This window comes from Aeromonas sp. 19NY04SH05-1 (assembly GCF_040581895.1).
Taxonomy (GTDB): Bacteria; Pseudomonadota; Gammaproteobacteria; order Enterobacterales; family Aeromonadaceae; genus Aeromonas; species Aeromonas enteropelogenes.
Window position 1 is genome coordinate 172501 of the sequence record NZ_CP095328.1, and the last position, 57383, is coordinate 229883.

51 protein-coding genes, 1 tRNA gene and 3 rRNA genes (2 of these 55 only partly in view) are annotated in these 57383 nt (G+C 62.4%); 34 read left to right on the forward strand and 21 right to left on the reverse strand.

The window, feature by feature from the left end; all coding sequences use genetic code 11:
* The 11 genes from MRK42_RS00805 to MRK42_RS00855 form a co-directional block, all read left to right on the forward strand.
* Window positions 1-158, forward strand: a 23S ribosomal RNA gene (locus MRK42_RS00805); it begins 2731 nt to the left of the window's first position.
* Window positions 159-273: 115 nt separating this feature from the next.
* Window positions 274-388, forward strand: a 5S ribosomal RNA gene (gene rrf / locus MRK42_RS00810).
* Between the two features lie 47 nt (window positions 389-435).
* Window positions 436-511: transfer RNA gene (locus MRK42_RS00815), tRNA-Thr, on the forward strand.
* Between the two features lie 27 nt (window positions 512-538).
* Window positions 539-653, forward strand: a 5S ribosomal RNA gene (rrf, locus tag MRK42_RS00820).
* Window positions 654-818: 165 nt separating this feature from the next.
* Entirely contained in the window at window positions 819-1784 is a 966-nt protein-coding gene (ebgR, locus tag MRK42_RS00825) for a transcriptional regulator EbgR (RefSeq protein ID WP_042027179.1), read from the forward strand.
* 318 nt (window positions 1785-2102) lie between these two features.
* Entirely contained in the window at window positions 2103-5177 is a 3075-nt protein-coding gene (ebgA, locus tag MRK42_RS00830; RefSeq protein WP_354688742.1) for a beta-galactosidase subunit alpha, read from the forward strand.
* Window positions 5174-5629 carry a beta-galactosidase subunit beta gene (locus MRK42_RS00835; protein WP_042027176.1) on the forward strand — a complete coding sequence of 152 codons (456 nt, stop codon included), beginning with the start codon at window positions 5174-5176 and terminating at the stop codon, window positions 5627-5629. The genes ebgA and MRK42_RS00835 overlap by 4 nt, the downstream gene beginning before the upstream one ends.
* Window positions 5630-5735: 106 nt before the next feature.
* Window positions 5736-7181, forward strand: coding sequence for an amino acid permease (locus MRK42_RS00840; RefSeq protein ID WP_225633632.1), 1446 nt, complete (start codon window positions 5736-5738; stop codon window positions 7179-7181).
* Between the two features lie 103 nt (window positions 7182-7284).
* Complete coding sequence (locus MRK42_RS00845) at window positions 7285-7623, forward strand: tRNA-binding protein (RefSeq protein WP_354688743.1); 339 nt, start codon at window positions 7285-7287, stop codon at window positions 7621-7623.
* 171 nt (window positions 7624-7794) lie between these two features.
* The gene (locus tag MRK42_RS00850) at window positions 7795-9237 is read left to right on the forward strand and encodes an amino acid permease (protein ID WP_354688744.1); all 1443 of its coding nucleotides are present in this window, start codon (window positions 7795-7797) and stop codon (window positions 9235-9237) included.
* Window positions 9238-9425: 188 nt separating this feature from the next.
* A complete protein-coding gene (locus MRK42_RS00855) occupies window positions 9426-10403 on the forward strand; it encodes a bile acid:sodium symporter family protein (protein ID WP_354688745.1) in 978 nt (325 codons plus the stop codon).
* A gap of 61 nt (window positions 10404-10464) precedes the next feature.
* On the opposite strand, the gene ovoA is transcribed toward MRK42_RS00855, so the two are convergent.
* The 4 genes from ovoA to MRK42_RS00875 all read right to left on the reverse strand — a co-directional run bounded on the left by ovoA (window position 10465) and on the right by MRK42_RS00875 (window position 15479).
* A complete protein-coding gene (gene ovoA / locus MRK42_RS00860; protein ID WP_354688746.1) occupies window positions 10465-12615 on the reverse strand; it encodes a 5-histidylcysteine sulfoxide synthase in 2151 nt (716 codons plus the stop codon).
* Window positions 12616-12866: 251 nt separating this feature from the next.
* Complete coding sequence (locus MRK42_RS00865) at window positions 12867-13373, reverse strand: DinB family protein (RefSeq protein ID WP_061476865.1); 507 nt, start codon at window positions 13371-13373, stop codon at window positions 12867-12869.
* A gap of 75 nt (window positions 13374-13448) precedes the next feature.
* Window positions 13449-14303 carry an S-formylglutathione hydrolase gene (fghA, locus tag MRK42_RS00870; RefSeq protein WP_354688747.1) on the reverse strand — a complete coding sequence of 285 codons (855 nt, stop codon included), beginning with the start codon at window positions 14301-14303 and terminating at the stop codon, window positions 13449-13451.
* 48 nt (window positions 14304-14351) lie between these two features.
* Window positions 14352-15479, reverse strand: a complete 1128-nt coding sequence (locus MRK42_RS00875; RefSeq protein WP_354688748.1) for an S-(hydroxymethyl)glutathione dehydrogenase/class III alcohol dehydrogenase — start codon at window positions 15477-15479, stop codon at window positions 14352-14354.
* Between the two features lie 120 nt (window positions 15480-15599).
* Here MRK42_RS00875 and MRK42_RS00880 point away from each other — a divergent pair, with 120 nt between their 5' ends.
* Window positions 15600-16505, forward strand: coding sequence for a LysR substrate-binding domain-containing protein (locus MRK42_RS00880; protein ID WP_354688749.1), 906 nt, complete (start codon window positions 15600-15602; stop codon window positions 16503-16505).
* Between the two features lie 115 nt (window positions 16506-16620).
* Here the strand turns inward: MRK42_RS00880 and MRK42_RS00885 are convergent, their stop codons facing one another.
* Window positions 16621-17484: a YicC/YloC family endoribonuclease gene (locus MRK42_RS00885; protein WP_354688750.1), complete on the reverse strand. Its 864-nt coding sequence runs from the start codon at window positions 17482-17484 to the stop codon at window positions 16621-16623.
* Window positions 17485-17630: 146 nt separating this feature from the next.
* Here MRK42_RS00885 and rph point away from each other — a divergent pair, with 146 nt between their 5' ends.
* The 9 genes from rph (at window position 17631) to MRK42_RS00930 (ending at window position 27209) form a co-directional block, all read left to right on the forward strand.
* Window positions 17631-18347, forward strand: coding sequence for a ribonuclease PH (gene rph, locus MRK42_RS00890; protein WP_223379667.1), 717 nt, complete (start codon window positions 17631-17633; stop codon window positions 18345-18347).
* 74 nt (window positions 18348-18421) lie between these two features.
* On the forward strand, window positions 18422-19075 hold the full coding sequence (gene pyrE, locus MRK42_RS00895; RefSeq protein ID WP_026457170.1) for an orotate phosphoribosyltransferase: 654 nt from the start codon (window positions 18422-18424) through the stop codon (window positions 19073-19075).
* A gap of 178 nt (window positions 19076-19253) precedes the next feature.
* Window positions 19254-21674 carry a heavy metal translocating P-type ATPase gene (locus MRK42_RS00900; protein WP_354688751.1) on the forward strand — a complete coding sequence of 807 codons (2421 nt, stop codon included), beginning with the start codon at window positions 19254-19256 and terminating at the stop codon, window positions 21672-21674.
* A gap of 10 nt (window positions 21675-21684) precedes the next feature.
* Window positions 21685-22074 (forward strand): Cu(I)-responsive transcriptional regulator, encoded by a 390-nt coding sequence (gene cueR / locus MRK42_RS00905; protein ID WP_026457258.1) that lies wholly within the window; start codon window positions 21685-21687, stop codon window positions 22072-22074.
* Window positions 22075-22265: 191 nt separating this feature from the next.
* Window positions 22266-23420, forward strand: a complete 1155-nt coding sequence (locus MRK42_RS00910; protein ID WP_042027158.1) for a GGDEF domain-containing protein — start codon at window positions 22266-22268, stop codon at window positions 23418-23420.
* A 30-nt stretch (window positions 23421-23450) separates the two neighbouring features.
* Window positions 23451-23714, forward strand: coding sequence for a YihD family protein (locus tag MRK42_RS00915; protein WP_026457260.1), 264 nt, complete (start codon window positions 23451-23453; stop codon window positions 23712-23714).
* Between the two features lie 196 nt (window positions 23715-23910).
* A complete protein-coding gene (ccoG, locus tag MRK42_RS00920; protein WP_354688752.1) occupies window positions 23911-25362 on the forward strand; it encodes a cytochrome c oxidase accessory protein CcoG in 1452 nt (483 codons plus the stop codon).
* Window positions 25363-25462: 100 nt separating this feature from the next.
* On the forward strand, window positions 25463-26452 hold the full coding sequence (locus tag MRK42_RS00925; RefSeq protein ID WP_354688753.1) for a serine/threonine protein kinase: 990 nt from the start codon (window positions 25463-25465) through the stop codon (window positions 26450-26452).
* Window positions 26453-26600: 148 nt separating this feature from the next.
* Entirely contained in the window at window positions 26601-27209 is a 609-nt protein-coding gene (locus MRK42_RS00930; RefSeq protein WP_042027154.1) for a thiol:disulfide interchange protein DsbA/DsbL, read from the forward strand.
* 70 nt (window positions 27210-27279) lie between these two features.
* Here the strand turns inward: MRK42_RS00930 and phnE are convergent, their stop codons facing one another.
* The 5 genes from phnE to MRK42_RS00955 form a co-directional block, all read right to left on the reverse strand.
* Complete coding sequence (gene phnE, locus MRK42_RS00935; protein ID WP_354688754.1) at window positions 27280-28827, reverse strand: phosphonate ABC transporter, permease protein PhnE; 1548 nt, start codon at window positions 28825-28827, stop codon at window positions 27280-27282.
* Window positions 28815-29576, reverse strand: a complete 762-nt coding sequence (locus tag MRK42_RS00940) for an ATP-binding cassette domain-containing protein (protein ID WP_354688755.1) — start codon at window positions 29574-29576, stop codon at window positions 28815-28817. Before MRK42_RS00940 ends, phnE begins: the two co-directional genes overlap by 13 nt.
* Window positions 29573-30418, reverse strand: coding sequence for a putative selenate ABC transporter substrate-binding protein (locus tag MRK42_RS00945; protein WP_061476843.1), 846 nt, complete (start codon window positions 30416-30418; stop codon window positions 29573-29575). The genes MRK42_RS00940 and MRK42_RS00945 overlap by 4 nt, the downstream gene beginning before the upstream one ends.
* Window positions 30419-30544: 126 nt before the next feature.
* Window positions 30545-31723, reverse strand: coding sequence for a nicotinate phosphoribosyltransferase (pncB, locus tag MRK42_RS00950; protein ID WP_354688756.1), 1179 nt, complete (start codon window positions 31721-31723; stop codon window positions 30545-30547).
* A 101-nt stretch (window positions 31724-31824) separates the two neighbouring features.
* Complete coding sequence (locus MRK42_RS00955) at window positions 31825-32460, reverse strand: nicotinamidase (protein ID WP_354688757.1); 636 nt, start codon at window positions 32458-32460, stop codon at window positions 31825-31827.
* A gap of 74 nt (window positions 32461-32534) precedes the next feature.
* Here MRK42_RS00955 and MRK42_RS00960 point away from each other — a divergent pair, with 74 nt between their 5' ends.
* Window positions 32535-33185: a DNA mismatch repair protein MutT gene (locus tag MRK42_RS00960; protein WP_026457335.1), complete on the forward strand. Its 651-nt coding sequence runs from the start codon at window positions 32535-32537 to the stop codon at window positions 33183-33185.
* Window positions 33182-33658 (forward strand): DUF523 domain-containing protein, encoded by a 477-nt coding sequence (locus tag MRK42_RS00965; protein ID WP_354688758.1) that lies wholly within the window; start codon window positions 33182-33184, stop codon window positions 33656-33658. Before MRK42_RS00960 ends, MRK42_RS00965 begins: the two co-directional genes overlap by 4 nt.
* On the opposite strand, the gene MRK42_RS00970 is transcribed toward MRK42_RS00965, so the two are convergent.
* The 3 genes from MRK42_RS00970 to MRK42_RS00980 form a co-directional block, all read right to left on the reverse strand.
* Window positions 33613-34569, reverse strand: coding sequence for an acyltransferase (locus MRK42_RS00970; protein WP_354688759.1), 957 nt, complete (start codon window positions 34567-34569; stop codon window positions 33613-33615). The two genes, MRK42_RS00965 and MRK42_RS00970, sit on opposite strands and share 46 nt — an antisense overlap.
* Window positions 34570-34575: 6 nt before the next feature.
* On the reverse strand, window positions 34576-35475 hold the full coding sequence (locus MRK42_RS00975) for an acyltransferase (protein ID WP_354688760.1): 900 nt from the start codon (window positions 35473-35475) through the stop codon (window positions 34576-34578).
* Between the two features lie 117 nt (window positions 35476-35592).
* Entirely contained in the window at window positions 35593-37107 is a 1515-nt protein-coding gene (locus MRK42_RS00980; RefSeq protein ID WP_354688761.1) for a YifB family Mg chelatase-like AAA ATPase, read from the reverse strand.
* A gap of 385 nt (window positions 37108-37492) precedes the next feature.
* Between MRK42_RS00980 and ilvG the strand changes: the two genes are divergently transcribed.
* From ilvG to ilvA, 5 genes are all read left to right on the forward strand, one after another.
* Window positions 37493-39139 carry an acetolactate synthase 2 catalytic subunit gene (gene ilvG, locus MRK42_RS00985; protein ID WP_354688762.1) on the forward strand — a complete coding sequence of 549 codons (1647 nt, stop codon included), beginning with the start codon at window positions 37493-37495 and terminating at the stop codon, window positions 39137-39139.
* A complete protein-coding gene (ilvM, locus tag MRK42_RS00990; protein WP_354688763.1) occupies window positions 39136-39387 on the forward strand; it encodes an acetolactate synthase 2 small subunit in 252 nt (83 codons plus the stop codon). The genes ilvG and ilvM overlap by 4 nt, the downstream gene beginning before the upstream one ends.
* A 12-nt stretch (window positions 39388-39399) precedes the next feature.
* Window positions 39400-40338, forward strand: a complete 939-nt coding sequence (locus MRK42_RS00995; protein WP_354688764.1) for a branched-chain amino acid transaminase — start codon at window positions 39400-39402, stop codon at window positions 40336-40338.
* Window positions 40339-40484: 146 nt separating this feature from the next.
* A complete protein-coding gene (gene ilvD, locus MRK42_RS01000) occupies window positions 40485-42326 on the forward strand; it encodes a dihydroxy-acid dehydratase (protein WP_354688765.1) in 1842 nt (613 codons plus the stop codon).
* A gap of 3 nt (window positions 42327-42329) precedes the next feature.
* Window positions 42330-43850, forward strand: a complete 1521-nt coding sequence (gene ilvA, locus MRK42_RS01005) for a threonine ammonia-lyase, biosynthetic (protein WP_042005589.1) — start codon at window positions 42330-42332, stop codon at window positions 43848-43850.
* A gap of 44 nt (window positions 43851-43894) precedes the next feature.
* Here ilvA and MRK42_RS01010 read toward each other — a convergent pair whose 3' ends face one another.
* Window positions 43895-44290, reverse strand: coding sequence for an HPP family protein (locus MRK42_RS01010; RefSeq protein ID WP_354689034.1), 396 nt, complete (start codon window positions 44288-44290; stop codon window positions 43895-43897).
* Between the two features lie 132 nt (window positions 44291-44422).
* Between MRK42_RS01010 and MRK42_RS01015 the strand changes: the two genes are divergently transcribed.
* Window positions 44423-44989 (forward strand): TetR/AcrR family transcriptional regulator, encoded by a 567-nt coding sequence (locus tag MRK42_RS01015; RefSeq protein WP_026457072.1) that lies wholly within the window; start codon window positions 44423-44425, stop codon window positions 44987-44989.
* A gap of 124 nt (window positions 44990-45113) precedes the next feature.
* Window positions 45114-46250, forward strand: a complete 1137-nt coding sequence (gene ompA / locus MRK42_RS01020) for a porin OmpA (RefSeq protein ID WP_042027132.1) — start codon at window positions 45114-45116, stop codon at window positions 46248-46250.
* Between the two features lie 63 nt (window positions 46251-46313).
* Here the strand turns inward: ompA and MRK42_RS01025 are convergent, their stop codons facing one another.
* The 7 genes from MRK42_RS01025 to MRK42_RS01055 all read right to left on the reverse strand — a co-directional run bounded on the left by MRK42_RS01025 (window position 46314) and on the right by MRK42_RS01055 (window position 52777).
* Window positions 46314-47348, reverse strand: coding sequence for a YeeE/YedE family protein (locus tag MRK42_RS01025; RefSeq protein ID WP_354689035.1), 1035 nt, complete (start codon window positions 47346-47348; stop codon window positions 46314-46316).
* A 296-nt stretch (window positions 47349-47644) separates the two neighbouring features.
* Entirely contained in the window at window positions 47645-48289 is a 645-nt protein-coding gene (locus MRK42_RS01030) for a LysE family transporter (protein ID WP_354688766.1), read from the reverse strand.
* Window positions 48290-48399: 110 nt separating this feature from the next.
* Window positions 48400-49221, reverse strand: coding sequence for an AraC family transcriptional regulator (locus tag MRK42_RS01035; RefSeq protein ID WP_354688767.1), 822 nt, complete (start codon window positions 49219-49221; stop codon window positions 48400-48402).
* Between the two features lie 66 nt (window positions 49222-49287).
* Complete coding sequence (gene rarD, locus MRK42_RS01040) at window positions 49288-50190, reverse strand: EamA family transporter RarD (RefSeq protein ID WP_042027126.1); 903 nt, start codon at window positions 50188-50190, stop codon at window positions 49288-49290.
* Between the two features lie 126 nt (window positions 50191-50316).
* The gene (locus MRK42_RS01045) at window positions 50317-50487 is read right to left on the reverse strand and encodes a hypothetical protein (protein ID WP_167335337.1); all 171 of its coding nucleotides are present in this window, start codon (window positions 50485-50487) and stop codon (window positions 50317-50319) included.
* Between the two features lie 125 nt (window positions 50488-50612).
* The gene (locus MRK42_RS01050) at window positions 50613-52109 is read right to left on the reverse strand and encodes an aldehyde dehydrogenase (RefSeq protein WP_223379686.1); all 1497 of its coding nucleotides are present in this window, start codon (window positions 52107-52109) and stop codon (window positions 50613-50615) included.
* A 125-nt stretch (window positions 52110-52234) separates the two neighbouring features.
* Window positions 52235-52777 (reverse strand): cupin domain-containing protein, encoded by a 543-nt coding sequence (locus MRK42_RS01055; protein ID WP_026456339.1) that lies wholly within the window; start codon window positions 52775-52777, stop codon window positions 52235-52237.
* 185 nt (window positions 52778-52962) lie between these two features.
* Here MRK42_RS01055 and MRK42_RS01060 point away from each other — a divergent pair, with 185 nt between their 5' ends.
* The 4 genes from MRK42_RS01060 to MRK42_RS01075 all read left to right on the forward strand — a co-directional run.
* Window positions 52963-54294, forward strand: coding sequence for an aspartate aminotransferase family protein (locus MRK42_RS01060; protein ID WP_042072563.1), 1332 nt, complete (start codon window positions 52963-52965; stop codon window positions 54292-54294).
* Window positions 54295-54370: 76 nt separating this feature from the next.
* On the forward strand, window positions 54371-55867 hold the full coding sequence (locus MRK42_RS01065; RefSeq protein WP_042072561.1) for a CoA-acylating methylmalonate-semialdehyde dehydrogenase: 1497 nt from the start codon (window positions 54371-54373) through the stop codon (window positions 55865-55867).
* A gap of 82 nt (window positions 55868-55949) precedes the next feature.
* Window positions 55950-56678 (forward strand): glutamine amidotransferase, encoded by a 729-nt coding sequence (locus tag MRK42_RS01070; RefSeq protein ID WP_354688768.1) that lies wholly within the window; start codon window positions 55950-55952, stop codon window positions 56676-56678.
* Between the two features lie 155 nt (window positions 56679-56833).
* Window positions 56834-57383 carry the 5' portion of a LysR substrate-binding domain-containing protein gene (locus tag MRK42_RS01075; RefSeq protein ID WP_042025300.1) on the forward strand. Its footprint extends 422 nt past the window's final position, so only the first 550 of its 972 coding nucleotides appear in the window; its start codon is at window positions 56834-56836; its stop codon lies off the right edge, out of view.

The following is a 57383-nucleotide window of genomic DNA, read 5'->3' on the forward strand; positions in this document are numbered from 1 at the left end:
GAAAGCATCTAAGCGGGAAGCGAGCCCTGAGATGAGTCATCCCTGACCCCTTGAGGGTCCTAAAGGGCCGTTGGAGACCACAACGTTGATAGGTGGGGTGTGTAAGCGCGGCGACGTGTTGAGCTAACCCATACTAATTACCCGTGAGGCTTAACCATACAACACCCAAGAAGTGTTCTGGGCCTTGTAGCGAATGAACGAACTACGAATTCAGTGATAGCGAAGCCAACAGGCAAATCGTTATTCACGTCAGCTTTCTAGATTAAGAATTTGCCTGGCGGCCATAGCGCCGTGGAACCACCTGAACCCATGCCGAACTCAGAAGTGAAACGCGGTAGCGCCGATGGTAGTGTGGCATTCGCCATGCGAGAGTAGGACACTGCCAGGCACCAAATTTTAGATTACGCGGTGAGCGTGGTCTTTACCGGTTAGTGTGCTGATATGGCTCAGTCGGTAGAGCGCATCCTTGGTAAGGATGAGGTCCCCAGTTCGATTCTGGGTATCAGCACCATTTTCAAGTTAGTTTTAAAAGCTTTTGCCTGACGGCAATAGCGCCGTGGAACCACCTGATCCCATGCCGAACTCAGAAGTGAAACGCGGTAGCGCCGATGGTAGTGTGGCATTCGCCATGCGAGAGTAGGACACTGTCAGGCACCTATTCAGAAGAGGCCTCCCCATCGGGAGGCCTTTTTGCATTTCCGGCTCGCAAAATCACAATCCACCGCTGACATTTTAGTAAAAATGCTGGGCTATCAAGACATTGACCGTTACTCTTTAGCCGTTGTCGATTAACAGTTGATGCTGCCAGAGAGGTATTGATGGCCACGTTGAAGGAAATTGCACAGGAGGCGGGAGTCTCTCTCGCCACGGTATCCCGGGTATTGAACGAGGATCCCAGCCTGAGCGTCAAGGAAGAGACCAAGCAGCGGATCTTCGAGATTGCCGAGCGGCTGGAGTACAAGACCAGCAGCGCCCGCAAGGGCGTCCACAAGAGCAAGCTGCACTTCCTGGTGGTCTATGCCTATCCCCAGAGTACAGAAGTCAACGACCCCTATTATCTGGCCATACGCTACGGCATCGAAACCCAGAGCGCGCGCCTCAACATCGAGCTGACTCATCTCTACAACTGTGCTGAAGGACGCGATCTGACCGCTGTGGATGGCATCCTTGTAGTGGGAAGTCTCACTCCCGAGCGCCTGGCTCAGTTGCAGCAGTGCTCAAGCCAGTTGGTCTTCATCGATTGTCGCTCCCAGGGGGAGTTTGACTCGGTCGACGTGGATCTGGCCCTGATCAGCCAGCAGGTCGTCGACTACTTCATCGCGCAGGGGCACAAGCGCATCGGCTATATCGGGGGCCAGGACGATAGCCCGGATCTGCGCGAGCTCGCCTTTCTCGATTACGGTCAGCGATTGGGGGTCGTGCAAGAGGGCGATCTCCATCGTGGGGATTTCTCCAGTGCCTCCGGCTATCGGCTGGCGAAGGAGATGCTGGCCGGGGATTGGCCCAAAGCGCTGTTCGTGGCCTCCGACTCCATTGCCATCGGCGTGTTGCGGGCCATTCACGAGAAGGGGTTGGCCATTCCCCAGCAGATCGAGCTTATCAGCGTCAACGATATCCCGACCGCCAAGTTCACCTTTCCCCCCCTCTCCACGGTGCGCATTCACTCCGAGCTGATGGGGTCCCAGGGGGTCAACCTGCTGGTTGAGCGGCTGCGTGACGAGCGGGATATTCCATTGCGGGTGTTGGTGCCGAGCCGGTTGACCCTGCGTGGTACAACACGTTAGTTTTAGTAAAAATATTTTTGTTTTAGTCGCGCCATACCTTTATGGCGCGACAGCATCCATTCTTTCAGACCTTTCCTCATTCAAGGGTGATTCATATCTTTTTGTTTTATAGAGATATAGATCATGCCCTCGATTTTCATGTCAACATTCATGCCATTCGGATGGACTAGTTCATCCTTTCTCCGCCACATCTGATCTCGCTCACAAAACAGACTCTTCTGTGTGATCGGGTTAAAACTTTACCGATTTCAAACTGATATTTAGTAAATGTTTATCTAAAGTTTACCCAGTCTATGTTGTCTTGTTCCGGGAGGACATGTGAATAACTGGGAAAACGTCCACTTCGTTGGTGAAAACAGGCTGGCCCCGCGCGCCTACTTCTTCTCTTATGCCGACCGCTCTCTGGCGGCTACCATGCAGCGCGAGCTGAGCCGCCGCTTCCTCTCCTTGAGCGGCCAGTGGCAGTTCCACTACTTCGACCATCCTCTGCAGGTACCGGAGGCCTTCTATCACAGCCCCATGAACGAGTGGGACCAAATCACCGTGCCCAACATGTGGCAGATGGAAGGGCATGGTCAGCTGCAGTACACCGACGAAGGTTTTCCCTTCCCCATCGATGTGCCCTTCGTGCCGACCAACAACCCCACCGGCGCCTATCAGCGCAGCTTCACGCTGAGCCCGGCCTGGGATGGCGAGCAGGTGATCATCAAGTTTGACGGGGTGGAGACCTACTTCGAGGTCTATGTGAACGGCCACTACGTCGGCTTCAGCAAAGGGAGCCGCCTCACTGCCGAGTTTGATATCAGTGCCTACGCCAACACCGGCGAAAACCTGCTGTCGGTGCGGGTGATGCAGTGGGCGGACTCCACCTATATCGAAGATCAGGACATGTGGTGGATGGCGGGGATCTTCCGCGACGTCTATCTGGTGGGCAAACCGGCGGTCCATGTGCAGGACTTCTTCATCCGCACCGCGCTGGCAGAGGACAACCAGAGCGCCACCCTGAGCTGCGACATCCAGCTCGAGAACCTGGGGGCAGCTGCCCGTGATCACCGCCTGGTCTGGTCACTGCTGGATCAGGGCAGCGAGATAGCCAGCGGCACACTCGACCATCTCGCCATCGATGGCAAGTATGATTGCCGCTTCACGCTGGATCTGGCCAACCCCCATCTGTGGAGCGCCGAAGATCCTTACCTCTACCAGCTGCAACTCTCCCTCTACAACGGTCAGGGCGAGCTGCTGGAGGTGATCCCGCAGCGGGTCGGGGTGCGTGAAATCAAGGTCAAGGATGGCCTCTTCTACGTCAACGGTCACTACCTCAAGCTGCATGGGGTGAACCGTCACGACAACGACCACCTCAAGAGCCGCGCGGTCGGCATGGACCGTGTTGAACGCGATATCGTGCTGATGAAGCAGCACAACCTCAACTCGGTGCGTACCGCCCACTACCCGAACGACCCGCGTTTCTACGAGCTGTGCGACCAGTACGGTCTGTTCGTGATGGCGGAGACGGACGTCGAGACCCACGGCTTTGCCAACGTCGGCGATCTCAGCCGCATCACCGACGACCCCTTCTGGGAGCCGGTGTTCGTAGACAGGATCGAGCGCCACGTGCACGCCCAGAAGAACCACCCCTCCATCATCATCTGGTCGCTCGGCAACGAATCCGGCTACGGCTGCAACATCAAAGCCATGTACCGGCGCTGCAAGGGGATCGACCCGACCCGGCTGGTGCACTACGAAGAGGATCGCGACGCCGAGGTGGTGGATGTGGTCAGTACCATGTATTCCCGCGTCTCCCAGATGAACTGCTTCGGCGAGTTCCCGATGGAGAAGCCGCGCATTATCTGCGAATACGCCCACGCCATGGGCAATGGCCCGGGTGGTCTTAGCGAATATCAGCAGGTGTTCGACCGTCATCCCCACATTCAGGGTCACTACATCTGGGAGTGGTGCGATCACGGCATTCTGGATCAGGACGAGCAGGGCCGCCCGGTTTACAAGTACGGTGGCGACTACGGCGACTACCCCAACAACTACAACTTCTGCATGGATGGTCTCATCTATCCGGATCAGACTCCGGGGCCGGGCCTGCGCGAATACAAGCAGGTGATCTGCCCGGTCAAGGTGCGCGCCTTGGATCTGGCGAGCGGCAAGCTGGAAGTGGAAAACCGCTACTGGTTCTCCACTCTCGACGATATCCGCCTGCTGGTCGAAGTGAAGGCAGAGGGCGAGCTGCTGGCCAGCCAGCAGGTCCGGCTGGAAGGGATTGCCCCCGGTGCCACCACAGAGCTGCAACTCGAACTGCCCACGCTTGATACGCGGGAAACTTTCGTCCAGCTGAGGGTCATCAAGGCCACCGCCACCCGTTACAGCGCGGCGGAGCACGAGCTGGGCCAGTACCAGTTCCAGCTCAAAGAGTCGACTCGCCAGTTGCAGCCCTTTGCCAATCCCAACGCCACTGCGCTGCAGATTGCCGATGAGCGCCTCGAGCTTGTCTTAAGCGGCAGCGGCTTTGCCCTGCGCTTCTCACGCCTCGACGGCAAGCTGGTGAGCTGGCAGCAGGATGGTAATGAGCTCATAGAGCGCGCGCCGCGCCTCACCTTCTTCAAGCCGATGATCGACAACCACAAGCAGGAGTACGAGAGCCTATGGCACCCGAATCACCTGCAGATCATGCAGGAGCACTTCCGTGACTTAAGCTGGCGTCAGCTGGGTGAGGCGGTCGAGGTGACGGTAGAGAGCCTGATCGCCCCGCCGGTGTTCGACTTCGGCATGCGCTGCCGCTACGTCTATACCCTGAGCCCGAACGGCCAGCTACATGTGGCGCTCTCCGGCCAACCCTACGGCGGTTATGACGACATCATCCCCAAGATCGGCTTCGAGATGGGTATTCGCCAGGATCTCGATCGGGTGCACTACTACGGCATGGGGCCGGGCGAGAACTATCAGGACAGCCGCCAGAGCAACTGGATCGACAGCTTCCAGAGCACAGTCGGCGAGATGTGGGAGCACTACCCCTTCCCGCAGGACAACGGCAACCGTCAGCAGGTGCGCTGGGCGACCCTGACCAACCGCCACGGTGCCGGTCTCTACGTGCGACCCGATGCCCCCATCAACCTGAGCGTCTGGCCCTACAGCTGGGAGCATATCCACGCGGCGCAGCACATCAACGAGCTGGAACCGAGTGGCTATCTCACCCTCAATCTGGATCACAAGGTGCTGGGGCTGGGTTCCAACTCCTGGGGCTCCGAGGTGCTGGACTCCTGGCGGGTACGCTTCGAGCCGTTCAGCTTCGGCCTGACCCTGCTGCCCATCGCCCGTGGCAATCTCAATCCGGCTGCGCTGGCCGGGCTCGATCTCACCATCAACGGCGGGAGGAACCTCGCATGATCACCCTGGACAACCTGACCCTGTTCAAAAACATCTACCGGGAGGGCAAGAAGTGGGGCCGCTGCGTGGAGGCCATCAACAACGTTGGCAACCTCAAGCCGGGGATCTGCCACTCCATCGGTGACTCCCTCACCTACCGCTTGCAGGAGGGGGCCAGCCCGGCCACCTCATTGTTCGAGGGGCAACGTCGTTACTTCGACGTCCACTACTACCTGGAAGGGGAAGAGACGGTGGAGTGGGCTGCCAAGAATGAGCTGCGGGTCGAACAGGCTTACGACGACACCACAGACCGCGAGTGGCTGGCCGGCGAGGTGCGCGAGCGCCAGAAGGTGGGCAACGGCCAGGTGGTGATCTTCGAGAACGATGAGGCCTATCGCTTCGCAGGTGACGCGCCGGTGCGCAAGGTGATCATCAAGGTCACCGTCGAAGGCGGCTACTTCAAAAACAAATAACAAGCTGCTGATTTTGTACTGATAAAAAGCCGGAAGGTGCGGGGCTCACCCTACAGCTCAGGCCCCGCCCTTTCGCAGACAACTACTACAGGTCTGGAGATGCACCATGTCTGATTCCAAACGGAATACGATAGGCAAGTTCGGTTTGCTGTCGCTCACCTTTGCGGCGGTATTCAGTTTCAACAACGTCATCAACAACAACATCGAGATCGGTCTGGCCTCGGCCCCGATGTTCTTTCTGGCCACCATTTTTTACTTCATTCCGTTTTGCCTGATCATTGCGGAATTTGTGTCACTGAATAAGAACTCCGAAGCGGGTGTCTATGCCTGGGTGAAGAGTTCCCTTGGCGGTCGCTGGGCCTTCATCTCCGCCTACACCTACTGGTTCGTGAACCTCTTCTTCTTCACCTCCTTGCTGCCGCGGGTCATCGCCTACGCCTCTTACGCCTTCCTGGGTTACGAGTACATCCTCACCCCGCTGGCCACCACGGGCCTGAGCATGATCCTGTTCGCCTTTGCCACCTATGTCTCTACCAACGGCGCCAAAATGCTGGGCCCCATCACCTCGGTGACCTCGTCCCTGATGCTGCTGCTGACACTCTCCTACATTCTGCTGGCGGGCGCGGCCCTGATCGGCGGCGTGCAGCCGGCCGACCCCATCACGGTGGAAGCCATGGTTCCCGATTTCAGCTGGGCCTTCCTGGGGATTACCACCTGGATCTTTATGGCGGCCGGTGGCGCCGAGTCGGTGGCGGTCTACGTGAATGACGTGAAAGGCGGCTCCAAATCCTTTGTGAAGGTGATCATCGTCGCCGGCATCTTCATCGGTGTGCTCTACTCCATCGCATCGCTCTTGATCAACGTGTTTGTCCCGAGCGATACCCTGAAATACACCGGCGGCTCGGTGCAGGTGTTCGAGGGGCTGGCCTCCTACTTCGGTCTGCCTGAAATCCTGGTGAACCGCTTCGTGGGTCTGGTCTCCTTCACCGCCATGTTTGGCTCCCTGCTGATGTGGACCGCTACGCCGGTGAAGATCTTCTTCTCCGAGATCCCGGCCGGCATCTTCGGCAAGAAGACGGTCGAGCTGAACGAGAACGGTGTGCCGGCTCGTGCCGCCTGGATCCAGTACCTGATCGTGCTGCCGCTGATGGTGATCCCGACCCTGGGCTCCAACACCGCGCAAGATCTGATGAATACCGTGATCAACATGACCGCCGCCGCTTCCATGCTGCCGCCGCTGTTCATCATGCTGGCCTACCTGAATCTGCGCCTCAAGCTGGATCACCTGCCGCGGGACTTCAAGATGGGCTCGCGCACCACCGGCATCGCAGTGGTCTCGGTGCTGATCGCCATCTTCTCGGTGGGTTTCCTGGCCTCCACCTTCCCGACCGGCGCCGACATCATGACCATCATCTTCTACAACGTGGGCGGGATTGTGATTTTCCTCGGCTTCGCCTGGTGGAAATACAACAAATACGAAGCCTCCCTGAGCGATGAAGCGCGCGCCAAAGAGGCCCAGCCGGCCGCGCAGGTGTCGCTCCAGGCGTCATGAGCCGCGTCCCTGAACAGACAGGCCCGAGGGGCCAACACAAGCAAAGCGGGTGGCCGATGGCCACCCGTACCCCGTTAAACCCAACAAGAAAAGGAAGAACACAATGAGCGAGGTGATCGAGTTTGCCGAATTCAAGCGAGTCGAGATGAAAGTGGGCAAGGTGCTGGAGGTGGTGCGCCACCCGGGTGCCGACAAACTCTATATCGTCCAGATCGATGTCGGTGGCGAGCGCCCCCTGCAGACCGTCACCAGCCTGGTGCCCTACTACAGCGAAGCTGAGCTGCTGGGCAGCCAGGTGGTGGTGCTGACCAACCTCAAGCCCACCAGGATGCGCGGAGAGCGCTCCGAATGCATGTTGCTCTGCGCCGAGACGCCGGACGAGAGCCAGAGCGTGCTGCTGCAGCCCCGGGTGCCGATGGCGCCGGGTACCCCGATTGTATGAGTGATTGACGGCGCCGGCGCGACCACTGCGCGCCGGCTTGCCGCAAGGCCGCCACAGACGGCCAGTTTGACCATAACAAGAGAGTAAAGGGCGGGGCCGACAGACCCTTGCCGAACACATTCAGAGTCATCAGCGCCTCAGAGAGGAGGCGCGATTCCATTGGAGGACACCATGTCTGAATCCGTACGCGGCACCATAGGCAAGTTTGCCCTGTTGTCGATGACCTTTGCCGCCGTGTTCAACGTGCGCAACATCGTCAACAACAACATCGAACTGGGGCTCAGTTCCGCCCCCATCTTCCTGCTGGCGACCATCGTCTACTTCATCCCGTTCGTCTTCATCATCGCCGAGTTCGTCTCGGCCAACAAAAACTCCGAGTCGGGGATGTATGACTGGCTGAAGAAACCACTCGGCACCCGGATGGCCTATCTGGGCTCGTTTCTCTACTGGTTCGTGAACCTGTTCTGGTTCGTCTCCCTGTTGCCCAACGTCATCGCCTACGCCTCCTACGCCATGTTGGGGTATGAGTACAGCTTCTCGCCCATGGTCACCTCAGTCATCTCTATCGTACTGTTTGCGGCGGCGACCCACATCTCCACCAAGGGGGCGAGCTGGCTCGGCAAGATTGCCGAGCTGGTGGCCTACGGTGTCTTTGCCCTGTTCGCCATCTATGTGCTGGGGGCCCTGATGGCGCTCGGCGGTGACCATGTGCCGGCCCAGCCCATCACCCTGGAGGCGATGACTCCCACCGTCAACTGGGCGACGCTGGGTATCATGTGCTGGATCTTCCAGGCGGCCGGTGGCGCCGAGACGGCGGCGGCCTACCTCAATGACGTGAAGGGCGGCCAGAAGTCCTTCATCAAGGTGATCATCAGCGCAGGTATCGTCATCGGTGCCATGTATGCCCTCGGTTCCCTTTTGGTGAACGTGTTCGTGGCGCGCGAGAGCCTCACTTATGCCGGCGGCATGGTGGAGATCTTCACCGGCATGGCCCAGTACTTCCAGATCTCCGAGACCCTGGTGGGGCGCTTCGTCGGTGTCGTGCTGTTCATCGCCATGTTCGGTTCCATGATGATGTGGACCTCGGCCCCGGTGAAGATCCACTTCTCCGAGATCCCCAAGGGGGTCTATGGGGAGAAGACCACCGAGCTCAACCAGCACGGGGTGCCGGTGCGCGCCGCCTGGTGGCAGTTTGTCTTCGTATTCGCGATGCTGGTGGTCAACGGTTTCGGTTCCGAATCTGTGCAGCAGATGATGAACACCGCCATCAATCTCACCGCAGGGACTGCCATGTTGCCGCCGATCTTCATCATGGTGGCCTACTTCGTGTTCCGCTGGAAACATGACGACACTCCCCGCGAGTTCCGCATGGGATCGCGCAAGTTCGGCATGGGCGTGGTGTCGGTGCTCATCGCCATCTTCGTGGTGAGCATGAGTGCCTCCGCCTTCCCGACCGGGGTGGATCTGGTGCGCGCTTTCTTCATCAACGTCTTTATGACGGCTGTCTTCTCGGCGCTGGCCTACTGGTGGATCTCCCGCTTCGAGAAGCGCCAAGCGAGCAAACTGGCGGCCGGCAAGTCCGCTGACGGCGTCAATCTGGCCCGCCAGCCTTGAGCCATGCCCGTGCGAGGGGATAACCCCTGACAAAGCCGGTCACGGTGCGGCTTTGCGCCGGCAGGTGATCGGGGTAAGCTGGGGACTCGTTGCAGCAGGAGGTGTCAAACACCTCCTGCTGTGTTTTTTGCCACCCTGGCGCCCGCTCACCTCATGGTGACGGTTTGCCTCTTTGCCGGAGACGGTTCGTGCGTCTGGATCCCTTTACCTCTGTGCTGATCCTGGTGGTCGCGCTGGCCTCCTTCTTCCCCTGCGAGGGGCAGGTGGCCGTCTGGTTTGGCTGGCTGACCAAGCTGGCGGTGGCGCTGCTCTTTTTCATGCATGGCGCCAAGCTGTCGCGCCAGAATCTGCTGGCGGGCCTCGGCCACTGGCGGCTGCACCTGGTGGTGATGCTCAGCACCTTCCTGCTGTTTCCGCTGCTGGGGCTGCTGCTTACGCCCCTGGTGCCCCACTGGCTGAACCCGGCCATCTACCTCGGTTTCCTCTACCTCTGTGCCCTGCCTGCCACCGTGCAGTCAGCCATCGCCTTCACCTCCATGGCGGGCGGCAATGTGGCGGCGGCGGTGTGTAGCGCCTCGGCCTCCAGCATCCTTGGCATCTTCCTCTCCCCCGTGCTGGTGGGGCTGATGATCCAGGTTCAGGGGGAGGGGATCGACACCTGGCACTCGATCCAGGCCATCATGGTGCAGCTGATGCTGCCGTTCGTGGTGGGCCACCTGTCGCGCCCGATCATCGGTCGCTGGGTCGACAGCCACCGGCCGCTCATCGGCAAGCTGGACCAGAGCTCCATCCTGCTGGTGGTCTATGTGGCCTTCAGTAAGGCGGTGGTGCAGGGGATTTGGCATCAAGTAGGTTGGTACGATCTGGCCAGTATCGTGCTGCTGAGCTGTGTGCTGCTGGCCCTGGTGCTGGGCTGGAACGTCTGGATCAGCCGCCGCCTCGGCTTCAACAAGGCGGACGAGATCACCATCGTCTTCTGCGGTTCCAAGAAGAGTCTCGCCAACGGGGTGCCTATGGCCAACGTCATGTTCCCGGCTGCCAGCGTCGGGATCATGGTGCTGCCGCTGATGATCTTCCACCAGATCCAGCTGATGGTCTGTGCCGTGCTGGCCCGCCGCTACCACGAGCAGGGTGCCGAGTCCCAGGTCTCACATCAGGCGGGATAAGCCGTCCGGGCAGTGCAAAAGAGAGGGAGGCCAGTGGGCCTCCCTCTCTTTTGCTGCCGCGTCAGCGTTTGCGCCACACGGTGAGCTGGGCCACCGTGTGCTGGTGCTTGCGAGCGGTCTCGCGGATGACGAAGGGCACCTCTCGCGGCGGAATATGCTCCTCGAACTCCGCCGCCAGCAGCCGCTGCAGCGCCTGATAGGTGGTGAGCGCCTCGCCGTTTTCGCGGATGCCGCCGAGCCAGTTGGCCTTGGGGGTGTATTCCGTCAACCAGGTGTAGGGGCTGGTGAGCACCAGCAGGCCGCCACTGCGCAGCCTGGGAGCAATGTCCCGCAGGAAGCGGGCGGGTTCCCGCAGCCGGTCGATAAGGTTGGAGGCGAGCACCAGATCGTAGTGGTCATATTTGGGCTTGAGGTTGCAGGCATCCCCCTGGCTGAAGTGGATGCGTTCTACCTGCTCGCGGCCCAGATCGTGGCTGGAGAGCCGCGCCTCGCAATACTCCACCAGATCCCCCTCCAGCGGCATGGCGTAGCGGAAGCTGTCCTGGCTGGCGAGTGCCAGTGCCACGTCGATGAAGCGGGCCGAGTAGTCCACCCCGTCTACATGCTGGAAGTGGCGGGCCAGCTCGAAGCTGGCGCGGCCGGTGGCGCAGCCGATATCCAGTGCCCGCTGGTGGTTGCTGCATAACTCACTGGCCAGATCGGCCAGAGTCTTGGCGTAGTTGGCCACCCCGAAGCGGGTCGGCCCATACTGGAAGTCGAGGTATTGCGCGACGAGGGTGTCGGTTTCGTAAGGGTTCACGATGACGGGTTCCTGATAACGGGAGACCAGATAGCGGAAGCCCGCATGCTGGAAGAAGTGGCGACGAAAGGCGTAGCGGGAGGACTTGAGCGCCTCGTTGCCGGTGCTGATCCAGCTGCCGCCCTTGATGAGGGTGTGCTTGCCATCGAAGGTGGGGGTGGAGAAGTCGTCGTAGAGGGGGTGCACCTTGAACCCCTCGAAGCCGTCGATGGCGGTGCCGGTCCACTGCCAGACGTTGCCCACCAGATCGAAAAAGTTGCCCTGCGGGCAGGCATCCACCGGACAGGAGGAAGCGAAGCGGGCGAGATTGATATTGCCGGGGGCCTCCACCCAGTCCGGCTGATCCTCAGGTACCCGCTCGCGCAGCAGCATCCACTCCGCCTCGCTCGGTAGCTGGATGGGCAGCCCGGTCTGAGCCGCTTTCCAGCGGCAGAAGGCGGCGGCCTCCAGCTGGTTGACCTCCACCGGCCAGTCCCAGGGCATGGCAACCTGTTCGGTCATCAGCCGCAGTTGCAGTTGGCCGGGGTTGGCCGGGTTGCCGACCCAGAAGGTGGGCATCCGGGCCCCGGCATACTGGCGCCAGCCCCAGCCTTCGTCATCCCACCAGGCGCGGGTCTCGTAGCCACCCGCCTGCACGAAGTCGAAATATTCTGCGTTGCTCACCAGCATGCGGCTGGCCTGGAAGGGGGCCAGCTCGATGTGGCGCTCGCCATATTCGTTGTCCCAGCCGTAGGTGGCATCTTGCTTGCCGAGTTTCACCTGACCGCCAGCCACCGGCAGCAGGCTGTTGGCGGGCACCTCGTTACGGCGATGGCGCGCCTCGGCGCAGACCGGCCACTGGGGCCGGGGTCGCACCCAGGCCAGCGGCAGCTGGCGGATCAGCACGCTGGAGGTCTCGAGGTGGATGCGCTCGTGTTCTATCCCCATCAGGATGACCCAGGCCGGGCTCTGCCAGTCGATGGGCAGTTCGAGCGGCATCTTCTCGATAAAGTCGACCACCAGGGCCCGCACGCGGGCGCGATAGGTGCGCAGCTCGCTGATGGCGGGCCAGTCGTAGTGGGTCTCGTCGAGATCGTCCCAGCTCATCTCGTCCACCCCGATGGCGACCATGGCCTCAATGCGGGCGTCGAGCCTGCTCTCGATGAGACGGGCCGCCAGCAGCTTGTTGATGAAGAAGGCGGCGGTGTGACCGTAGTAGAAGATGAGCGGGTGGCGCAGAGGGATCGCCTTGTTGAACCAGGCGCGCTCGTCGGCCAGGCAGTCGAACAGGGAGTCGTAGAGATCGAAGGTCTGGCAGAAGTAGGCGAGCAGCTCGCGGCGCTTGTGCTCGGGATCGCTGCCGGTCAGCAGCGGAGTACGGGTTGGCGCGGGCAGACCGACATCGGTGGAAAACAGGGGGCTGGCTTGGGTCACGCTTTGACTCCTTGTTGGCAGTGAAGACTGACAAGGCGGTGGTAAATCCATTACCGCGCTGGCGAGCTCTGTGGGCACAAAGTATCACTATTGGCTCAACAGACCGGCGCGGCAACCAAAAACTTGCACAGGTCGTCAGCCTCGTGGGTTCCGGCGCCGTGAGTCGGCAGGGCAGTTGCCCGGTGTGATGACAGATGACAAAAGGCCCCGAAGGGGCCTTTTGTCATGTCGGGCTGTCGGGGTCTGCAGCCTCAGGCGAGCGGGATCGCGAGACGCAGATCCGCATTCAGCCGCATCAACAGCCACTGCATGCCGGCGAGATGCTGAAGGTCGTGGCTGACGAGCAGGCGAACCAGGCCATCCAGGGTTACCTCGCCATAACCGCCATAGCGGGCGCGCCGCTGCCAGGCCGGGGAGGGCAGGGCCTTAAGCCAGTCGACCGTCTCGCTGCGGGCGGCGCGAAAGCGTGCCAGCTGTACAGAGGGATCCTGCTGCCGGTACTGGTTGTCCTGTGCCAGTTGATAGCCATCGAGGGAGGCCAGCTCGGGCAGGCTCTCCTCCAAAGTGCGGCGAAAGCGTACCTGATAGCCCAGGGTTTCGATGTCCAGCAGGTGGCAGAGGTGGCCCCGGGCGCTGAAGCGCTCGGAGGGGATGCCGGCCCAGTTGGCCGGCTCCCAGTCCAGATAGTCGGCTGGAACTTGTGCCAGCAGTTGCTCAAATTGATCCGGCATGGCCAGCAATGTGGTGAAGAGAGGCATCCTTGTTTCTCGTTCCTTGTGTATCAGTGCCGCCGAATCACGGCGACCACCGGGTATGAGTCTGATGGCGAGTCGTCACTCCTGGGTCGGTTCACCCAGATGGCGGGCGTGGAAGCGCAGGTGCGCCTCGATAAAGCTCGCCACGAAGTAGTAGCTGTGGTCGTAGCCGGCGTGACGGTTCAGCTCCAGCGGCCACCCCTTGCCGGCGGCGGCATCGGCCAGGGCATCGATATGCAGCTGTTCGGTCAGGAAGGGATCGTCCAGTCCGACATCGACCCGGGTCGGCAGTGGCTTGACCGGCTCATTGCGCAGCAGCAGGCAGGTATCCCATTCCTGCCACAGCAGGGGGTTGTTGCCGAGGTAGGCGCCGAGCGCCTTCTGGCCCCAGGGGCAGCGGCTCGGATGGCTGATGGGGCTGAAGGCCGATACCGAGCGGTAGCGGCCAGGCTCGCGCAGGGCGGCGATAAGCGCCCCGTGGCCCCCCATGGAGTGGCCGCTGATGGCGCGTTTCGTCGAGACCGGGAAGTGGGTCTCGATGAGCTCGGGCAGCTCGCGGGTAACGTAGTCGTACATCTGGTAGTGATCGCGCCAGGGGGTCTGACTGGCGTTGACGTAGAAACCGGCACCCATGCCAAGGTCATAACCGGGATCGTCCGCTACCCCTTCGCCTCGGGGACTGGTATCCGGCGCCACCAGGGCGATGCCTAGCTCGGCGGCGATGCGCTGGGCGCCCGCCTTCTGCATGAAGTTTTCATCGGTGCAGGTGAGGCCGGAGAGCCAGTAGAGCACGGGCACCTTCTGGCCGGTGAGGGCCTGGGGTGGCAGGTAGATGGCAAACTGCATGTCGCAGCCGAGCACGGTGGAGCTGTGGCGGTAGCGCTTGTGCCAGCCATCGAAGCTCTTGTTGCTGCTGATAATGTCCAGATTCATCGAGGAACTCCTGCACCCCGCCCGCAGTGGCGGGCGGGGTGATCATGCTCAGTAGTGGATGACGGTGCGGATGCTCTTGCCTTCGTGCATCAGATCGAACGCTTCGTTGATCTGTTCAAGCGGCATGGTGTGGGTGATGAAGTCGTCCAGCTTGAATTCACCCTGCATGTAGCGCTGCACGTAGCTCGGCAGTTCGCTGCGGCCGCGCACGCCACCGAAGGCGCTGCCACGCCAGACCCGGCCGGTGACCAGCTGGAACGGACGGGTGCTGATCTCCTGGCCCGCGCCGGCCACCCCTATGATGACAGACTCGCCCCAGCCCTTGTGGCAGCACTCCAGCGCTGCGCGCATCACCTTGACGTTACCGATGCACTCGAATGAGAAGTCGACGCCACCGTCGGTCATCTCGACGATCACTTCCTGAATCGGCTTGTCGAACTTGTTCGGGTTGATGCAGTCGGTGGCCCCCAGCTTGCGGGCCAGCTCGAACTTGCTCTCGTTGATGTCGATGGCGATGATGCGGCCGGCCTTGGCCAGGCGTGCGCCTATGATGGCGGAGAGGCCGATGCCGCCCAGCCCGAAGATGGCGACGCTCTCACCTTCCTTGACCTTGGCAGTGTTCATCACGGCGCCGATGCCGGTGGTGACGCCACAGCCGAGCAGGCAGACCTCTTCCAGCGGGGCGGCCGGGTCCACCTTGGCGATGGAGATCTCGGGCAGCACAGTGTATTCGCTGAAGGTGGAGGTGCCCATGTAGTGGTAGATGGGCTGGCCGTCCTTGGAGAAGCGGGTGGTGCCGTCCGGCATCAGCCCCTTGCCCTGGGTGGCGCGGATTTTCTGGCACAGATTGGTCTTGCCGGATTTGCAGAACTTGCACTCGCCGCACTCCGGGGTGTAGAGCGGGATCACGTGATCCCCCACCTTGACGCTGGTGACGCCCTCGCCGACCGACTCGACGATGCCGCCCCCCTCGTGACCCAGAATGCAGGGGAAGACCCCTTCCGGGTCTTCACCGGAGAGGGTGAAGGCGTCGGTGTGGCAGACGCCGGTGGCGACGATGCGCACCCGTACCTCGCCAGCCTGGGGCGGCATGACCTCGACTTCTTCGATGGAGAGGGGCCGGCCCGGGCCCCAGGCGATGGCGGCCTTACACTTGATGCTTTGAACCTGTGCCATGAATGATGTCCTTATGGTTGAGCAGGGTGAACGGAATTGGGTTCGGACATCCAGTGTAGTTTCCCGCCGATTTGGTGATAATAAGGCGAAATCTCAAATCACTTTTACACATAGGTAATAATGTTCGGCTGGGAAGGGATCTGTGAATTTGTCAGCGTGGCGGAGCAGGGGGGCTTTACCCCGGCGGCCCGCAAGCTGGGGGTGTCGGTGGCTCAGGTCAGCCGCCAGGTGGCACAGCTGGAGGATCGGCTGCAGGCCAAGCTGCTGCTGCGCACCACCCGCCAGGTACGACTCACCGAGCTCGGCGAGATCTACTACCGTCACTGTCGCCAGCTGCTCGACAACCTCTACGAGGCGGAGCTGGCGGTGGGGCGCCATCAGGCGGTGCCACAGGGTTCCCTGCGCATCACGGCCCCCGTCTCCTACGGCGAGAGCCGGGTCGCCCCCCTGGTGAACGACTTCATGGTGCGCTACCCCCAGCTGGAGGTGACCCTCAACCTCACCAACCAGCTGCTGGACCTGGTGCACGAGGGTTACGATCTGGCACTGCGGCTCGGGCACCTCAAGGACTCCAGCCTGGTGGCGCGCAAGCTGGCGCAGCGGGTGCCCTATGTCTGTGCCTCGCCCGCCTACACCGCCCGCCACGGCATGCCCAACAGTCTCTCGGAGCTTGCCCGTCACACCTGTCTGGTGGGCAACAGCGACGAGTGGTATTTCACCCTGGATGGCCGCTCCCACAGTGTGCGGGTGCACGGCCTGCTGCAGTGCAACAGCGGCCACGCCCTGCTCGATGCAGCGCTCAAGGGGATCGGCATCATCCAGCTGCCGGACTACTACGTCAGCGACCATCTGGCCAGCGGCGAGCTTATCGAGCTGCTGCCCGAGCTGCGGGCGTCGGCGGAGGGGATCTGGGCCCTCTATCCCCACAACCGCCACCTCTCGCCCAAGGTGCGGCTGCTGGTGGACTATCTGGCCGAGCGGCTCGGCGCCCCCCAGCAACCGGCCCTGACCCGGCCGATAGGCTAGAGGAGTGCTCCAGGAGCTTGTTCCTGGGCCGCGCTGGCCGGACAAATAAAAAGCCCTTGAAATTCAAGGGCTCTTTCAATCGGTTACTGCGGCGACAGGCTCGCCTTGCGAGGCATCACTCGATGTTCTGGATCTGTTCGCGCATCTGCTCGATGAGGACCTTCAGCTCGACGGCGGACTGGGTCACTTCGGCGTTGATGGACTTGGAGCCGAGGGTGTTCGATTCGCGGTTGAACTCCTGCATCATGAAGTCGAGACGACGGCCACAGGCGCCACCCTTCTTCATGATCTTGTTGGTCTCGCTGATGTGCATCTCCAGACGATCCAGCTCTTCGGCCACGTCGATCTTCTGGGCCAGCAGCACGATCTCCTGCTCGATGCGGGTCGGATCCAGCTCGACTTTGGCTTCGGCCAGACGGTCGGTGAGCTTCTGGCGCTGCCACTCGATGATCTGCGGCAGGTGGGTGCGCACCTTGGTGACTTCCACCTGGATGCCAGCCAGACGCTGCTCGATCAGCGCCTTGAGGTTGGCCCCTTCACTGGCGCGGGAGGCGAGGAAGTCGTCCAGGGTCAGGTCGAAACCGCCCATCAGTTCGGTGGCGACCGCATCCATGTCCTGCTCGGCGGCGGCCATCACGCCCGGCCAGCGCAGTACGTCGACTGGGTTGAGCTGGCCCTGGCCTGCTTCTTTCATTACCCAGCTGGCGCTGTCGATGATGAGCTTGGCCAGCTCTTCATTGATATGAAGCTGGCTGGCGGCGGCCTGAGCGGCCTCGAAACGCAGGTTGCACTCCACCTTGCCACGCTGCAGCTTGGCGCGGAAACGCTCACGCAGTACCGGCTCCAGGCTGCGCAGTTGTTCCGGCAGGCGAATGTAGGTTTCCAGATAGCGCTGGTTGACCGAACGAATTTCCCAAACGGCTGTGCCCCAGTCGCCCTTGAATTCCTTGCGGGCGTAGGCGGTCATGCTGTGAATCATTGATTGTTCCGGGCTTGATGAAGTGTGGGGGCAGTATACCCAGCCAGGCTGGTGCCGTCAGCCGCTGCCTTGGTTTTAGCGGCTGATATTTGGGGCAGGATCACTTATACTCCTGCGCCAATTCAGCCAGCCCAGAGGTCCGTCCCATGCCACGTCCCAGCGATCGCACCGCCGCGCAAGTTCGCCCGGTTACCATCACCCGTCATTTCACCAAGCATGCGGAAGGCTCGGTGCTGGTGGAGTTCGGTAATACTCGCGTGCTTTGCACCGCCAGCGTCGACACCAGCGTGCCGCGCTTCCTGAAGGGCAAGGGCCAGGGCTGGGTGACCGCCGAGTACGGTATGCTGCCGCGCTCCACCCACTCCCGGATGAACCGCGAGGCAGCCTCCGGCAAGCAGAGCGGCCGTACCCTGGAGATCTCCCGTCTGATTGCCCGCTCCCTGCGCGCCGCTGTGGATCTGACCGCGCTCGGCGAGCACACCATCACGGTGGATTGTGACGTGCTGCAGGCCGATGGCGGCACCCGCACCGCTGCCATTACCGGTGCCTGCGTGGCCCTGGTGGATGCCCTGAACTGGATGGTGGAGAAGGGACTGATCAAGCAGAGCCCGCTCAAGCAGATGATCGCCGCCGTCTCCGTCGGCATGTTCGAAGGGGAAGCCATCTGCGATCTGGAGTACATCGAAGACTCCGCCGCTGAGACCGACATGAACGTGGTAATGACCGAGGATGGTCGCATCATCGAGGTGCAGGGCACCGCGGAGGCCGAGCCATTCACCCATGAGGAGTTGCTGGCCATGCTGGCGCTCGCCAAGGGCGGCATCGAAGAGATTATCGCGCTGCAGAAGCAGTCGCTCTCCTGATTTTAAAAACGCGGCATTGTCCGCGTTTTTTTATACCCGATAGAACGCAACCACAAGCCAAGCAAGGAGCCAGAATGAAAGCCTACCAGCGTCAATTTATCGAGTTCGCCCTGGAGAAACAGGTCCTCAAATTCGGTGAATTTACCCTGAAATCCGGTCGCAAGAGCCCCTACTTCTTCAACGCCGGCCTGTTCAACAGTGGCCGCGATCTGGCCCGCCTCGGCCGCTTCTACGCCGCCGCCCTGATGGATGCGGGCATCGAGTTTGACGTACTGTTTGGCCCGGCCTACAAGGGGATCCCCATCGCCTCCGCCACTGCGGTGCAGCTGGTGGAGCAACACGACGTGGACGTGCCTTGGTGCTTCAACCGCAAGGAGGCCAAGGATCACGGCGAGGGCGGCAACCTGGTGGGCAGCCCGCTCAAGGGGCGCATCATGCTGGTGGATGACGTCATCACCGCCGGTACCGCCATTCGTGAATCCATGGACCTGATCCAGGCCAACGGCGCCTCGCTGGCCGGCGTGCTGATCGCGCTGGATCGCCAAGAGAAGGGCAAGGGCGAGCTCTCCGCCATTCAGGAGGTGGAGCGTGACTACGGTGCCCACATCATCGCCATCATCCAGATGAGCGATCTCATCGCCTATCTGGAAGAGAAGCAGGTAGAGCAGCCGGAACTGGCTACGCAACTGACCGCCATGAAAGCCTATCGCGCCCAGTACGGCATCTGAGCTGTCGTTCATCCCACGCAGTAGCTGAATGTGGCGCCCGTTTGCTCCTGGGTAGCAAACGGGCGCCGTTTTTTCATCTGCAAAAAGTGGATCATGTGGCTTGAGTTTACCCTTACAGTAAAGGTTAGGGTTTGGTCATCGGCGCCATTTTGGCCGATTGGTTCCGGGGAGGAACAAGATGACCACTCATATTCAATTACCCATCCATCTGCAGCTGCCACTCACAGGCATGAGCTGTGCCAATTGCGCCAGCCGCATCTCCGCCGCCCTTAATCAGCTTGAAGGGGTGACGGCTTCCGTCAACTTTGCGCTGGAGCAGGCCGCTATCGAGCTGGACGATCCGGGCCGGTTGTCCGCGGTGCTGGAGAGCATCAAGGGGCAGGGCTACGACTACGGCAGTGAATCCTTCACCTTCCAGATCAGCGGCATGACCTGCGCAGCCTGCTCGGCCCGCCTCGAACGGATGCTGACAGCCCTGCCCGGCGTACTCTCGGCCGAGGTCAATTTCTCCATCGAGCAGGCCCGCATCACCCAGGTGCCCGGTATCCAGACCCCCGCCGCCCTGCGCGAGCAGATCGAGGGGCTCGGGTTTGGTGCCCAGCTGGCGCAAGGGTCGGCCAGCGCCCGCCGCCAGCAGTTGCTGGAGCGAGAGGCGCAGGAGTCTGCCGCCGCGCACCAGGCACTGATCCAGGTTATCGTCTCGGCGCTGCTGACCCTGCCGCTGCTGGTGGGCATGCTCGCCATGGCTGGCCTGCTGCCCTGGCATCTGCCCGCCTGGCTGGAGCTGGTGCTCGCCACGCCGGTGCAGTTCTGGGTAGGCAGACGCTTCTATCGTGGCGCCTGGCTCGCCATCAAGAACCGCTCCGCCAATATGGACGTGCTGGTGGCGACCGGTACCAGCGCCGCCTATTTCTACAGCCTCTATCTGTTGCTGACGCTGGGGATGGCCGCCAGCGGCAAGCTCTATTTCGAGGCGAGCGCCATCATCATCACCCTGATCTCCCTCGGAAAATTGCTGGAGGCCAGGGCCAAGCGCAGCACCCGCTCCGCCATTCGCGAGCTGATGGCGCTGCGCCCGGATACTGCTACCGTCTGGCGCGGCGAGAGCTGGCAGAGCGTGGCCATCGATGATGTGCTGCGCGGCGATCGGCTACGGGTGCTGGTGGGTGAGCGGGTACCGGTGGACGGCAGGATCCTGAGCGGCGAGAGCGAGCTGGATGAGTCGATCCTCACCGGTGAGAGCCTGCCGGTGCCACGGGGCTTGGGAGAGAGCGTGCTGGGCGGGGCCATCAACCGCTCAGGGGTGCTGGAGATCGAAGCCACGACCGTGGGGGAGGACTCCAGCCTCAGCAAGATTATCGCCCTGGTGGAAAACGCCCAGATGGGCAAGGCGCCGCTGCAACAACTGGTGGACAAGGTTTCCGCCGTGTTCGTGCCGGTGGTGATGGCCATCGCCCTGTTTACCCTGCTGGCCTGGTATGCCTACAGCGGTGACTTCGGTCAGGCGCTGCTGGCCGCGGTGGCCGTGTTGGTGATTGCCTGCCCCTGCGCCCTGGGCCTGGCCACGCCGGCGGCCATCGTGACCGGCACCGGGGTGGCAGCGCGCCACGGCATTCTGATAAAAGATGTGGATACCCTGCAAAAGGCTCACGCCATCAAGGCGCTTATCTTCGACAAGACTGGCACGCTTACTCAGGGTCGGCCTGTGCTGGCGAGCTGGAACGGCACCGATGAGCAGCTGCGCCTGGCCGCGGCCCTGCAGCAGGCGAGCGAGCACCCGCTGGCGCAAGCCATGCGCGAGGCGGTCGGTCAGGACGCCGTGTTGCCCCAACCGGAAGCGGTGGAGGTACGGGTTGGCGCTGGCATCATGGGTCAGGTGGCGGGCCATACGGTCGCCATCGGCAACACCAGCTTGTTGGCTCAGCTTGGCATTGCACAGCCGCAGCAGGATGAACAGCCCGCTGACGGGGCAACCCGGGTCTGGGTCGCCATCGATGGAGTGGCGGTGGGCATCGCCGCCCTGGCCGATACCCTGCGACCGGAGAGCCCGGCCGCCATCGCCACCTTGCGCCAGCGCGGCATCGCCAGCTGGCTGGTGAGCGGCGATGCGCCGGCGCCGGTGGCCCATATCGCCGCCAAGCTGGGGCTGGACGGGGCGTTCGACTCAGTGCTGCCGGCCGGCAAGGTGGATAAAGTCGAAGCGCTGCGGGCGCGTACCCAGGGGTTGGTAGCCATGGTGGGGGACGGGGTGAACGACGCCCCAGCGCTGGCCGCGGCGGACGTGGGGATCGCCATGGGCTCCGGCTCCGACGTGGCGATGGAGACCGCCTCCATCACGCTCATGCGATCTGACCCGCGGCTGGTGGCCGATGCCATCGATATCTCGGCGGCCACCTGGCGCACCATACAGCAGAATCTGTTCTGGGCCTTCGTGTTCAACATCATCGGTATTCCGCTGGCGGCGCTGGGCTACCTCAGCCCCGAGCTGGCGGGGGCGGCCATGGCCCTGAGCAGCATCACGGTATTGAGCAATTCCCTGTTATTGAAACGCTGGCAGCCCAAGGCGGGCAACCATGCTGGCACCCGAACAGACATGTAAGGAGTCATCCATGAACATCAGCAAGGTAGCCAAAGCCACTGGGCTGACCGCCAAGACCATCCGTTACTACGAGAGCATCGGCCTGATTTCGGCGCCGATCCGCAGCGACAACGGCTATCGCAGCTATACCGAGGGATCGCTGCGGGAGCTGCGTTTCGTCAAGCGGGCACGAGAGACCGGGTTCAATCTGGAGGAGTGTCAGGAGCTGCTGGCGCTCTATCGGGATGAGCACAGATCCAGTGCCCAGGTGAAGAAGCTGGCCCAGGAGAAGATCGTCGATCTGCGTGCCCGCATCGCCGGTCTGCAGGCCATGCTCAGCTCCCTCGAGGGGCTGGTCGGTTGCTGTCACGGGGATGAAAATCCTGAATGCCCGATCCTCGACGAGCTGGAAAAAGGCTGAAATCCGGCCCGGCAGACGCCGGCGTCATGATGAAATTAGAGGGAGGCAGGCCGTTTGTGAACGGCTTGCCTCCCTCTTTTTGGCCGGCATCCGGCTGCGGCAAAGTTGACTAACTTCTTAATAAAAGGCGCTTTATTGTTGCTCACTGGGGGGGATGGTAGACTGTTCGGCTCTTGTACAGGAGTACTCAGTTGACCCAGAGTGTGACACACCAGGTGAAGCAGGCCATCATGGTTCAGCTTTATACTCACGCCTTGTTCAGTCTTCCCTGTCTGGGCCTGCTGGCGTTTGGCTGGAGTCTGCTGTTTCACGACTATCTGCCCGTCAGTGAGGCGCTGGGCTGGTTGGCCGCTGTGTTCCTGTTGCTGCTGTTCCGCTATTGGCATCTGCGCTGGCGTCAGCCCGCGTTGCAGCAGACTGCGGTGCCTGTCCTGGAGCGGGAGATGTTCATCGGGGTGACCGTCACCTCCATCATCTGGGCGCTCGGCGTGCTGCTCTACATGGACAAGCTGCCGGATACCTATCGTGCCGCCATGATGATGCTGACCAGCCTGATCCTCACCGGCAGCGCCATCATGCTGTTTGGCTCTCGCCGCATCGTCTATGGCGCCGTGCTGCCGCTGGGGCTTGCCATGCTGTTCGAGCTCGGAGTGGGCAACGAGCAGGAGCGGATCGTTTCCACCATGCTGGCCGGTTACCTGTTCGTCTTTTTGCCGACCCTGCTGCGCCGCCTGCGCCGGGATCAGGTTGCCTCCCTCTATCACCGTTTCTCCAACGCCGATCTGGTGGCCGAATTGAAGGCGGTGTCGGAGCATCTGCGCCTCACCTCCCGCCTCGACGGGCTGACCGGTATTGCCAATCGTGCCCATCTTGATGACTGTCTCGAGCGGGCGTGGCGGCGCTGTCATCGTGCCAGGGCGCCGCTCTCGCTGGTCCTGCTGGATGTGGATTATTTCAAACAGTTCAATGACTTCTATGGTCACCAGCTGGGCGATGACTGCCTGCAGCAGGTTGGCAGACTGCTGGCCGGGGTCGAGCGGCGGGAAGATGATCTGGCGGCCCGTTATGGGGGCGAAGAGTTTGCCCTGCTGCTGCCCTGTACCGGCATGCAGGGGGCGCTGCAGGTGGCGGACAGGATACGCACCGCACTCAAGGAATTAGGCATTCCCCACCAGAAATCCCTGGTCTCGAGCCGGGTCACCTGCAGCTTTGGCGTGGCCACCCTGATCCCGGACAACAGCATGAAAATCGCCGATTTGATCCAAAAAGCGGATGCGGCCCTCTATCAGGCCAAGCATAATGGGCGGGATCGAATCGAAGTGGCCTTGATGGGTAAGGTTGCCTGAGTTTAACGTGACAGATTGAAGAGGTTGTCTATGCAATGTCATCGTATCGAAGAGCTGCTGGAGTTGTTGCAGCCTGCCTGGATCAAGGAACAGGATCTCAGCCTGGTGCAGTTTGTAGCCAAACTGGCCAAAGAAGCGGGATTTGAAGGTCCCCTGTCCGAGCTGACCGACGACATGCTGATCTATCACCTCAAGATGCGGGAATCCGACAAGCAGGCGATGATCCCCGGTCTGGCCAAGGATCATGTGCCGGATTTCAAGGAAGCCCTGCTCAAGGCGCGCGGCATCAAGTGACCCCGGGCGGTGTGCTGGACACCTAGCCTGGTTTCAGTGGAATCTCTTTGAAGGCGTTTCGTCAATGGGCGAAACGCCTTTTTTGTTACCGAAATTTGCGATCGATCGCCAATATTAGATACATCTAATCCACACAATTAGCAGGTTGTTTAAGATATAATCCGCTCCATAACAAATAAGGGAGCGATGTCTTGCAATGGCCGATCATGAAAAAATCGATATCAAGGATGTCACCGACAAGAGCGTAACCGGGACTTTCAACCCCAACACGTTCAAAGCCAGCGACGACAGATTCAACCCCGGCAACCGCATCTATGTCCGGGCCCAGACCGGTTACTGGCAGCGGGTACGCAAGGGAATGGGATGGTTCTTCGTCGCCCTGTTCGTGCTGCTGCCCTGGCTGCGCTACGAGGGGCGCCAGGCGATACTGTTCGACCTCGCTCACCAGCAGTTCCACATCTTCGGTGCCACCATCTGGCCGCAGGACCTGACCCTGCTCGCCTGGATCTTCATGATCGCGGCCTTCGCGCTCTTCTTCGTGACTACCTTCCTCGGCCGGGTCTGGTGTGGCTATCTCTGCCCGCAGACGGTCTGGACCTTCATGTTCATCTGGTTTGAAGAGAAGCTGGAAGGGCCTGCCAACAAGCGGCGCAAGCTGGATGCGGCGCCCTGGAGCGGCGAGAAACTGGCCCGCAAGGGGGCCAAGCACCTGGCTTGGCTGCTCATCTCGCTGGCGACCGGCCTTACCTTCGTCGCCTACTTCCAGGATGTGACCAAGCTGGTGCCCGATGTTCTGACCCTGCAGGCGGGGGGCTGGGTGATGTTCTGGGTGATCTTCTTCACCATCTGCACCTACGGCAACGCCGGCTGGATGCGCGCCATCATGTGTATCCACATGTGCCCCTATGCCCGCTTCCAGTCCGCCATGTTCGACAAGGACACCTTCATCGTCGGCTATGACACCAAGCGCGGCGAGACCCGCGGTGCCCGTGCCCGCAAGGCGGACCACAAGGCGCTGGGGCTGGGGGACTGTATCGACTGCGATCTGTGCGTGCAGGTCTGTCCGACCGGCATCGACATTCGCGACGGCCTGCAGTACGAGTGCATCAACTGCGGCGCCTGTGTCGACGCCTGCGATCAGACCATGGAGCGGATGGGCTATCCGAAGGGGCTCATCAGCTACACCACCGAGCACAAGCTGGCCAACGACTCCACCCATGTGGCGCGGCCCAAGCTGATTGGTTACGGCCTGGTGATGGCCATCATGCTGGGGGTCTTCGTCTACAACGCCATGTCCATCATGCCGATGGGGCTTGATATCCTGCGGGATCGCAACCAGCTGTTCCGCGAGAACAGCGAGGGGCTCATCGAGAACACCTACACCCTCAAGATCCTCAACAAGACCCTGCAATCCCAGACCTATCAGCTGGACGTGGAGGGGCTGCCGGAGCACGAGTGGTTCGGCCCGCGCGAGGTGACCCTGAAGGCGGGAGAAATTTATACCTTGCCGGTGAGTCTGGCGGTCGACCCCTACAACCTGAAGCGGCCGGCGCTGGACATCCAGTTCGTGCTCAAACGCGAAGGCGCCGCCGCCGATGACAGCAAGGGTACCCTGCGTCAGGCCAGCAAGTTTATCAGCCGGCTATAGCGGCAGGGGGGACAGTCAGTACTCATCAAAGTGGTTGCCCGGTTCAGGCATCCATCTCAACGAGTGGTGATAGAATGGGGCGCTACGGCGCCCCTTTCTCATGGTGGATGACATGCGTTTCAACTATTCCGATCTCACACCCGACCTCATCATGGATGCGCTGGATCTCAGCGGTCTTCGGCTCGACTCCGGCCTTATCGAACTCAACAGCTACGAAAACCGGGTCTACCAGTTTCAGGACGAGGATCGTCGCCGCTATGTGGTGAAATTCTACCGCCCCGGCCGCTGGAGCCGGGCCCAGATCCTGGAGGAGCACGCGTTCGCCGCCAGCCTGGCCGAGGCGGAGATCCCGGTCGCCGCTCCTCTCTCCTTCGCGGGGGAGACCCTGCTGGAGCATCAGGGCTATCCGTTCGCCATCTGGCAGAGCGTCGGTGGCCGCCAGTTCGAGGTGGACAACCTGGATCAGCTGGAGTGGGTGGGGCGCTACCTTGGCCGCATCCACCAGATTGGTGCCAGCAAGCCGTTTCACCATCGTGTCCGGCTGGATGTGGAGAGCATGTTGCACGAGCCGCGGCAGCTGCTGGCGGCCGGCGAGTGGTTGCCGAGCGGGCTGGCCAAGCCCTTCTTCGGCGTGCTCGACGAGCTGATCAAGCATGTCGGCGATGCCATGAGCCTGGATGTCTCCCACATCTCCCTGCATGGCGACTGCCACCCGGGTAACATCCTGTGGCGCGATGGCCCCCTGTTCGTCGATCTCGATGATTGCCGCACCGGTCCCGCTATTCAGGATCTCTGGATGATGCTGAGCGGCGAGCGCCACGAGCAGCTGGTCCAGCTTGATACCCTGCTGGCGGGTTACGAGGAGTTCATGGAGTTTGACCCGCGCGAGCTGGCGCTCATCGAGCCGCTGCGGGCCATGCGCATCGTCCACTATATGGCCTGGCTGGCGCGGCGCTGGGAGGATCCCGCCTTCCCCCGCCACTTCCCCTGGTTCAATACCGAGCACTACTGGCGTCAGCAGATCGCGACCCTGCACGACCAGCTGGAGGCGCTCAAGGCGCCGCCCCTGACTCTGACGCCGGGTTGGTGATCGGGGCGCAACCCGGCTGGTGACGAGCGCGGGAGGAGGGATCCCAGGTCACTTCTTTGCCATTGACGGCGAAGGGGGGACGCAATAGGCTTGGCACTGCTTCGGTTCGCCGGGCGTGCCTCACAGTGATCCCTTAACAGGAAACATCATGAAAAAAATCCTATTTTTCCTCGCTGCCATGCTGATGATGCCCATGGTTCACGCCGCCCCCGAATTCAAGGAAGGCGTTAACTATGACGTGGTCAAGCAGACTGGCACCGCCCAGCCGGAAGTGTTGGAGTTCTTCTCCTACTACTGCCCGCACTGCTCGACCTTCGAACCGATCGTGGAACAGCTGAAGCAGGATCTGCCGCAGGGCGTTCCTCTCAAGAAGAACCCGGTTGCCTTCCTGGGCCGTGAAATGGGCCCGGAGATGCAGCGTGCCTACGCGCTGGCGACCCTGCTGAACGTTGAAGGCAAGCTGACTCCGGCCATCTTCAACAAGATCCATACCCAGCGCAAACCGCCGATGAGCCGCGATGACGTGAAGCAGATCTTCGTGGACAACGGCGTACCGGCCGAAGAGTTTGATGGTGCCGTCGACAGCTTCGCCGTCTCCGGCATGGTTTCCCAGTTTGACCGCAACACCGAGAGCTACAACATTCGCGGTGTGCCGGCCTTCCTGGTCAACGGCAAGTACATGGTGAAGATCGAATCCATTACTTCCCAGGAGCAGTTCAACCAGCTGGTGAAATTCCTGTTGGCCAAGAAAGACTGATCCAGAGTGACCCGATGAAAAAAGCCCGCCGGTGCAAACCGGCGGGCTTTTTGTTTATCAGGAGCCTGCGTCAGATCTGGCAATCCCGCTGGGTGGGGGCCGGGCGCGGCAAGCGGGTGCGGCGGCTGATGGCCTCCGCCAGCCAGACCAGCAACAGTATGGCCAGCAGCAGGGTGGCGGTCTGATCGTAGCGAAACAGGCTCAACGATACATAGAGCTGCTGCCCCAGGCCGCCGGCACCGACTACGCCGAGTATGGTGGCGGCCCTCAGGTTCATCTCGCCGCGATAAAGGCTGTAAGCCAGCCACTGGCGCGTCACCAGCGGAAACAGCCCATACCAGAAGCTGGCAATGGGCCCGGCCCCGCTCAGCTGCAGGGCGAGGCGGGGGGCGGGATCCGCGTTCTCCAGGGTCTCCACGAACAGCCGCGCCAGCACCCCCGTGGTGTGCAGGGTCAGCGCCAGTATGCCCGCCACCGGGCCCAGTCCGACCGCGATCACCAGCAGGCTGGCGAAGATGAGCTCGGGTACGGAGCGCAGCAGGTTGAACAGCAGGCGCAGCGGCCAGCAGTGACGGGCGAGACAGGCGAGTGGCAGGGCCAGCAGGGCGCTGAAGAGGGTGCTCAGCAGCGCCATCTGCACCGTATCGAGCAGGCCGCTGGTCACAATCTTGAGGAAGGGCCATGACCAGTCCGGTCGCAAAAACTCCCCTACGAAGGAACCCAGCCCGCTCAGGGAGAAGCTCAGCATGCGCCAGTCGAGCTGGTACAGGGCGAGGGCAGCGGCCAGTCCCAGGCAGATCAGCAACAGCATGCCGGGGGAGCGGCTATGGCGCAGCCAGGCGCTGAGGCCATCCGCCAGGGTCACCAGCAGGATAAAGGCCAGCAGCAGGGTCACCACCTCGCCACCGGCAAACATGCGCAGGGAGAGTTCGAGCTGCTGACCGAGCCCGCCAGCCCCGACGAAGCCCATGATGACGGAGGCGCGCAGGGCGCACTCCCAGCGATAGACGGTGTAGGAGAGCAGCTCCTGGCGCACCGCAGGCAGCACGCCATACCAGAGTGCCTGCAGCCGGCCGCTGCCGCCGAGCAGCAGGGCGCGGGCCGGTTGCAGGGCACCGCTCTCCATTATCTCGTTGTAGACCTTGGCCAGCATGCCGCCGTAGCTGACGGCGATGGCCAGGATGGCGGCCAGCGGCCCGAGTCCCGACAGGCGCACGAACAGCAGTGCCCAGATGAGCTCGGGCAGGCTGCGCAGCACGATGGCGACAAGGCGCGAGAGGCCCCGCAAGGCGCCGCGCAGCGGACTGGGAACGGGACCCAGTTCGGCCAGCGACAGGGCGCGCGAGCCGAGCAGGGCAAAAGGGACGCCGAGCAGCAGGGCGCCCGCCAGCCCCAGAGTCGCGACGGCCAGGCTCTCCAGGGTCGCGGTCAGGGTCAGGGCGAGAAAGTCCCGATCAAAACGGGGTGGCCAGCTGGTGGCGAGGAAGTTGCCCATCTGCCGCCAGCTCTGGCCGTCGAACAGGCCGAGCCAGCCATCGGCTTGTTGCCACAGGCTGTAGCCGATCAGCAGCAACAGCCAGGGCAGGGGATGGCGCCAGCGGTGGGTCAGTTCAAACACGCCGCCGCCTTGTCATCACCGGTGTAGAGGTCGGCCAGCATGGCCGGGGTAACGGCTGCCGCCGGGCAATCGAACTGCACCCGCCCCTCGCGCAAACCGATGATGCGTGGGAAACGGCCGAGCGCCAGCTCGACCGCATGCAGGTTGGCGACAAGGGTGCTGCCCCGGGCTCGGGCCTGGGCCAGCAGGGCATCCAGGCTGCTCTGGGCGAGTACGGGATCGAGGGCGGAGACGGGCTCGTCCGCCAGGATCAGATCCGGCTGTTGATAGAGCACCCGGGCGATGCCGACCCGTTGCAACTGGCCACCGGAGAGCTCGCCGCAGCGTTGCTGCCACTTGTCGGCGAGGCCAAGGCGGGCCAGCTCGGCCTGCGCGCCTTCGGGGTCGCAAGGACGCAGCAGGGAGAGTAAGGCACGGCCGAGGGACCACTGGCCGAGCCGACCGGCCAGCACGGCGGTCACCACCTTCTGGGAGGCGGGCAGTGGCGGTTGCTGCCAGATCATGCCGATCCGGCTGCGCAGCCGCTGGCGGTCCCGGGTAGAGAGGGTCCAGGGATCCTGCTCCCAGAGGGCGAGCCTGCCTTCGCCGCGCAGCTCGGTGCCGATCAGCCGCAGCAGGCTGGTCTTGCCCGCGCCGCTTGGCCCTATGACGGCCACGCACTCGCCCGCCGCTATCTGCAGGCGAAACGGCTGCAGGATGCGGCTCTGGCCGAGCCGCAATCCTTCCCCGTCCAGCGCGACGGCGATCACTTCAGCAGGCCGGCCTGGGTTGCGGCGGCTTCGATGCCCAGGTAGTTCTCGGGCTTGGTCTCGATGAAGCGGCTGGCGCGTTGCAGCTTGAGGATCTCGGCCTGGGCGGGTACCGCCGGATCCAGGCTGAGGAAGGCCTGCTTGATCTTCTCTTGCAGGGCCGGATCCAGATCGCCGCGCACGGTCCAGTTGTAGTCAAAGTAGGTGGGGGTGGTCCAGATCACCTTGACCTTGGCGGTGTCGACCTTGCCCTCTTCCACCAGTTTCTCCCACACGGAAGCGTTGAGCGCGCCAGCCGGCACCTTGCCGGAAGCGACCCAGGCGACGGTGGCGTCGTGGGCGCCGGAGAAGGCGACGTGGGCGAAGTCACGCTCCGGGTTGATGCCCTGTTCGGCCAGGAAGTGGCGCGGCATCAGGTGACCCGAGGTGGAGGAGGGAGAGCCGAACGCGAAGTCCTTGCCCTTGGTGTCGGCCAGGGTCTTGATGCCGCTGTCGGCATTGGCGATGAACTTGGAGGTGAACTGGGCATCTTCCTGGCGCTGCACCAGCGGTACCACCTTGTCGGCACGGCGGTGGGCCTGCACATAGGTGAAGCCCCCGAGCCAGGCCATGTCCAGCTTGCCGGCGGCCAGCGCTTCGACCACGGCGGCGTAGTCGTTGACCGGCACGAACACCACTTCACGGCCCGTCTTCTCGGCCAGGTAGTCACCCAGCGGAGCAAACTTGCGCTGCAGCTCGGTGGGGGCTTCGTCCGGGATGGCGGAGACCCGCAGCGGCTCGGCGGCGACGGCGCTCAGGCTGGCGAACAAGGTGGTGAGGGCGAGTATCCATTTACGGGTCATGGTGCATTCCTTTGTGGTCTGTCGTTCGGGTAATAGAAAGGCCCGACACGAGTCGGACCTTATCAGGGGGGTCATGGTAGGGGGCCACCGGCCCCGGGCGCAAGATGCTCCCCGCAAAAATGGGGGCTACACCCCGACGTGGAAGGCCTGCTTGAGGTTGCGGATAAAGTCCGCATCCCGGCACAGGGTCTTGCCCGGGCTGTCAGAGATCTTGGCGACCGGGCCACCGTTGCACTCCATCATCTTGAAGACGATGTTCATCGGGGTGACCCCGGGCAGATCGCAGGTGAGCTTGGTGCCGATGCCGAAGCTGGTGTTGATACGACCGCGGAAGTGGCGCATCAGCTGCACCGCCTTGTCGAGATTGAGACCGTCCGAGAAGACCAGGGTCTTCTCGGTCGGGTCGATGCCCAGGCGCTGGTAGTGGCTGATGGCCTTCTCGCCCCACACCACGGGGTCGCCGGAGTCGTGGCGCAGCCCCTGATAGCGGCTGGCCAGCTCGAAGTCGAAGTCGCGCAGGAAGGCATCCATGGTGATGCAGTCGGTCAGGGCTATCCCCAGATGGTCGGTGAACTCGTCCAGCCAGCTGGTGAGGGCGGCGCGCTGGCTGTGCTCGAGCGGGAAGCCGAGCTGCTGGTGGGCCTGGAACCACTCGTGGGCCTGGGTGCCCACCGCCGGCAGCCGGTATTTCTGGGCCAGCTGGTAGTTGCTGGTGCCGCGAAACGCCGGCAGGCGCTCCTTGAGGCGACCCACCACGGCATCCTGCACCGTGTGGGAGAAGCGGCGACGGGTGCCGAAGTCGATGAGGTTGAACTCCTTCATCTCTTCCGGGCTGAGATCCCGCTCCAGCTTGTCGATCTTCTGGTCGAGCCGCTCCAGCGCCTGAGTGACGCCAAACTGGGGATAGCGGAAGCGGTTGCGCATCTCGCTGATGATGGCGAGCACCGGGATCTCCCACAGGATCACGTCCTGCCAGGTGCCTTCGACCCGCACATTGATGCGGCCATCCTGCTCAAACACCTTGAGCAGGGAGGCGTCCAGCGGCTTGCGGCGCAGGTGATCGAGATAATCGGTGGTGAAGAAGGGGCGCTCGGCCAGGAAGTCGAGCTCGGGTCTGGTCAGGCGCAGGGAGCCGGCCAGGCGCAGCTGCTCCTCGATCTGGCCCATCATGGGCAACAGGTCTTCTTCGTTGCGGCTGTGGAATTCGGCCACCACCTCGGCATCCGGATAGCGATGGAACACCGCCTGCTGCATATGCAGCTTGTAGGCATCGGTGTCGAGCAGGCTGTTGAGTATGGGCAGCATATCAGTATCCCCGCAGGCCGGTGAGCCACATGGCCCACCCCTGCTGCATAGGTAGTTTGCAGACGCCGCTGTCGGGCAGACCCTTGAGGGTCGGGGACATATCAGGCGTCCAGCAGGCGTTGTACATCGGTCAGGGTCTGGGCCAGTTCGGCGCCAGCCTCGATCATCTGGGTGCAGGCGCTGGCAACCGTCCCGGCGGCGATGCCACGGCAGGCATCGAGGTGGACGATCACCCGGAAACCGGCGCGGCGCAGTTGCAGCACGCTGGTCTTGACGCAGTAGTCGGTGGCGAGGCCGCCGGCCAGTACGGTCGTGACGCCGCGGGACTGCAGAAACTCGATAAGCCCTGTGCTGCGGCGCTCCGCCAGATCGTGGAAACAGGTGCCATAGGGATGCAGATCCGGCTCGACCCCCTTCCAGACGAAGAAGTCATAATCGACCGGGGCCGGCAGGCCGTCGAGCAGCTCGAAGCCGCGGGTGCCCGGTACGCAGTGCACCGGCCAGGTGAGGTCGGCGTTGGGCAAATCCAGCGGCAGCAGCATGCCGGCGGGATCGGAGACCGCCCAGTCTGCATTGGCGGGGTGGGCGTCCTTGCTGCCGATGCGCAGCGAGGCGAGAGCGGCCTGGGCGTTGAGCGCAGCCACAATATCATCCCCCCCTGCGACGGGCAGTTCATTCGGGCAGAGGGGAGTGAATCCCTTCTGCGCATCAATATCCAGGCTGGCGATGATTCCCATGAGTGGCTCCTGCACATATTATTCGTGTGATATTATCTACCAAACATTAATGGAAGGCGAGCAGGGCGATCGACATGTTGAGAATGAGTCTGGATATGGTGGTGTTGCGACTGCGTGACGAGCGGCTGGAACTGCTGCTGGAGACCCGCGATCGCCCCCCCTTCGCCCATTGCTGGCAGCTGCCTGCCCTGCGCATCGACGAGACGCGGGATCGGGATCTGGATGCCGCCCTGCGCCGCCTGCTGACCGAATGGGGGCTGGGCCATTGCTACAGCGAGCAGGTCTGCACCCTCGGCAATCTGGAGCGGGATCCCCGTGGCTGGTCCACCACGCTCGTTTATCTCTGTCTGGCCGAGCCCGATGTCGAAGTGACTCGTGGCTGCTGGCACCCGCTCTCGGCCCTGCCCGGCCTCAGCCTCGCCTTCGATCATCCCCAACTCATCGCCAGAGGGCTGGAGCGGCTGCGGATCAAGAGCCGCTACAGCACCCTGCCGCTGCAACTGCTGGGGACGGAATTCACCCTCTCCGAGGTGCAGCGCGCCTTCGAGATCATCCTGCAGACCCCCATGAATACGGCGGCGTTTCGCAAGCGGATCCATCGCGCCGAGATACTGACGGACACAGGCCGCAAACGGACCGGCAAGCAGCGCCCGGCCATCCTCTACCGGCTGGAGAGCCCCTGCTGCGTCATGTTCGATCAGGTGATGAATGGAGCGGAAGCATGAGTGATACGAGGGCGCACAAGGTGTTGGTGAGCGCTTGTTTGCTGGGTCAGCCAGTACGTTACGATGGCCAGAGCAAGGGCATTGTCAGCGACTGGTTGGCAGCGTTGGGAGCCGAGGGGCGGGTGCTGGCCTTCTGTCCCGAGGTGGCAGGCGGTCTGCCGACCCCGCGCCCACCTGCCGAGCGGCAGGGGGAGCTTGTGGTGACTGCAAGCGGGCTGGATGTGACGGCGGAGTTTGCGCGCGGCGCCGTGCTGGCGCTGGAGACTTGTCAGCAGCAGGGGATTCGCTTTGCCTTGCTGAAAGAGGGGAGCCCCTCCTGCGGTAGCGGCCGCATCTACAACGGCCGCTTCGAAGGGGTTTCGGTGGCGGGCGAGGGCATGACTACTGCCCTGTTGCGCCGCCACGGCATCGCCGTGTTCAGCGAGGATCAGCTGCCCGAGCTGGCCTCGGCACTTGCCTGGTCGGCAACCTGACTGGACCCAGTTGTCATATCATCCTTCTGCCACTGAGCCAGCACGGCGTCCTTCTCCTGCCAGCGCTGGTTCAGCCACTCCTGGAAGCCGCGCTTGAACTGCTTGTCGTTGAAGTAATCCCCTACCAGTTGTTCGTCCACCGGCAGCTCCTCGATCCGCACCCGGATGCGTTTCATCCGCCCCATCAGGAAGTCCTTGAAGGGGGTCTCGGTGTTGTCCGGGTAGCTGATGGTGACGTTGATCAGGCTGTCGAACTGATCGCCCATGGCCGCCAGGGTAAAGGCGAGCCCGGCCGCCTTGGGCGGCATCAGGTGGCGAAAGCGGGAGCGGGAGGCATCGCGTTTCTGCTCGGTGAAGCGGGTCCCCTCCACGAAGTTGATGACGGTGGTAGGGATGTGGCGAAACTTCTCGCAGGCGTTGCGGGTGGTCTCGATATCCTTGCCCCGCAGATGCGGATTGCGCAGCAAAAACTCCCGTGAGTAGCGGCGCATAAAGGGCATATCCAGCCCCCAGCAGGCCAGCCCCAGCAGCGGGATGTAGATGAGTTCGTGCTTCATGAAGAACTTGGGCACCGGCAACCGGTCGCGAAACAGGTGGCCGAGCACCACGATGTCGGTCCAGCTCATGTGGTTGCTGATGATGAGATACCAGCCATCCTTGCGCAGCCGGGTGTCGTCCTCGACCTGCCAGTCGATGCGGGTGGTGAGGCGGATCACCAGGGCGTTGCAGCCGAGCCACAGGCGCATGAAGCGGTTGTTGAGCCGGCTGCAGGCGCGGCCAAAGGCCGGCACGGGCAGCAGCAGTTTGGCCAGCGAAACCAGCAGGATCAGGCTGGCGCATAAGGCAGTAAAAAGAATGGTCAGGCCGGCGCTGATGAGCAGCACCAACGGGCCGGGAAGCAGGGATAACATGGGTGTTTACTGTGCCTTGGTTGCCAGCAGCTGGGTCAGGGTCTGGTCTTTCTCGCGCCAGATCCCGTTCAGCCACTGTTGAAACTCTTGTTGGAAGTAGGGGTCATTGAAGTAGTCCCCCACCAGCTTGCGGTCGATCGGCAAATAGCGGATCTGGACCTTGATCTCCCCGACTCGACCGCACATGAAATCCCAGTAGCTGGGGATGCCGTCCGGATAGGCGATGGTCACATCCACCAGTTGATGCAACTGATCACCCATGGCTGCCAGAGTAAAGGCGATGCCACCCGCCCTTGGATGGAGCAGGTGCCGGTAGGGTGACCCCTGCTTCTGATGCTTGGTCGGAGTGAAACGGGTGCCTTCGACAAAATTCATCACACTCACCGGAATGTGGCGGAATCTGGCACAGGCTTTACGCGTTGTTTCAATGTCTTTTCCCTTCAAATGGGGGTTCTTTTCCAGAAATTTTCTGGAATATCGCCGCATGAAGGGGAAATCGAGCGCCCACCAGGCCAGGCCGAGAAAAGGTACCCAAATCAGCTCTTTCTTGAGGAAAAACTTCAGGAAGGGGATTTTTTGATTAAAAACCCGCTGCAGTACCAGTATGTCGACCCAGGATTGATGGTTGGCAATCACCATATACCACTCATTCCGGCGCCCTTTGTCCACTCCGACCACATCGAAAGGGGTTTTGATGATGGTTTTCTGGATCAGGTTGTTGAAACCGATCCAGCTGCCGGCACAGCCATCCAGCAGCCAGTTGCAGAAGGTTCGCCAGCCCCTGACGGGCAGCAACAACTTGAGCAGACCCAGGGAGAGCACGGGGATAAACCAGAACAGGGTATTGAAAAAGTAGAGCAGGGTGGAGAGGCTGCCGCGCAGTCGCTCTATCAGCTTGTTGGGCATGATTCGGGTCCGTCTTGCAGTCTGTAGCGACGCATCAAGTGGTCAGATCTGTGGCCATAATATCAGCCGACGCTTTCCAAGACCACGGACAGGCCCTTGGTGAGACGCTTCCTCAGCTCAGCCGCTTCGCAATCTGGAGAGCAGGCGGTCCATGGCGCGATAGCCGAGCGCCTCGATCAGGTGCTCCTTGCTAATGACAGGCTGCCCCGCCAGATCGGCGATGGTACGCGATACCCGCAGGATGCGGTGCCAAGCCCGGATGCTGAGTCCGAGCTTCTGGATGGCGTTCTCCAGAAATTCGGCATCCTGTGGCGATAATCGGCAAATATCTTCGATTTCACGGCTATCAAGCAGGTTGTTGAGCTTGCCATTGCGACTCAGCATGCGCTCGCGCGCCGCCAGCACCCGCTCGCGGATCTGTTGGCTCGACTCCCCCCGCTCCGCCTTACCGGTCAGGCTCCCCTTGGGCAGCAGTGGCACCTCCACTGTCAGGTCGAAGCGGTCTAGGAAGGGGCCGGAGAGCTTGCCGAGGTAGCGCAGGATCTGGTCCGGGCTGGAGCGGGTCTGGCCGTCGCCATAGTGGCCGCAAGGGCTGGGGTTCATGGCGCCGACCAGCTGGAAGCGGGCGGGGAAATCGACCTGACGGGCGGCACGACTGATGGTGATGTGCCCCGTCTCCAGCGGTTCACGCAGGGAATCGAGCACCTTGCGCTCGAACTCAGGCAGCTCGTCGAGGAACAGCACCCCGTTGTGGGCCAGGGATATTTCGCCGGGACGCGGGTGACTGCCACCGCCCACCAGTGCCACCGCCGAGGCGCTGTGGTGGGGCGTTCGATAGGGCCTGTGGTGCCAGTGGCCGGCGCGCGGGGTGAGGCCGCCGATGGAGTGGATGGCGGCGGTTTGCTGCGCCTCCTGCTCGCTCAGCGGCGGCAGAATGCCGGGCAGGCGGCTGGCCAGCATACTCTTGCCGGTACCGGGCGGGCCAATGAACAGCAGGTTGTGGCTGCCGGCGGCAGCGATCTCCAGCGCCCGCTTGGCCTGGGACTGGCCGATCACGTCCTGCAGGTCCGGCACGTCAGGCAGGCTCTCCGTGCTCTGGGGATCCGGCAGCGGCAGCTCGTACTGGCCCGCCAGCCAGGCGGTGACGGCCAGCAGCTGGTGGGCGGTGCGCACCTCGGCGTCCTGGATCAGCGAGGCCTCGGGGCCGTTCTCCCGCGGTACCAGCAGGGTGCGACCCGCATCGCGGCAGGCGAGCACGGCGGGTAGCACGCCGAGCACGGGGCGGATCTCGCCGGTCAGGGCCAGTTCCCCTAAAAATTCGTGATCGAGCAGGTATTTTGCCGGTATCTGCTTGGAAGCGGCGAGAATACCGATGGCGATGGCCAGATCGAAACGGCCCCCCTCCTTGGGCAGATCGGCGGGGGCCAGATTGACCGTGATGTGTTTGGACGGAAACTCGAAATTGCCGTTAAGCAGGGCGCTGCGCACCCGATCCCGCGACTCCTTCACCGAGGTTTCCGGCAGGCCTACCATGTTGAAGGCGGGCAGACCGTTGGAGAGGTGTACCTCCACCGTGACTTGCGGGGCCGCGACACCTAAGCTGGCACGGCTATAAACCACAGCTAATGACATAAATCTCGTCCTTGAGTTGGTATATGTTCTGGTTAACTGCTTTTTGGTGGTTTTTTATCCCAATCCGTCGGCTGCTAAATAGCCAAAATCAGAGGGTTGTCATCTAAAAAAACGCTTGCCCAATAAAAATCACCGTGCTAGTTCTAATAGCCATTCGCGGCATAAACCGCCCCAATTTCACAGGATTTCCGGTTGTAACTATGAACATGGCCTCCCGTTTCGTCAGCATTATTGTGGTCCTAGTGGTGATTATTATCTCACCGCTCGGGGCTCGTTTGGCTGCACGGAACAAGGGATAGACCCACCACCGGACAGAACGAAACAAGCGACCCCCGAGCCTCACGGCCCGGGGGTTTTTTTTCGACCAAAGGACAGGATTTTCCAGATGAACGGCGCGCAGTTTTTGGTACAGGCTCTCAAGAAACAGGGGGTGACCCAGGTGTTTGGTTACCCGGGCGGGGCCATCATGCCGGTCTACGATGCCCTGTATGACGGTGATCTGGCTCACCAGCTTTGCCGCCACGAGCAGGGTGCCGCCATGGCGGCGGTGGGTTATGCCCGCGCCTCCGGTCAGGTGGGGGTCTGCATCGCCACCTCGGGCCCGGGCGCCACCAACCTGGTGACCGGTCTGGCGGAGGCGTTGCTCGACTCGGTGCCGCTGGTGGCCATCAGTGGTCAGGTGCCCTGTGCCGCCGTGGGGACAGATGCGTTCCAGGAAGTGGACGTGCTCGGCATGTCCCTCTCCTGCACCAAGCACTCCTTCATGGTGACGGACGTGGCGGATTTGCCTCAGGTGATTGCCGAGGCGTTCGCCATCGCCAGTGAAGGGCGCCCCGGCCCGGTGCTGATCGACCTGCCCAAGGACGTGCAACTGGCCGCAGTGCCGGCCCAGAGTCCGCTGTTTGCGGTGGCGGAGCCCGAGCATCTCAATCCGGCCGAGCTGACGGCCGCTCGCACCCTGCTGGCCGCCGCCGAGCGCCCGGTGCTCTACGTTGGTGGCGGGGTGGGGATGGCCAACGCCGAGCAGCAGCTGCGCGACTTTGCCGCCGCCACCGGCATGCCTGCAGTCACCACCCTCAAGGGGATAGGGGCGCTCGACCCCGACAGCCCCGTTTATCTCGGCATGCTCGGCATGCACGGCACCAAGGCCGCCAACTATGCGGTGCAGCAGTGCGATCTGCTGGTGGTGGTGGGTGCCCGTTTCGACGATCGGGTGACCGGCAAGCTGGAGGAGTTCGCCCCCGAGGCCAAGGTGATCCATCTGGATGTGGACGCCGCCGAGTTCGGCAAGCGCCGCGCCGCCGAGGTGGGCATCACTCAGGATCTGAAACAGGTGTTGCCGCGCCTCGCCATGTCCCTCTCCATCGAGCCCTGGCGTGAGCATTGCGCGAACATGGCCCGCGAGTACGCATTTCGCTACGACCATCCCGGCCAGCCTATCTATGCTCCGGCCCTGCTCAAGCAGCTCTCTGCCAGGTTGCCGGAGAGCAGCGTGGTGGCCTGCGACGTGGGTCAGCATCAGATGTGGGTGGCCCAGCATATGCGCTTCACCAGCCCGCGCAACCACCTCTCCAGTGCCGGCCTCGGCACCATGGGGTTCGGCCTGCCGGCCGCCATCGGTGCCAAGATGTCGCGCCCTGAAGATGAGGTGTTGCTGGTGAGCGGCGACGGCTCTTTCATGATGAACGTGCAGGAGCTCGGCACCATCCGCCGGGCCCAGCTCAAGGTGAAGATGGTGCTGCTGGACAACCAACGCCTCGGCATGGTGCGCCAGTGGCAGGAGCTGTTCTTCGACGGCCGCTACAGCGAGACCATCCTCTCCGACAACCCCGACTTCGTCGCCCTGGCCGCCGCCTTCGGCATTCCGGGCGAGACCATCACATGCAAGGAGGAGATAGCCCCGGCCCTCGACCGTCTGCTGGCGAGCGAGAGCGCCTATCTGCTGCATGTGGCCATTTCAGAGGAAGAAAATGTCTGGCCCCTGGTACCGCCAGGAGTCGCCAACCACAAGATGATGGAGCAACGCCCATGAACCAGGTCAATACCTTGCAAATCCATGCCCAGCCCAGACCCGAAGTGATGGAGCGGGTGCTGCGGGTGGTGCGCCACCGCGGTTTCAACCTCTGCGCCCTTAACATGGAGCAGGATTGCCAACAGCTGCGGATCACGGTTACTGTCGAATCGGTGCGTCCCATCCAGCAGTTATGGAGCCAGTTGGTCAAGCTGGTGGACGTTTCCCGGGTCGATGCACTGGAACAGCAACCCCGGATCAGAGCTTAAGGAGCCAAGCCAATGTCACAGCCTTCCCAATCCCAGCCGCAATATATCTGGTTCAACGGCAAAATGATCCCCTGGCAAGATGCCCAGGTGCACGTGATGAGCCATGCCCTGCACTACGGTTCCTCGGTGTTCGAAGGAGTGCGAGCCTACGATACCCCGAGAGGCACCTGCATCTTCCGCCTGCAGGAGCATACTCGTCGCCTGTTCGATTCCGCCAAGATCTACTGGATGGAGGTTCCCTACAACGAGGCCGAGATCAATGAGGCCTGCCGCACCGTGGTGCGCGAGAACGGCCTGAAAAGCGGCTACCTGCGCCCGCTGGCTTTCATCGGTAACGTGGGCCTTGGCCTGCATCCTCCCAAGGACGCCAAGGCCGACGTGATCGTTGCGGCCATTCCCTGGGGCGCCTATCTGGGCGAAGAGGGGCTGAAGAACGGGGTGGATGTGTGCGTCACCTCCTGGAACCGGCTCGCCCCCAACACCATTCCCACCGGCGCCAAGGCGGGTGGCAACTATTTGTCCTCCCAGCTGATCAGTCGCGAGGCCAAGCGCAACGGCTTCGCCGAGGGGCTGGCGCTGGACGTGAACGGTTACCTGAGCGAAGGGGCGGGGGAGAACCTGTTCCTGGTGAAGAACGGCGTGTTGTTCACCCCGCCCGCTACCGCCGCCATCCTGCCCGGTATCACCCGCGACACCATCATGACGCTGGCCCGCGATCTGGGTTACGAGGTGCGCGAGCAGGCGCTGCCCCGAGAGGCCCTGTATGTCGCAGACGAGATCTTCATGACCGGCACAGCGGCCGAGGTGACCCCGGTGCGCTCCGTCGATCGGATGCAGGTGGGTGCCGGTTGCCGCGGTCCGGTGACCGAGCAGTTGCAGAACGCCTTCTTCGGCCTGTTCAACGGCCAGACCGAAGACAAGTGGGGCTGGCTGACACCCGTCAACGACTGATGAGAGAGGGGAGGTGTCATGCCTCCCCGAGTCGCTTCCGGTCAGGGCACTGCGCGGTGCCCTCACCAGGATCGATTCCCGATCCGAGAGTCACTTTTTCATTTCCAAAGATAATGAGCCCGCTGGGCATTCAGGGAGTAGAGACAATGCCGAAGTTGAGATCCGCCACCACCACCCACGGACGTAACATGGCCGGGGCCCGCGCCCTCTGGCGTGCCACCGGCATGACCGATCAGGATTTCGGCAAGCCCATCATCGCCGTGGTCAACTCCTTCACCCAGTTCGTACCGGGCCACGTCCACCTCAAGGATCTGGGCCAGCTGGTGGCGCGGGAGATCGAGGCCGCCGGCGGGGTCGCCAAGGAGTTCAACACCATTGCTGTGGATGACGGCATCGCCATGGGCCACGGCGGCATGCTCTACTCCCTGCCGTCGCGCGAGCTGATTGCCGACTCGGTGGAGTACATGGTCAACGCCCACTGCGCCGACGCCATGGTCTGCATCTCCAACTGCGACAAGATCACCCCGGGGATGCTGATGGCCGCCCTGCGCATCAACATCCCGGTGATCTTCGTCTCCGGCGGCCCGATGGAAGCGGGCAAGACCAAGCTCTCCGATCAGATCATCAAGCTGGATCTGGTGGATGCCATGATCCAGGGCGCCGACCCCAAGGTCTCCGATGCCCAGAGCGAACAGGTGGAGCGCAGCGCCTGCCCCACCTGCGGCTCCTGCTCCGGCATGTTCACCGCCAACTCCATGAACTGCCTGACCGAGGCGCTGGGCCTCTCCCAGCCGGGCAACGGTTCACTGCTGGCGACCCACGCAGACCGTGAGCAGCTGTTCAAGCTGGCGGGCCAGCGCATCGTGACCCTGGCCAAGCGCTGGTATGAACAAGATGATACTAGTGCCCTGCCGCGCAACATCGCCACCAAGGCGGCGTTCGAGAATGCCATGGCGCTCGACATCGCCATGGGCGGCTCCACCAATACCGTGCTGCACCTGCTGGCGGCGGCCCAGGAGGCGGGTGTCGACTTCACCATGGCCGACATTGACCGCATGTCCCGCAAGGTGCCGCAGTTGTGCAAGGTGGCGCCCTCCACCCAGAAGTACCACATGGAAGACGTGCACCGTGCCGGTGGCGTCATCGCCATCCTGGGCCAGCTGGAAAAGGCGGGCCTGGTGCACGGCGACGCCCGCAACGTGCTGGGCACCTCGCTGGTGGAGCTGCTGGCCGAGTATGACGTCAGCCGCCAGCCGAGTCAGGAGGTGGTGGACTTCTACCGCGCCGGCCCGGCCGGCATCCGCACCACCAAGGCGTTCAGCCAGGATTGCCGCTGGCCGGAGCTGGATCTGGACCGCACCGAGGGCTGTATCCGTTCGCTGGACAACGCCTACAGCCTGGAGGGGGGCCTGGCCGTGCTCGCCGGCAACCTGGCGCTGAATGGTGCCATCGTCAAGACCGCCGGGGTGGACGAGGAGAACCTCACCTTCCGTGGCCCGGCCCGGGTATTCGAGAGCCAGGACACGGCGGTCGCCGGCATTCTGGATGGCACAGTCCAGGCAGGTGAAGTAGTGGTGATCCGCTACGAGGGTCCGAAAGGGGGCCCCGGCATGCAGGAGATGCTCTACCCCACCACCTATCTGAAATCCATGGGGCTGGGCAAGGCGTGTGCGCTGATCACCGACGGCCGCTTCTCCGGCGGCACCTCGGGTCTCTCCATCGGTCACGTCTCGCCGGAGGCGGCCTCTGGCGGCACCATAGGTCTGGTGGAGGATGGCGACATCATCAACATCGACATCCCGGCCCGCAGCATGGTGCTGGAGGTGGCCGACAGCGTGCTGGCTGCCCGCCGCGTGGCCGTCGAGGCCCGTGGCTGGAAGCCACTCGATCGCCAGCGTCAGGTCTCTTTTGCCCTGCGCGCCTACGCCATGTTCGCTACCAGCGCAGATAAAGGCGCGGTGCGTGATCGCACCCTGTTGGGGGAATAAGTCATGGTCTCTGCTGCGGATTATCTACGCAAGGTGCTGCTCTCCCCCGTCTACGAGGCGGCGCGGGTCACCCCTTTGCAAACCCTGAAAAAACTCTCCGAGCGGCTCGGCAATCACGTCAGTCTGAAGCGGGAGGACCTGCAACCGGTCCACTCCTTCAAACTGCGCGGCGCCTACCACAAGATTGCCACCCTGACCCAGGAGCAGAAGGAGCGCGGCGTCATCGCCGCCTCCGCCGGCAACCACGCCCAGGGGGTCGCCCTGTCGGCCGCCAGGCTCGGCATCAAGGCGATCATCGTGATGCCCAAGACCACGCCGGACATCAAGATCGATGCGGTACGCCGCCAGGGCGGCAACGTGCTGCTATTTGGCAACAGCTTCGACGAGGCCTACGGCGAGAGCCGTCGCCTCGCCGAGTTGGAGGGCTACACCCTGATCCCGCCGTTTGACGACGTCGAGGTGATCGCCGGGCAGGGCACCATCGGCAAGGAGCTGCTGGAGCAGGACACCCATCTCACCCACGTCTTCGTGCCGGTGGGTGGCGGCGGGCTGGCCGCCGGGGTGGCGGTCTACATCAAGCAGCTGCTGCCGGACGTCAAGGTGATCGGGGTGGAGGCGGAGGGCTCCGCCTGCCTCAAGGCCGCGCTGGCGGCCGGTGAGCCGGTCAATCTGGAGCGGGTCTCGCTGTTTGCGGACGGGGTGGCGGTCAAGCGCATCGGCGAGGAGACCTTTCGCCTCTGCAACCAGTATCTGGACGAGGTGGTGACCGTCTCCAACGACCAGATCTGCGCCGCGCTGAAAGACATCTTCGACGACTGCCGCGCCATCGCCGAGCCGTCGGGGGCCCTGTCGCTGGCCGGCCTCAAGGCCTACAGCGAGCGGGAGCAGGTGAAGGGTGGCCGGATGGCGGCCATTCTGTCCGGCGCCAATGTCAACTTCCACAGCCTGCGCTACGTCTCCGAGCGTTGCGAGATCGGCGAGAAGCGCGAGGGCATGCTGGCGGTGACCATCCCCGAGCGCAAGGGGGCCTTCCTCGACTTCTGCCGTCAGCTCGGGCCCCGCATGGTGACCGAGTTCAACTACCGTTACGCCGATGCCGAGCAGGCGTCGCTGTTCGTCTCGGTGCGCCTCAGCGGCGGTGACGAGGAGCTGGGCCAGATCATCGATCAGCTCGGCGGCAACGGCTATCCGGTGGTCAACATGACCGAGAGCGAGCTGGCCAAGAACCACGTGCGTTACATGATTGGCGGCCGCCCGGCCCGGCCCCTCGGCGAGCGCCTCTACAGCTTCAAGTTTCCGGAGCAGCCGGGCGCCCTGATGCGCTTTCTCGAGACCCTCGGCTGTCGCTGGAACATCAGCCTGTTCCACTACCGCAACCACGGCGCCGACTATGGCCGGGTGCTGTGCGCCTTCGAGCTGCCGGATGAGGATGTGGCGTCTTTCCACGACTACCTGCACGAGATTGGCTACGGCTGGAAAGAGGTGAGCGACGACCCCGCCTACCGGCTGTTTCTGGCCAGTTGAGGGGCTGCGCAAAGCAGAGGGAGGCATCAGCCTCCCTTTTTCATTCAGGATGTTTGCGGGCGAGGTCGCCTGAGCCACTGAAAACCGTAGGCCAGCGCAATCAGCAGCAGGGTGCCGGGTAACACAGTCTGCCACAGGAAGGGCAGGTCCAGTCCCGTCATCAGGATCAGCAGGGGGTTGGCGCCCGCCGGAGGGTGGATGATATCCAGCTGTTGCATCAGGGCGATGGCCACCCCCACCCCCAATGCCATCTGCAGCTCCACCGGCAACGGCAGCCAGGAGACGGCCAGACCGACACAAGCCGCCAGCAGGTGGCCGCCCAGCACGTTCTTCGGGCGAGCGAGAGGGCTGTGGGGCAGTGAAAACAGCAGCACGCAGCTTGCCCCGAAAGGTGCCATCACCAGCGCTGCATGCCAGCTGAAGTTCATCCAGCCCAACAGGCCGATTGCCAACGCCGCCCCGCTTCCCGCCCATAGTGAGCCATACCATCTTGTCATTGCAGTTCCCTCTTGGTTTGTCAGTCGTGATTAGGCACATTAGGTAGACAGATCGGTGTACTTCAAGAGGCAATCATGAGTGAAAAGCGTCAGCAACTGGTGGAGACGGCCTATCGCCTGTTCAACCGCCATGGCTTTCATGCCACCGGTGTGGATCGCATCTGGGCCGAAGCAGGCAGCACCAAGCGCACCCTCTATCGCCACTTTCCCACCAAGGACGCGCTGATCGAGGAGGTGCTGATCTCCCGTGACCGGGAGTTCTTCGCCCTGCTCGACCAGAGGCTGGCTGGGCTGATGGGGCGCGAGGCTTGCCTGCAGGCGCTGTTCGACGGCTTCGGGGAGTGGTTCGGCCGCAACGATTTCTATGGCTGCAACTTCATCAACGCCAGCGCCGAGTTTGCCGACCCGCGCCATCCGGTGCGCAAGCTGGTGGTTGCCCACAAGCAGGCGCTGCTGAACTGGGTGATGCACCGGCTCGACTGCAATCTGGCGCAGGCCACCGGGCTTTGCCTGCTGCTGGAGGGGGCCATAGTAATGGCGCACAGCTATCAGCAGCCGCCGGCGCTGGAGCAGGCTCGTGCGCTGGCACAGGCCATTTTGGTCGACGATGCGGCGATAATGCAGCCAAGTTCACACTCCTGACTTGCTGGTCATTTGAGGCTTCTTCGGGATGGGATACCCTGAGTGACGGCGAGGCCGCCTGACGGCTTCACACAGGGAGAGTGCGCACTCAGGCGCCCATAACGACTTATTGCAGAGGCTAAAAATGAAAAAATCGATGCTTGCCGTTCTGGTCAGTGGTTTGCTGGCAACGGGGGCGGTACAGGCCGCCGCCCAGGACAACACCTGGTATGTCGGTGGCAAGGCCGGTTGGTCCAATTTCTATGGTGTGGATTATGACCAGCAGGTTAAGGACGTGCTGGATTTGGTTGATCCCGGCCAGAAGGATAACGATCTTGGCCTTGGTGCCTTTGCCGGCTATCAGCTGAACCAGAATGTGGCGTTCGAATTTGGTTACGATTGGCTTGGCAAATACAAGCTGGACAAGACGGCTGCTCGGGGGACCGAGTCAGCGGCTTTCAATGGCGAAGCTAAAGCCCAGATGCTGCAAGCGACTATGAAGATTGGCTTCCCGGCCACCTCGGCGCTGGATATCTATGGCCGTCTGGGGGGCGCTTATGCCTGGACCGAAAGCGACGTCTCTGTCTGGTATCGCGATTCGGCCAATCCTGGCAATAATCTGTCTGCCGAGAGCAAGGGCAACAAGTATCACGGTGCGGCCTTTGTCGGGGCGCTGGGTATCGAATACGCCATCGACAAGGATTGGGCCGCTCGCCTCGAGTACCAGTACACCACGCCGCTCGGCAAGACCTCGCTGGATGAGTCCGGCATCGAGCTGGACAACGGCCTGCTCTCCGTCGGCATGCTCTATCGCTTCGGTCAAGTCGGCGATACGGTCGCCGCGCCGGCACCGGCCCCCGTGGTTGCCGAACCCGCTCCCGTGGTGGCGCCCAAGACTTTCAGCCTGAGCTCTGACGTATTGTTCGAGTTCAACAAGGCAACCCTGAAGCCGGAAGCCAACCAGGCGCTGGACAACCTGTTCAGCCAGATAGTGGCGGCCAATCCGAAAGACGGGGAGGCCACCGTGGTGGGCTATACGGATCGCATCGGTTCCGACACCTACAACCTCTCCCTCTCCGAGCAACGTGCAAGAAGCGTGGCCAACTATCTGGTCAGCAAGGGTCTGTATGCCGACAAGGTGCGGGTCGAGGGGCGTGGCAAGGCCAATCCGGTGACCGGTGACAGCTGTGCCAGCCAGTCCCGGCAGCAGCTGATCGCCTGTCTGGCACCGGATCGTCGGGTAGAAATCCATCTGGAAGGCGTCTCCCAGCCGGCGCAGTAACCGCCGCAGAGATGACAACGGGAGGCCTGGCCTCCCGTTTTTTATGGTGTTTCGTGTGGCAGATCAGAGCCCGAACAGCGGTCGCAGGCGGATGCCGATCAGGCTGCCGGCGAGGGCCATCAGCATCCAGACCCAGCCGTGCAGGCTACCGGAGGCGGTGCCATCGAAGAAGCCGCCCAGGTTGCAGGCGCTGTACATGGCCCCCATGCCCATCAGCAGGCCGCCGAGAATGGCCGCCATGCTGTTGCCGAGGCGGATCGGGGCGAAGTTGCCGCCACCGCTGATGCAGCGCGCCAACATGGCCCCTAGGATGCCGAGCCAGAACATGCCGACCATGGGGTTGATGAACAGCGGCTGGGCCAGTTTCGGGTTCCCCTCGAACAGGCCGAACAGGGAGGCGCCGCGCAGCGCCATGTCATAGACGGCACCGGTGATGGTCCAGGCCGAGCCATGCAGGGCGACCACGCTGGAGTTGAGCAGGGCGATGAGGATGCCGCCGGTCAGCACGGTGAAACGACCGTCACGCCAGAACAGGTTGCCGCCGCTGAAGATGGGCTTGATCTCGCCGGTGTACTGCCGCTCGCTCTTGCGAAACAGCAGGAACAGCATGGCGACCAGCGCCAGGTTGAGCAGCATGCCGCTCCAGAGGTTGCCGGTCAGATCCTTGGCCAACACGACCTGACTGGAGAAGGTGGCCTCCAGCTCGGGGCGGAACTGGTTGCTGATGAGGGTGCCGATGCCGTAGCAGATCAGCACCAGCCAGAAGCGAGGTTGCCCCTCGCCACAGCAGTAGAGAGTGCCGGTGGCACAGACGCCTGCCAGCTGCATGCCGATACCGAACAGGAAGGCGCCGACGATGAAGGGAATGCCGATAGCCATCACGTTGCCCACCATGGCATCACCAAACAGGGCGTGGCTGAAGGAGAGAAAGGTGGTGAACAGCAGAATCTCGATGGCGATGGTGAGCAGGTGTACCCGCACATAGTAGCTGTTGCGCTTGGTCAGCATTTCACGCCAACCGAAGACGATGCCGAAGCGGCTGAAGGAGAGAGTAAAGCCGAAACCGAATCCAATCAGGGCCATCAGAGCCCATTTCATACCAAAGGTGTTGCCTAGCCAGAGTAACGCTCCCCCCGCGATTGCCACGATGGGGAGCGACCATTTTCGATTCATGATGTTGTTTCCTGTGTGTCATGGAAGATAGCCGAGCATCCTATTCCTCCACGACAAACGGGACCAGTTCTGATTGGCTCTTCGCGTCGAAAGTGAAATGAAAACCCCATCCAGATCAATTTACTGTGCGGCTTGCTCACAGGGTGAACAGCAGAGTGGGGCTAGTCTGCCGACATGGTGCACAACAGGGGCCAGCACGACAGGGGGCGACGCTTCACTGATCAGGAGAAGGCGCGGGAGAGTTCGCCCAGCATGCCACCCAGGATGGAGAGGCTGACGGCGCCAAACAGCAGGCCGGTCACCAGGTTGAGGGGGCGCTGAACCCGGCCGAGCAGGCGTTGTGCCCGGACGGTGGAGAGGCTCCAGGCCAGGGCTCCGAACCAGAAGAGCGACAGCAGGAACAGCTCCAGCACCAGCAGTCCCCGGGTCAGGCCGTCCACCTGGGGCGTCACCATGGCGGCCAGCAGTCCCATGAAGAACAGCAGCGCCTTGGGGTTGAGCAAGTTGGTGGCCAGGCCGCTCTGCACCCCCTTGCGCCAACCGGCGCGCTCGCCACCGGCCTTGAAAGCCTGCTCACCCGCCCCTTGCCAGGCGGCCATCAGCGCCCCCCAGCCGAGCCAACCCAGATAGAGGGCGCCGATCATCTTCACTGCCATGAACAACCAGTGATGTTCGGCGATCAGCAAGCTGATGCCGGTCAGGCTCAGGGTGGCGTGCAGCAAGATGGCGAGCGCGATGCCCAGCGCCGCGCCAAGGGCGGTGGGCCTGTGCAGGCTGGTGCGCAGGATCAGCGCGAAGTCGGGGCCCGGGCTCGCCAGGGCAACGAGATGGATAAGACCTATGGTCAGAAACAGGCTGGTAAACATGGGCATAACCTCAACGGCATGATGAGGTCACAGGATGAAGGAGGCGAGGCCGGTTTGATTGTAAAAGATTGCACCGATCGCCGCGGATCAGTCCGTGCCAGTGGCCGTCATCAGTCCGGTACGACTGAGACGGGGCGCATCTGCTGGCGATATTCGGCGGGGGTGAGGCCGAAGGCCTGCCGGAACCCGTGGTGAAAGTGGCTCTGATCGAAGAAGCCGACCGCGAGCGCCACCTCGCTCACCGGCAGGCCGCTGCCGAGCAGGCGCTTGCTTCGCTCCAGCCGCAGTCGCTTGAGCCAGGCGTAGGGGGTCATGCCAGTCTTCTTCTTGAACTGGCGCAGGAAGGCGAAGCGATCCAGCCCGAACAGGGCGGCCAGATCCTCCAGGCTGTGGCGCTCGTCGAGCTGGGCCAGCAGATGGTCGCGCAGGTATCTGAGCTGGGTATCGGCCAGGGCGTGGCGTTCGGGGGCGAGATGCAGCAGCTCGCCGAGCAGGGCCAGCAGCTGGCTCTCCGCCAGCAGACCGTCGGGTTCAGGAGCCTCGTCCAGATACATGTGCAGGCGGGCGAAACCCAGATAGAGGTCGGGACGGCTCTGCAGTCCCTTGTCGAAAAAGGGTTCAGGGCTGTCCGGCAGCCAGATGGCCAGTTGTTCGGGGGCGATGGCGAACACCCGCACCTCGTACCCTTCCGGCTGTAGGCTCAGGCCGTCGTGCATCTCGTCCGGGTTGACGGTGGAGAGCTCGCCGCGCACCAGGTTGTGGCTGCTGCCCTTGTGGATGAATTTCTGGCCGCCCTGCTGCACCAGACCGATGTGATAGTCGAGGTGAACATGGCGGCCATAGCTGAACTCCCTGTGGTGGGAGTGGGAGAGTTCAACCCCCGGCAGCAGCCGGGATTGCCAGTAGTGGATGCGGGAGTGGAGTGTGCTCATCGTCTATTGATAACCTGAAAGCCGGCTTAAGGCTTGTAGATTATTGCAGCGCGACGAGCCATACCGTCAATCCTGCTGTGTCACCGGCCGGCGGCTGCCGCTGCGCAGCCCGTCCAGACTGAACAGCACCAGGGCGCTCCAGATGAAGGCGAAGGTGACCATCTTGTCCAGCGCCAGTGCCTCGCCATACAGGGTGACCGCCAGGATGAACATCAGGCTGGGCCCTATGTACTGGAAGAAGCCCAGGGTGGAGAGCTTGAGCCGGGTCGCGGCGGCGGTGAAGCAGAGCAGGGGGGCTGTGGTGACCACGCCGGCGGCGATCAGCAGCAGATTCAGGTGCCAGCTGTTTTCGGTCATATGGCTGGTGGGGCTGTCGGCAATACCCCACAGATAGAAGGCGGCCGGGGGCAGCATGATCAGGGTCTCGATCAAGAGGCCGGTGAGGGCGTCGAGGGCCAGTTTCTTGCGAATGAGGCCGTAGATGGCGAAGCTCGCCGCCAGCACCAGGGCGATCCAGGGCAGGGAGCCGAACGCGATGATCTGGATGGCGACGCCGATCGCCGCCAGCCCGACCGCCCACCACTGCAGGCGACGCAGCCTCTCGCTCAGGAACAGCATGCCGAGCAGCACGTTGAACAGGGGGTTGATGTAGTAGCCGAGGCTGGCATCCAGCATGTGGCCGTTGTTGATGGCCCAGATGAACAGCAGCCAGTTGCCGCCGACGGTCACCGAGGTGAAGGCCAGGGTGAGCAACACTTTGGGCTGACGCAGCACCGCCTGTACCTTGTGCCACTGGCGGCCGAGCAGGGTCAGCACCAGCAGCAGGGCGCAGGACCAGATCATGCGGTGGGTCAGGATCTCGGCGGCCGGTACGGCCGAAATCGTCTTGAAGTAGATGGGGGCCAGGCCCCAAAGGGTGTAGGCGCACAAGGCGTAGATGACGCCCTGGCGCTGAATTTGTTGCTGCATGCGGATACCCTTCACTGGAGAGTCGGATGCGAGAACGCATCGCAAAAAAACCAGTGTAGCGATCCTTTAGGAGGGACAGAAGCGAATAAATGGGGAAAGATGGATGGTGACGATATGTTTTACCGTCTAGCGGCCACCGCGCCGGATCTTGTCGACGTCCCGCAGCAGCCACAGCATCAGGGCGATGGCCGAGATCCAGGGGCCCCAGGTCACGTAGGCTTCACCATGCCCCAGTGCGAAAAACAGCAGGGGTAGGCCGATCACCAGAAACAGTACACTTCCCAGAAAAAATAACATTTTTATCTTAATATTTAACGACTTGCCTGTTTGATAATTATATCGATTGAGACGTGCGATGAAAGGGGAAAAATGAAAAAGGGGGTTTTAACCCCCTTTTGCGAAGATGGAAGCTGTTTCTGCGATTATTCCAGCTGGATCCAGGTACTTTTCAGCTCGGTATATTTCTCCAGCGCATGCAATGACTTGTCGCGCCCGTTGCCGGACTGCTTGAAGCCGCCAAACGGCATTGTCATGTCGCCGCCATCCCAGTTGTTGACGAACACTGTGCCTGCGCGCAGGGCGCGGGAGCCCTTGACCGCCTTGTTGAGATCCGCCGTCCAGATCGCCGCGGCCAGGCCGTAGTCGGTGTCGTTGCCAAGGGCGATCGCTTCCTCCAGGGTATCGAAGCCGGTCACCGCCAGCACGGGGCCGAAGATCTCCTCGCGGAAGATGCGCATCTCTGGGGTCACCTCGTCGAAGATGGTGGGCTCGATGTAGAAGCCGCCGCTCTCCTCGTTGGTGCGCTTGCCTCCCAGCAGCAGCTTGGCCCCCTCTTGCTGGCCGATATCGATATAGCGCAGTACCTGCGCCATCTGGATGTCGTCCACCATGGCACCGATGCGGGTGGTAGGGTCGAGAGGGTTGGCGGAGATCCACTCCCGGGCGTGGGCCAGCAGTCGCTCCATGAATTGCGGCTTGATGCTGTTTTGCACCAGCAGGCGGGAGGCGGCGGTGCACACCTCGCCCTGGTTGTAGAAGATGGCGCCGGCGGCGCTTCGGGCGGCGGCGTCCAGATCCGGCGCGTCCGCCAGTATGATGTTGGGGCTCTTGCCGCCGCACTCCATAAAGGCGCGCTTGAGGTTGGACTTGCCGGAACACTCCACCAGATGCTTGCCGATTTTGGTGGAGCCGGTGAAGGTGATGCAGTCCACGTCCATGTGCATGGCCAGCGCCTCGCCTACCGTGTGGCCAAAGCCCGGCAGTACGTTGAACACCCCGTCCGGAATGCCCGCTTCTTTGGCAATACCCGCGATGCGCAGGGCGGTGAGCGGGGATTTTTCGGAGGGTTTCAGGATCACCGAGTTGCCGGTGGCCAGCGCCGGACCCAGCTTCCAGCAGGCCATCACCAGCGGGAAGTTCCAGGGCACGATGGCGGCCACGACGCCGAGCGCCTCGCGGGTCACCAGCGCCAGCGCGGACTCCTCCACCGGGGCGACCTGATCGTAGATCTTGTCGATGGCTTCGGCGTTCCAGGCGATGCAGTTGGCGGCGGCAGGGGCATCGTAGCCCATGGCATCACCGATGGGCTTGCCCATATCCAGCGACTCCAGCAGGGCCAGTTCCACCAGATTGAGGCGCATCAGCTCGGCGAAACGCAGCAGGATCTGCTTGCGCTGTTTCGGCGACAGGCCGCTCCAGCGCTTGTCATTGAAGGCGGTGCGGGCAGCCTGCACCGCCAGTTCGGCGTCGGCGGCGTCGCAGGCGGCGACCTTGGTCAGCAGCAGGCCGTTGGCCGGATTGATGCAATCGAAGGTGGCGCCATTGATGGCGTCCCGGTAGCTGCCGTCGATGAAGGCTTGCGAGGGCAGGGTCAGGTGGGCGGCCTTGTGTTGCCACTGGGCCAGGGTCAGGTCACTCATGTTCACTCCTTGAACCGGTCTTAAGTCAGTTCCCGCGTATCAATATGCTAAACAACCCGCCACTTGTAAATCAATCCTGTAACAATTTCTTAAACACTGTTCCCTGCCGGGGGAGGCGCCGTCGTTTAGAAGCTGGCGGGGGTGTTGGCCGAGATCAGCACACACTCCTGTTCGCCCACGTTGCGAAACCGGTGCGGGGTGCGGCTGTCGAAGTAGTAGCCATCCCCGGCCGCCAGCAGGTAGATCTGCTCGCCGACCGTCACTTCGACTTCGCCGCGGATGATGATGCCGCACTCTTCCCCTTCGTGGCTCAGCATGTCGTCACCGGTGTCGGCACCCGGCGGCAGTATCTCCTGCAGCATGCCGATGGCTCGGTTGGCACGGCTGTGGCCCACCAGGCGGTAGCTGATGGGATGAGTGCCGAGATCCGGCATCTCGTCGGCGCGGAAGACCACCTCGGAGTCCATTTCTGTCTCGTCGGTGAAGAAGCTGGCCAGGGACATGGGAATGCCTTCCAGCACCTTGCGCAGGGAGGCGACGGAGGGACTTACCTGATTCTTCTCGATCTGGGAGATGAAGCCGTTGGTCACGCCCGAACGTTTGGCCAGCTCCCGCTGGGAGAGGGCGGCCTTGGTGCGAACCGCCTTGAGACGGTGACCGATATCCATCGATAGACACTCCTTGCTGTTTACTATTATTAAATTTGTGTTAAATATCTTATACCACCCTGCTCATGCCATCTAGCCGGGGTGACACCAGACAGGGCAATAATGAGCCCTTTTTTAGGAATTTAGGTGTTTAATTTAATAGGCGATAGCCGATAGTTGCTAAACACCTTAAGGATGAGGTGACCATGAAACCGATCAGCGACATCAATACCCCCTCCGACATGTCCGCCTTCTGGATGCCGTTCACCGCCAACCAGCAGTTCAAGGCGGCGCCGCGCATCCTGAAGTCGGCAGAGGGGATGTATTATCACTCAGAGGATGGCCGCAAGATACTGGATGGCACGGCCGGGCTCTGGTGTTGCAACGCGGGTCATGGTCGCCGCGAGATCGCCGAGGCGGTCTCCCAGCAGATTTCCCACCTCGATTTTGCCCCCACGTTCCAGATGGGCCACCCTCTGCCGTTCGAGTTGGCCAACCGGCTGGTGGAGATAGCCCCCAAGGGATTCGGCCACGTCTTCTATACCAATTCCGGGTCTGAATCGGTCGATACGGCGCTCAAAATCGCACTGGCCTGGCAGCGTGTCCGGGGTCAGGGGACCCGCACCCGGCTCATCGGCCGCGAGCGCGGCTACCATGGTGTCGGCTTTGGCGGCATCTCGGTGGGTGGCATTCCCGGCAACCGCAAATGGTTCGGTTCCCTGCTGACCGGGGTGGATCATCTGCCCCACACCCTCAACATCGCCAAAAACGCCTTCACCAAGGGACTGCCTGACGAGGATGTCACCCTGGCCGACGAGCTGGAGAAGATCGTTTTCTTGCATGACGCCAGCAATATTGCTGCAGTCATCGTCGAGCCCATCGCCGGCAGTACAGGCGTCATCATGCCGCCCAAGGGTTATCTCAAGCGCCTGCGGGAGATCTGCACCAAACACGGCATCCTGCTGATCTTCGACGAGGTGATCACCGGTTTCGGCCGCCTCGGCTCCCCGTTTGCTGCCCAGGAGTTCGACGTCATCCCCGACATGATCACCTGTGCCAAGGGGCTCACCAACGGCGCCATCCCCATGGGGGCCGTGCTGGTACAAAACCACATCTATGACGACATGATGGCGGCGGGCAAGGGGGCCATCGAGCTGTTCCACGGCTATACCTACTCGGGTCATCCGGTGGCTGCGGCCGCGGGCCTGGCGACCCTCGAGATCTACCGCAACGAGAACCTGCTCAGCCGCGCCGCCGATCTGGCGGGCTACTGGGAGGAGGCGGCTCATTCGCTCAAGGGCTGCAAGCACGTGAAGGATGTGCGCAACTATGGTCTGGTAGCGGGTATCGAGCTCGAATCCATGCCGGATGCGCCGGGCAAGCGTGCCTACGAGGTGTTTGTGCGCTGCTTCGAGAAGGGGGCCCTGATCCGGGTCACCGGCGACATCATCGCCCTGTCGCCGCCCCTCATCATAGAGCGCAGCCAGATCGACGATCTCTTTACCCTGCTGCAGGATGCCCTGCAGGCCCAGCCCTGATCCCGCCAATGGCCCCGCTTCGGCGGGGTCTCGAGCAGATTGGGCGCACCCAGCCATTACCCATCACGGAGGATACATGACATACAGGGTCAGCAATTTTATCAACGGCGTACGTCAGGAGAGTCGCAGCGAACGCCAGGGGGCCATCTTCAATCCGGCCTGTGGCAAGCAGCAGGGAAGCGTGGGACTGTCGAGCGCGGCGGAGTGCCAGGAGGCCATCGCTGTGGCCCAGCAGGCCTTTTCTGACTGGTCGCAGACCCCGCCGCTGGTGCGGGCGCGGGTGCTGTTTCGCTTCAAGGAGCTGATGGAGCAACACAGGGACGAGCTGGCGGAGCTCATCAGCCGCGAGCACGGCAAGGTCTTCTCCGACGCTCAGGGCGAGCTGACCCGCGGTCTGGAGGTAGTGGAGTTCGCCTGTGGCATTCCCCATCTGCTCAAGGGGGAGCACTCCCTCAACGTGGGGCGCGGGGTGGACAGCTACTCCATGATGCAACCGGTCGGGGTGTGCGCCGGCATCACGCCGTTCAACTTCCCTGCCATGGTGCCGCTGTGGATGTTCCCGGTGGCCATTGCCTGCGGCAACACATTTATCCTAAAACCATCCGAGAAGGATCCGTCCCTCTCCCTGCGCATGGCCGAGCTGCTCAAGGAGGCCGGCCTGCCGGACGGCGTGGTCAACGTGGTGAACGGCGACAAGGAGGTGGTGGACGTGCTGCTGACCGATCCGAGAGTCGGTGCCGTGTCGTTTGTCGGCTCCACCCCCATCGCCGAGTACATCTACTCGACCGCTTCGGCCCACGGCAAGCGGGTGCAGGCGCTGGGCGGCGCCAAGAACCACATGGTGGTGATGCCGGATGCAGACCTCGAGCAGGCGGTTTCCGCCCTGATGGGGGCAGCCTACGGGGCGGCCGGGGAGCGCTGCATGGCCATCTCGGTAGCCGTGGTAGTGGGGGATGAAACCGCCGATGCGCTGGTGGCGCGCCTCGCGCCGCTGGTGGAGAAACTGCGGGTCGGCCCCGGGCTGGGGCAGGCACAAGAGAACGAAATGGGCCCTCTCATCAGCCGCGAGCATCTGGCCAAGGTGCGCGGTTATGTAGATCAGGGGGTGGCCGAAGGGGCTCAACTGCGGGTCGATGGTCGTGGCTTGCAACATGAAGAGGGCTACTTCATCGGTGGCTGCCTGTTCGATCGGGTGAGCCCGGAGATGCGCATCTATCGGGAGGAGATTTTCGGCCCCGTGCTCTCCATCGTGCGGGTTCCCGATTACGAGACGGCGCTCAAGCTCATCAACGAGCACGAGTACGGCAATGGCACCGCCATCTTCACCTGTGACGGCGATACGGCGCGGGACTTCACGGCGCGGGTGCAGGTCGGTATGGTGGGGGTGAACGTTCCTATCCCCGTGCCCATGGCGTTTCACAGCTTTGGCGGCTGGAAGCGGTCTATCTTCGGACCGCTCAACATGCACGGACCGGATGGGGTGCGCTTCTATACCCGGATGAAGACGGTGACGGCACGCTGGCCCCAGAGTCTGCGCAGCGGTGCCGAATTCTCCATGCCGACCATGAAGTGACGTTCAGCCCCACTGCCATGGATTAACGCTTTGCCCCCGCAGGTCATGGATCTGCGGGGGCAACTTTGTAAAGGAATAACAGATGCGATTGGGTATTCTTGATTGTGACCGGCTGGATCCCGATCTGGTGGATCGTTTTGGCCCCGTTTACTCCGAGATGTTTATCAAGGGATTCCAGCCGCTGGCGCCTGAACTGGAATTTCGGGTCTGGTCGGCCCTCGATGGCGCATTGCCGGAAGATCTGCGCGAGTGCGATGCCTGGCTCATCACGGGATCCCGCCACGATGCCTACAGCGATGTTCCCTGGATCCAGGCACTACGCGACTGGATCCGTCGTGCTCACGACGCCGACGTCAAATTGGCCGGCGTTTGTTTCGGCCATCAGGTGATCGCCCAGGCGCTGGGGGGGGAGGTGGTGAAGTCTACCAAGGGGTGGGGGCTGGGGGTCTCGGTCCATCCCATGCTGGCTGATGCGCCCTGGATGGCGCCGGCGCGCGAGCAGATCCGCATCCTGGCGAGTCATCAGGATCAGGTCGCGCTGCTGCCTCCCGGAGCCACCCGGCTGGCGGGCAATGACTTTTGTCCCAATTTCATGTTTTTGCAGGGTGATCACATCGTCGCCATCCAGGGGCATCCGGAATTTTCGGTGGAGTACAACCGGGCGCTGATCGAGCGCCGGCGCGGTTTGCTGCCCGATGAGCGCTATCAACACAGCCTCTCCTCGCTGGAGGGGGAAGTGGATTCCGCCACCATGATGCAGTGGTTGTTGCAGTTTCTGGGGATCTTGCCGGTGCAGCCTGGCGAAGCCTGAGGCCGGTTTGTCAGCCTCCCCCTTGGAGTGCTAGATTTTGTAGCAAAATGAAGGATCAAGCGCTGCGATGTCGGCCATGAATGATACACTGGCCGCCCTTTGTGGCGGCCAGTTTGCCTGGCTTGAACGCCGCGCCAGCCTGAGAGGGTGAAGCCTTGAAACTACAGCAATTGAAGTACTTGATCGCGATCCGGGACCATAACCTCAATGTCTCGGTGGCGTCGGATGCGCTCTATACCAGCCAGCCCGGGGTCAGCAAGCAGATCGGCCTGCTGGAGAGCGAGCTGGGCGTGCGGATCTTCGAGCGCCGTGGCAAGCACCTGCACCGCATCACCCCGGTCGGGGAGGAGATCATCAAGTGTGCCGAGGCGATGCTCAACATAGAGAGCAAGATCAAGGCGATCTCCCGCGAGTATCTGGATCCGACCGTAGGCACCCTCAATATTCACACCACCCACACCATCGCCCGCTACCTGCTGCCCAAATCGGTCACCTATTTCACCAAGAAGTACCCCAAGATCTCGTTCCACCTCCATCCCGTGATGTCGGCCAGCAAGGAGCAGATCAGCAAGGGGTATTCGGATTTTTCCATCGTGGCTCACGAGATTGGCTTCGACAAGGAGCTCATCGCCCTGCCGGCCTACCTCTGGACCCTCTCCCTGGTGGTGCCGCAGGATCATCCGCTGGCCAGGGTGAAGAAGCCGA

What these genes read in the sequence shown, in the direction of transcription:
- cueR (WP_026457258.1), top strand. Translation starts at nt 21,685, where the DNA reads ATGAACATCAGCAAGGTAGCCAAAGCCACTGGGCTGACCGCCAAGACC.
- ccoG (WP_354688752.1), top strand. Translation starts at nt 23,911, where the DNA reads ATGGCCGATCATGAAAAAATCGATATCAAGGATGTCACCGACAAGAGC.
- MRK42_RS00975 (WP_354688760.1), bottom strand. Translation starts at nt 35,475, where the DNA reads ATGCCCAACAAGCTGATAGAGCGACTGCGCGGCAGCCTCTCCACCCTG.
- pyrE (WP_026457170.1), top strand. Translation starts at nt 18,422, where the DNA reads ATGAAAGCCTACCAGCGTCAATTTATCGAGTTCGCCCTGGAGAAACAG.
- MRK42_RS00925 (WP_354688753.1), top strand. Translation starts at nt 25,463, where the DNA reads ATGGTGGATGACATGCGTTTCAACTATTCCGATCTCACACCCGACCTC.
- rph (WP_223379667.1), top strand. Translation starts at nt 17,631, where the DNA reads ATGCCACGTCCCAGCGATCGCACCGCCGCGCAAGTTCGCCCGGTTACC.
- MRK42_RS01035 (WP_354688767.1), bottom strand. Translation starts at nt 49,221, where the DNA reads ATGAGCACACTCCACTCCCGCATCCACTACTGGCAATCCCGGCTGCTG.
- MRK42_RS00955 (WP_354688757.1), bottom strand. Translation starts at nt 32,460, where the DNA reads ATGGGAATCATCGCCAGCCTGGATATTGATGCGCAGAAGGGATTCACT.
- MRK42_RS01050 (WP_223379686.1), bottom strand. Translation starts at nt 52,109, where the DNA reads ATGAGTGACCTGACCCTGGCCCAGTGGCAACACAAGGCCGCCCACCTG.
- MRK42_RS00865 (WP_061476865.1), bottom strand. Translation starts at nt 13,373, where the DNA reads ATGCCTCTCTTCACCACATTGCTGGCCATGCCGGATCAATTTGAGCAA.
- MRK42_RS00845 (WP_354688743.1), top strand. Translation starts at nt 7,285, where the DNA reads ATGAGCGAGGTGATCGAGTTTGCCGAATTCAAGCGAGTCGAGATGAAA.
- MRK42_RS00915 (WP_026457260.1), top strand. Translation starts at nt 23,451, where the DNA reads ATGCAATGTCATCGTATCGAAGAGCTGCTGGAGTTGTTGCAGCCTGCC.
- MRK42_RS01015 (WP_026457072.1), top strand. Translation starts at nt 44,423, where the DNA reads ATGAGTGAAAAGCGTCAGCAACTGGTGGAGACGGCCTATCGCCTGTTC.
- ilvM (WP_354688763.1), top strand. Translation starts at nt 39,136, where the DNA reads ATGAACCAGGTCAATACCTTGCAAATCCATGCCCAGCCCAGACCCGAA.
- MRK42_RS00995 (WP_354688764.1), top strand. Translation starts at nt 39,400, where the DNA reads ATGTCACAGCCTTCCCAATCCCAGCCGCAATATATCTGGTTCAACGGC.
- ilvD (WP_354688765.1), top strand. Translation starts at nt 40,485, where the DNA reads ATGCCGAAGTTGAGATCCGCCACCACCACCCACGGACGTAACATGGCC.
- MRK42_RS00930 (WP_042027154.1), top strand. Translation starts at nt 26,601, where the DNA reads ATGAAAAAAATCCTATTTTTCCTCGCTGCCATGCTGATGATGCCCATG.
- MRK42_RS00885 (WP_354688750.1), bottom strand. Translation starts at nt 17,484, where the DNA reads ATGATTCACAGCATGACCGCCTACGCCCGCAAGGAATTCAAGGGCGAC.
- MRK42_RS00965 (WP_354688758.1), top strand. Translation starts at nt 33,182, where the DNA reads ATGAGTGATACGAGGGCGCACAAGGTGTTGGTGAGCGCTTGTTTGCTG.
- MRK42_RS00945 (WP_061476843.1), bottom strand. Translation starts at nt 30,418, where the DNA reads ATGACCCGTAAATGGATACTCGCCCTCACCACCTTGTTCGCCAGCCTG.
- MRK42_RS00900 (WP_354688751.1), top strand. Translation starts at nt 19,254, where the DNA reads ATGACCACTCATATTCAATTACCCATCCATCTGCAGCTGCCACTCACA.
- MRK42_RS01070 (WP_354688768.1), top strand. Translation starts at nt 55,950, where the DNA reads ATGCGATTGGGTATTCTTGATTGTGACCGGCTGGATCCCGATCTGGTG.
- MRK42_RS01025 (WP_354689035.1), bottom strand. Translation starts at nt 47,348, where the DNA reads ATGAAATGGGCTCTGATGGCCCTGATTGGATTCGGTTTCGGCTTTACT.
- MRK42_RS00970 (WP_354688759.1), bottom strand. Translation starts at nt 34,569, where the DNA reads ATGTTATCCCTGCTTCCCGGCCCGTTGGTGCTGCTCATCAGCGCCGGC.
- MRK42_RS01060 (WP_042072563.1), top strand. Translation starts at nt 52,963, where the DNA reads ATGAAACCGATCAGCGACATCAATACCCCCTCCGACATGTCCGCCTTC.
- ompA (WP_042027132.1), top strand. Translation starts at nt 45,114, where the DNA reads ATGAAAAAATCGATGCTTGCCGTTCTGGTCAGTGGTTTGCTGGCAACG.
- MRK42_RS00850 (WP_354688744.1), top strand. Translation starts at nt 7,795, where the DNA reads ATGTCTGAATCCGTACGCGGCACCATAGGCAAGTTTGCCCTGTTGTCG.
- MRK42_RS00835 (WP_042027176.1), top strand. Translation starts at nt 5,174, where the DNA reads ATGATCACCCTGGACAACCTGACCCTGTTCAAAAACATCTACCGGGAG.
- MRK42_RS00980 (WP_354688761.1), bottom strand. Translation starts at nt 37,107, where the DNA reads ATGTCATTAGCTGTGGTTTATAGCCGTGCCAGCTTAGGTGTCGCGGCC.
- MRK42_RS00960 (WP_026457335.1), top strand. Translation starts at nt 32,535, where the DNA reads ATGTTGAGAATGAGTCTGGATATGGTGGTGTTGCGACTGCGTGACGAG.
- MRK42_RS01055 (WP_026456339.1), bottom strand. Translation starts at nt 52,777, where the DNA reads ATGGATATCGGTCACCGTCTCAAGGCGGTTCGCACCAAGGCCGCCCTC.
- MRK42_RS00875 (WP_354688748.1), bottom strand. Translation starts at nt 15,479, where the DNA reads ATGGCACAGGTTCAAAGCATCAAGTGTAAGGCCGCCATCGCCTGGGGC.
- MRK42_RS00880 (WP_354688749.1), top strand. Translation starts at nt 15,600, where the DNA reads ATGTTCGGCTGGGAAGGGATCTGTGAATTTGTCAGCGTGGCGGAGCAG.
- MRK42_RS01030 (WP_354688766.1), bottom strand. Translation starts at nt 48,289, where the DNA reads ATGTTTACCAGCCTGTTTCTGACCATAGGTCTTATCCATCTCGTTGCC.
- MRK42_RS00840 (WP_225633632.1), top strand. Translation starts at nt 5,736, where the DNA reads ATGTCTGATTCCAAACGGAATACGATAGGCAAGTTCGGTTTGCTGTCG.
- ilvA (WP_042005589.1), top strand. Translation starts at nt 42,330, where the DNA reads ATGGTCTCTGCTGCGGATTATCTACGCAAGGTGCTGCTCTCCCCCGTC.
- MRK42_RS01045 (WP_167335337.1), bottom strand. Translation starts at nt 50,487, where the DNA reads ATGTTATTTTTTCTGGGAAGTGTACTGTTTCTGGTGATCGGCCTACCC.
- rarD (WP_042027126.1), bottom strand. Translation starts at nt 50,190, where the DNA reads ATGCAGCAACAAATTCAGCGCCAGGGCGTCATCTACGCCTTGTGCGCC.
- fghA (WP_354688747.1), bottom strand. Translation starts at nt 14,303, where the DNA reads ATGAATCTGGACATTATCAGCAGCAACAAGAGCTTCGATGGCTGGCAC.
- pncB (WP_354688756.1), bottom strand. Translation starts at nt 31,723, where the DNA reads ATGCTGCCCATACTCAACAGCCTGCTCGACACCGATGCCTACAAGCTG.
- MRK42_RS01065 (WP_042072561.1), top strand. Translation starts at nt 54,371, where the DNA reads ATGACATACAGGGTCAGCAATTTTATCAACGGCGTACGTCAGGAGAGT.
- ilvG (WP_354688762.1), top strand. Translation starts at nt 37,493, where the DNA reads ATGAACGGCGCGCAGTTTTTGGTACAGGCTCTCAAGAAACAGGGGGTG.
- ebgR (WP_042027179.1), top strand. Translation starts at nt 819, where the DNA reads ATGGCCACGTTGAAGGAAATTGCACAGGAGGCGGGAGTCTCTCTCGCC.